The following is a 57,270-nucleotide window of genomic DNA, read 5'->3' as shown; positions in this document are numbered from 1 at the left end:
CGGTCAGGCAGAACGCGGCGTAGGCGTTCTTCTCGGTCCGGCTGACGACATCGGCGACGAAGGCGTCGTCGCCGCGAACGTAGAGCTGGTAGAGCCGCAGCGCATCGGGGGCGGCCTCGGCGGTCTTTTCCAGGCCAGGCTCGGACACCGAGCTCAGCATGTGCGCCGCACCAAAGGTGCCAGCCGCGCGCGCTACGCTGGCAGCGCCATGCGGATCGAAGATCTCGAGCGCGCCGACGGGAGCCAGCACCACCGGCAGGCGCATCTTGCGGCCGAACTGCTCGACGGAGCCGTCGACCTTGCGGACGTCGCGGAGCACCCGCGGGCGAAAGGCGATCTCGTCCAGCGCCATGCGGTTGCGCCGCATCGTGGTTTCGGTCTCGGCGGCGCCGACGATATAGTCCCAGGCATTCTGGTTGAGGTTGGCGCGCGCCTTCCGGATGAATTCGTGCAGATTCTGGAACGGCTCGTTGCTGGCGCCGAGTTCGACGTTCCTTTCCGGCCGGATGCGGGGCGCGTCGTTCATTGTAGTCCTCCCGAGAATTTGAAGTCTTGTTGTCATCGCCTATCGCGTCCGGCCCTCCAAAACCATCCTAAAATCGCATAGCTGCGAGGCGTGGGCCGGTCGACCGATTCCCGCTTCCCGCGCGAACCGGTTTCGGAACGTTGCCAAAAGTTTAGGTCCGGACGAAGGGATTTTTACCGTGGACCCGCCGTCGTGGCGTTCCGGCCTTGAAGAAACCAGAATGGTATTGTGAGAAGCGAGCTGGATCGCCATTTGCATGGCGCCCCAGCCCCAAGCAAAAAAGGCCAGTCCATCCATGCGGAAAACCCTGCTGTTCCCCTTGGGCGCGCTTACCGGAGCGTGCTTGACCCTTCTGGTAGCCAGCCCGCACGGCGGCGTATGGGCGGCACGGGCGGCGGCGAGCGCGGATGATGCCTATTCCCAGCTCAACCTGTTCGGCGAAGTGTTCGAGCGGGTAAAGGCGAGCTATGTCGAAAAGCCCGACAACGCCAAGCTGATCGAAGGCGCGATCACGGGCATGGTGACCTCGCTCGACCCACATTCGCGCTACATGAACGCCAAGGCCTGGACCGAGATGCAGGAGACCACCTCCGGCGAGTTCGGGGGGGCTCGGCATTGAGGTCACGATGGAGGAGGGCCTGGTCAAGGTCGTCTCGCCGATCGACGACACGCCGGCCTCGAAGGCCGGCATCCTGTCCGGCGACCTCATCAGCAAGATCGACGGCGAGGCCGTCCAGGGCATGACGCTCGAGCAGGCCGTCAACAAGATGAAGGGCCCGGTCGACACGAAGACCAGGCTGACCATCGTGCGTAAGGGCGCGGACGCTCCGCTCGACGTTTCGATCACGCGCGAGATCATCCACGTGCGTCCGGTGCGCTTCCATGTCGAGAATGGCGACATCGGCTATATCCGCGTCACCTCGTTCAACGAGCAGACCACCGATGGCCTGAAGAAGGCGATCGCGTCGATCTCCAAGGACGTCCCGCCGGAGAAGCTCGTGGGCTACGTGGTGGACCTGCGCAACAATCCGGGCGGATTGCTGGACCAGGCCGTGTCGGTGTCGAGCGCGTTCCTGCCGCGTGGCGAGGTCGTCTCGACCCGCGGCCGCAATCCGGAAGAGACCCAGCGTTTCACCGCGCATGGCGGCGATCTCACCAAGGGCAAGCCGCTGGTCGTGCTGATCAACGGCGGCTCGGCCTCAGCTTCGGAGATCGTGTCCGGCGCGCTGCATGACCACAAGCGCGCAACGCTGATCGGCACGCGTTCGTTCGGCAAGGGCTCGGTGCAGACCATCATTCCGCTCGGCGCCGGCAATGGCGCGCTGGCGCTGACCACGGCGCGCTACTACACGCCGTCGGGCCGCTCGATCCAGGCCCAGGGCATCGCGCCTGACATCGAGATACTCCAGGATGTGCCGGCGGAGCTGAAGGGCCGGATCGACACCATGGCGGAGTCCCAGATGCGCGGCCATCTCTCGGCCGCGGACGGCACCGAGCAGACCGGATCGCAATCCTACGTTCCGCCGGAAGAGAAGGACGACAAGGCCCTGCACGCGGCCTTCGACTTCCTGCACGGCGTCACCGCGAACGCCGTGGCGGCCAAGCCCGCGCCGAAGGCTGCGGTGCCGAACTAAACGTTTGCGACCGCCAGACATCGCCCGGGAGTGGATGACCGCTCCCGGGCGAATTTGTTTTTGGACGCTGTCCCAGCCGGATTCATCGCCGCAACGGTGGCCTCGTAGCGGCCTCTCTGCCGGAGACCTAGCTTGCCTCGCGGCGGCAGCTTTCGTTGCCACCGCGCTGGGCGAGGCGGCTGCGATGCAGCGCGAATAGCTCCAGCACCTTGTCGGCCGGTTTTGCGGCGCTGAACAGATAGCCCTGCATCTCGGAGCAGCCGAGTGCGCGCAACAGGCGCTGCTGCTCCTCGGTCTCGACGCCTTCGGCCGTGGTGGTCATGCGGCGGGCAGCCGCGAGGTTGACGACGGCCTGAACGATGCTGGCGGAGCCGTCCGGGCCGGCGATGTCGTCGACGAAGCAGCGGTCGATCTTGATCTTGTCGAACGGGAAGCGGTGCAGGTAGCTCAACGAGGAGTAGCCCGTGCCGAAATCGTCGAGCGCGATGCGCACGCCGATGGCGCGCAGCTGATGCAGGATCGCAAGCGCGGTGTCGTCGTCGCGGATCAGCACCGCCTCGGTGATCTCGAGCTCGAGCCGGCTCGCCGGCAGGTTCGACGCAGCGAGCGCTGCCATGATCTTCAGCGCCAGCGTGCTGCTCTTGAACTGCACCGGCGAGACGTTGACAGCGAGACGGATGTCGGCGGGCCAGTTCGCGGCGTCCCGACAGGCGGTGGCCAGCACCCATTCGCCGATCTCGTTGATCAGCCCGGTATCTTCGGCGATCGGAATGAATTCGGCCGGCGAGACCATGCCGCGCTCGGGATGGCGCCAGCGCACCAGCGCCTCGCAGCCGGTGATGCGGTCGTCCTTCAGGCCGAGGCAGGGCTGGTAATAGACCTCGAGGCCGCCATGGGCGATGGCGTGGCGCAGGTCGATCTCGAGCTGCCGCCGCTCGCGGACCTTGGCGTCCATCTCCGGCTTGAAGAAGCGATAGGTGTGACGTCCTGCGGCTTTGGCGGCGTACATCGCCATGTCCGCGTTCTTCAGGATCTGGTCCAGCGCCGTGCCGTGTCCGGGCGCCAGCGCGATGCCGATGCTGGCGTCGGTGGTGAGGTGATGGCCCATGCAGTCGACGGGTGTGCGGATGGCATCGAAAACCCGCGCGACGAGATCGTTGACCCGATCCAGCGACGTCACCGCGCTCTGTACGATGGCAAATTCGTCGCCGCCGAGCCGCGCCACGAAGTCCGCCGGGCCTGCGCAGCGGCTGAGGCTCGTGGCGATCGATTTCAACAGCTCATCGCCGACGAGATGGCCGAGGGCGTCGTTGACGCCCTTGAACTCGTCGATGTCGATGTAGTGCACCGCGATCTCTTCGCCGTCGGCGATCGCAGCCAGCTCCGCGCGCAGGTGCTCGTGGAACATGGCGCGGTTGGGCAGGTCGGTCAACGCATCGTAATGGGCGAGGTGTGTGATGCGCTCCTCGATGCGCCGCCGCTCGGTGATGTCCTCGTGCGTCGCCACCCAGCCGCCGTCTACGAGAGGTTCGTTGAGGATGTGGATCGAGCGTCCGTCGGAGGTGTCGACCACCATGGAGTTGCGCAGGCGGATGTTGCGCAGCACGCGATCGACATAGCTGTCGATATCGCCTGTGAAGGAGCCGGTCGCCTTGCGGTGCGCGATAATGTCGTGGAAGCTGGAGCCGGGCTTCACCACGTCGGCCGACAGGCCGTACATCTCGATGTAGCGCTGGTTGCACACCACGAGCCGCTGCTCGGCATCGAACAGCAACAGGCCCTGGGTCATGTTGTTGACGGCGCGGTCGAGGCGCAGCTTCTCAAGTGTCAGCCGCCCACGGGAAGCGCGGTGCTGCTCCAGCAGCTTGCGCACGATCGCGATCAGCACACCGGCGATGGCGAGAGCGGACGCGCCGGCGACCGAGATCAGGATGCCGATCTGCTCGCGCCAGTCCGTCAGGGCCGCCGCGCGCGTCGTGGTAGCCATCATCAGAATCGGGAAGTGGGGCAGGGCGTGCCCGGAGATCAGCCGGTCCTCGCCGTCGACGGGGCTTATGAATCGGCCGGCGAAGTGATCGAGCCCGAAGATCCGCTGCTGCTCGAACGAGCCGTTCCTGAAACTGCGTCCCATCAACTCGCTGGAATGGGGATAGCGGGCGAGCAGCGTGCCGTCGCGATGCAGCATCGAGATGCTGGAGCCTTCGCCAAGCACGACGGACTCGAAGAATTTCTCGAAATTGGCCGGCTCGATGCCGCGCCCGACGATGCCCATGAACTCGCCGTTCGGCCCCACGATCTTGCGGACGATCAGAATGGTCCAGGCGCCGGAGATGCGGCTGTGCACCGGCTCGATGAGGACGTCCGGCGCGTTGGGGTCGTATCTGAAAGTCCGGAAGTAGGCGCGGTCGGCGACGTTGACCTTCGGAGCCGGCCATGCCGTCGACGAATTAATCACGTTGCCTTCGGCATCGATGACATTGACGCCGCCCATGTAGGGGAGCGCCTCGATCTTCGAGCGCAGCATCCGGTGGATGTCCTGGCCGGAGAGGCGCTCGCGATAGTCCTCCGCGGTGGTGATGCTGGTCGCGCGAACGTGGTCGACGAAGTCTTTCTGGATGACTGCGAAATCGTGCAATTGCTGGTCGAAATGATGCGCAAGCAGCAGCACGGTGTTTTCCAGCTCGCGTGAGCTGTTGCGCAGTGCGCGCTCGCGGAAGTTCTGCGCCATCAGGACCGAGCCGACGGCGATCGCTGCGATCAGGAGCGTGCCACCCACCACCAGCCAACGGATCGGTCCGCTGCGCACGAAGGCCTGGTCAAAAAGGCGGCTGCCGTATTTCGTCGTCATTCGATCGTTGCCGTACACACGTCAGGATCGATTTCAGATCCCCAAAGCATCCGTCGGTTTACTGGAACGGTGTGGAGGCAGCGTTAGGAAGCGCGGTTAATACGACATGAATGGCCGCGCGCAAATGCGATCAATGCGCGGGGCGAGAGATGTGCGGGGCGTGCCGGAAACTCGCGCGATGCCGGTCAATTCCTGCCGGTCGCGCGATGATACTCCAAGTTCGGATCGATCAGCTCTTCGCTGCGCTGATCGTCCGCGTGCCGCTGCGCGCCAGGATCGCCACCACGATCAGCGCCGCGACGATGTTCGCGGAGGCGCTGAGCAGGATCGGCAGCGTGTAGCTGTGATTGACGTCGTAGACGAAGCCGGCGGCGCTCGGGCCGACAAGCGTGCCGAAGGCGACGCTGGTGTAGAGAATGCCGATGATGCCGCTGACGTTGCGGCCGCCAAAATAGTCCATCACAACAGCCGGCAGGACCGCGACCCAGCCGCCATAGAACACGCCGTAGACGAAGGCGAAGGCGGCGAGGGCCCAGACATTTGCCGCAACAGCCCAGATCGCCATCGCGAATGCCATTCCTATCAGCACCATGATCAGCGAGCGGTCGCGGCCCATCCGGTCGGCGAGCGCGCCGAGGAAGAACCGGCCTGCGGTGCTGCCGGCGCCGATCATCCCGAGCAGCAGCACGGCAGGGGACGCCGTAACTCCGTTGTCGCGCGCATAGGGCACGAGGTGGACGAAGGGGACGAAGGCGCCAAAGGAACAGATGAGGCAGGACACATAGAGGCCGACAAACTGGGGTGAGCGGACGGCCTCGCGCACCGAAGCGCCGCCGGCATTGGTGGCACCGGAGGTTTCGCGAGGTGGATCACCATCCGGGCTGAGGCCCCGGTCCTTCGGATCGTTCTCGATCAACAGCGAAAGCCCTCCGCCAATCACCAAGGCGATCGCGCCGAGCACCAGATAGGCGCCGCGCCAACCGACCGAGGCGATCAGAGTTGAGGCGAACGGCGGCATGGCCAGCGTGCCGAGCCCGATGCCGCTGACCGCGAGGCCGGAGGCAAAGCCACGGCGCCTCACGAACCAGCGTTGCACCGCGCCGATGGCGGGAACATAGGCGCAGCCGACCCCGAGGCCGACGCCCAGCCCATAGGCGAGATAAACCTCGACAAGCGAGCGCGCTGTGCTCGCGGCCGAGAGCCCGACAGCGACCAGGATCATGCCGATCACTGCAAGCGGGCGCGAGCCGACCCGGTCGGCGAGGGGGCCACTGACGAGACCGAGCGCGAAGTAGAGAAAGCCAGCGATCGAAAACACCAGCGAGATCGAGCCGCGCGAGGCGCCGAAGTCGCGCTGCAGCGGCTCGAGAAAGGCACTGAATGTGTAGGCCGAGCCGAAACCCACGAACATCACGGCGAATGCCGCCGCAACAACGAACCAGCCGTGGAAAACGCTTCGATGAGGCAGCGTGGATTGAAGGGTCAATGTTGCCTCCGCGAGGTGAGGGAAGGATGGCGGCGATGCCAGGACGTGGTGCGCTGGAACGCCGCCCCGGCACGCACGAGCATGGCCTCGTCGAGATGGGCGGCGACGAGCTGGAACGCGATCGGCAGCCCGTCTGCGGATGCTCCTCCCGGCAGTGTGATCGTGGGATGACCGGTCATGTCGAACGGGCAAGTGTAGCGCTGCAGCTTCGCGATCAGGTCCGGCTGCTCGCCGAGCGTCCGGATCATGGCGAGCGTCACGGGCGGGAACGGGTGCACCGGGATCAGGAGCAGGTCGATGGTCTCGAATAACGCCGCCACCCGGCCGCGCAGCGCCAGCCGGCGCAGCAGGATCTTCTGATAATCGAGGGCGGAGAGCGTACGACCGGCCTCGATCACCGAGGCGAGGATTGGACCATACTCATCCTTGCGGGCAGGATAGGTCGCCTCGTGCGCGACCGCAGCTTCCACCGCACAATTCGGCGTCCAGTCGGCGATCGCCTGCATCACGTCAGGAAATCTGACATTGACGATATCAACGCCAAGCGCTCGGAAAGCATCGATCGCGTCCGCCAGCGCGCGCTGCGTCGCGACGTCCACGTCGTCGTTGTTCCAAGCGGCGTCGACGCCGATCCGCAAGCCCCGCACGTCCTGTGTAGCCGCGGCCAGATAGTCGGGCACAGGATCGAACAGCGACGTCGGATCGTTCGGATCGTGTCCGGCGATGACACCAAGCAGCGCGCCGGCATCGACCGCGCTGCGGCCGATCGGCCCGACATGGTCGAGCGTCGCAGCCAGCTCGAACGTGCCATGGCGGCTGACGCGGCCCCAGCTCGGCTTCAGCCCGGTCAGGCCGTTGGCGGCGGACGGCCAGCGGATCGAGCCCCCGGTGTCGGAGCCGAGCGAGCCGAAGCAAAGTCCGGCAGCGGTCGCGACCGCCGGGCCGCTGGATGAAATGCCCGGCCAGTAAGCCGCATTCCACGGATTCTTCGGCGGCGTCACCAATGGATGGTGATCGGAATAGGCGCCCTCGCTGAGTTGCACCTTGCCGAGCACCACGGCGCCCGCATCCTTGAGCCGACGCACGACCGTTGCGTCTTCACCGGGACGAAAGTCGCGATGAAGAATGGTGCCGGCTGCCGTCGGAATGCCCTTGGTCCAGAAAAGATCCTTCAACGCAATCGGCACGCCATGCAGCGGGCCCCGATACCGGCCATGTGCGATTTCGGCGTCCGCGGCTTTCGCCTCGGCAATGGCTGTGTCCGCCATCACGTGAACGTAGCTACCGAGTTCACGATCCAGGGCGTCGATACGGTCGAGTTGCGCGCGCGTCACGTCCAGCGCGGAGATGTCGCGCGCCTTAAGACGTGCAGCGAGCTCTGTGAGCTCGAGATAGTGCAGGGCGTCGGCCACGGCTCGCGGCTCCCTTCTTGTTGTTGCAATGACGTTCGATCTCGAAGAGATTCGACACCAGTATAGATATGATACAGGTGTCGCTTGCTGTCAACCAGTAAATATGTTTTACTGGTGTTCAAATATCCGGTGTTTCGATGTCGAAAGAGTCGCGCAAATTCAAAGTTCCCGACGCGCTGGCGAACGTCTACGACTTCGCCAATACGCTCGATGTTCGCCATTTCACGCATTTCGGCGTGGAGCACCCGCAGGGCGACGAAATCGCCGGGCCGAGACAACTTGCGGACTGGATGCAGGAACGTGGCCTTGGCACTGAGGGTGGACGCGTTACGCCCGCGATGTTCGAGACCGCGCTGCGGCTGCGCGAGGCGTTACGTGCCTATCTGCAATGTGACCCGGCCGAGCGGCGCCGGAACAAGGATGTCCTGGGCGCGCTCGGCGATGCGCTGGCGCCGTTTCCGTTGCGAGTGGAGGCGCGCGCCGGGCGCGGCGCGATATTGTCGGCAGCGCGCGAGGACGCGCTCGCTGGCCTGTCGACTATTGCGATCGAGCTTCATGACGCAACGCTTGTGGGAACGCTGGACCGGTTGAAGATGTGCGCGTCGGAGGAATGTCGCCGGGTGTTCTTCGACCGGTCGAAACCATCGACGCGGCGATGGTGCATGTCGACGCTGTGCGGCAATCGGATGAAGACGCGCGCCTATCGTGAGCGGCAGCGCGAAGCTAAATAGATGGCGCTCAGACGCGGTAATGGCCGGACTTGCCGCCCAGCTTCTCGACGAGATGGATGCCCTCGATGCGCACGCCGCGCTCCACCGCCTTGATCATGTCGTAGATGGTGAGGCAAGCGACCGACACCGCGGTGAGCGCCTCCATCTCGACACCGGTCGGACCCGTGACCTTCACGCTGGCGCGGACGAGGCAGCCGGGCAGCTTCGCGTCGGGCTCGATGTCGACCGTCACTTTCGAGAGCGCCAGCGGATGACAGAGCGGGATCAGCTCGGAGGTGCGCTTGGCCGCCATGATCCCGGCGATGCGCGCGGTGCCAAGCACGTCGCCCTTCTTGGCGTTGCCGGACACGATGAGATCAAGCGTCGCCCTGGTCATGACGACGCGTCCTTCCGCGACCGCGATCCGTTCGGTCGCGGGCTTGTCCGAGACGTCGACCATCCGCGCCTCGCCGGAGGCGCCGATATGGGTGAGGGCAGGGCCGGCCTTGGTCTTGGCTGGCTTCGTCCTGGCTGGCTTCGTTTTGGACGGCTTGCGCGCCATATCAGCGCGTACCCGTCGCGCGCGCTGCATTCTCGCGCGCAAGCAGCGTGCGCGTGGCGGCAGTCACATCGGCCTGCCGCATCAGGCTCTCGCCGACCAGGAAGGTCGACATGCCGACGCGCTCGAGCCGGGCAAGATCGGTGGGCGTGAAGATGCCGCTCTCGCCGACCATCAGCCGGTCGCCGGGGATCAGCGGCGCCAGTGCTTCGCTGGTCGCGAGCGTGGTCTCGAAAGTGCGTAAGTTGCGGTTGTTGACGCCGATCATCGGCGAGCGGAGCTTCAGCGCGCGGTCGAGCTCGGCGCGGTCGTGAATCTCGATCAGCACGTCCATGCCGTAGGCGAGGGCGGCGTCCTCGAGATCCCTGGCGGTCGCATCGTCGAGGGCCGCCATGATGATCAGGATGCAGTCGGCGCCATGCGCGCGGGCCTCAGTCACCTGATAGGTGTCGAACATGAAATCCTTGCGTAGCACCGGCAGCGAGGTCGCCGCGCGCGCCGCCACCATAAAGTCGAGGTGGCCCTGGAAAGAGGGCGTGTCCGTCAGCACCGAGAGGCAGGCGGCACCGCCGGCCTCATAGGCCTTGGCGAGCTGTGGCGGATCGAAATCGGCGCGGATCAGCCCCTTGGACGGCGAGGCCTTCTTCACTTCGGCGATCAGCGCGTACTCGCCATTGCTGTGCTTGGCCCTGATCGCGCGTACGAAGCCCCGCGGCGCCGGTTGCGCCTTGGCGTTGGCCTCCACCGCCGACAGCGGCTGCGCGCGCTTGGCCGCGGCGATCTCCTCGCGCTTGTACGCTTCGATCTTAGTCAGGATGTCGGACATGACAGGCTCAGCCGTTCGAGACCGCGATCAGATGCTTCAGCCGGGCGTTCGCCGCGCCGCTGTCGAGCGACTTCGCGCCGATCGCGACGCCCTCCTTGAGGTCCCTGGCGCGGCCGGCAACGACCAGCGCGGCAGCGGCGTTCATCAGCGCCACGTCGCGGTAGGGGCTCGGCTTGCCGTCGAGCACGCTTTGCAAAGCGATCGCGTTGGCCTCAGCGTCGCCGCCCCTGAGCGCGCCGGGCTCGCAGCGCGACAGGCCGGCGTCCTCCGGCGTCACCTCGAAATTCCGGATCTCGCCATTGTGGAGCGCGGAGACGAAGGTCGGGCCGGTGAGGGTGATTTCGTCGAGGCCATCGGAGCCGTGCACCACCCAGGCGGATTCGGAGCCGATGTTCTTCAGCACCTGTGCCAGCGGTTGCACCCATTGCCGCGAGAACACGCCGACCATCTGCCGCTTCACGCCGGCCGGGTTGGACAACGGGCCGAGCAGGTTGAAGATCGTGCGCGTCGCGAGCTCGACCCGGGTCGGGCCGACGTTCTTCATGGCGGGATGGTGAGCGGGGGCGAACATGAAGCCGATGCCGCACTCATGCACGCAGCGGCCGACCTGCTCGGGCCTGAGGTCGATCTTCACCCCCAGCGAGGCCAGCACGTCGGCGGCGCCCGAGCGCGACGACAATGCGCGGTTGCCGTGTTTGGCGACGGGCAAGCCGGTGCCCGAGACGATGAAGGAGGCGCAGGTCGAGACGTTGACCGAGCCGGAGCCGTCACCGCCGGTGCCGACGATGTCGACGGCGTCCGCGGGCGCATCGACGGTGAGCATCTTTGAGCGCATGGCCGAGACCGCGCCGGTGATCTCGTCCACGGTCTCACCGCGCACCCGCAGCGCCATCAGGAGGCCGCCCATCTGCGAGGGCGTGGCCTCGCCGGACATCATGGCGTCGAAGGCGGAAGCGGCTTCGTCACGCGACAGGCTGGCGCCGGTCGCGACTTTTCCAATGATCGATTTCAGGTCGTCCATCGCGTGCTTTCAACTCACTGGTTCGCGCCGGTCACCTGCGCGAAGGCGGCCTGATTAATGGTGGTCCCGATGTCGGTTTCAAGCTTGTTGACGTGGGACGCGACCTGCTCCTCGGTCAGCGAGCGGGCGAGGCTGTCCTTCAGCTTCTTGGCCGCGTCGGAGGTCACATCGAGTGCGGGATCGACGATGTCAGTGACGCGGAAGACGATCACTTCGCTGCCGCCTGTCACGGCCGTCTGCCCAACACCATCCTTGGCGGTGCGGAAGGCGGCCGCAACGACGGCTGCGGGCACGCCGGCGGGCGTGTCGTCGCGCTTGAAGCCGGTCGCGGTCTCGATCTTGAGGCCGAGCGCCGCGGCCTCGTCGGCGAGCTTGCCGCCCTGTTCGAGCTTCTGCACCATCTCGGTCGCCTTGGTCTTCAGCCTGGCGGCGATCTGGTCCTGGCGCCAGCGCGCCTCGACCTGGTCGCGGACCTCGTCGAGATTGCGATCGCGCGAGGGCGTGATGGCAAGCACGTCGTACCAGACATAGCCGCCCTTGAACGAGATCGAGTCGTTGTCGACGCCGACGTCGGTGTTGAAAGCCTGCGACACCACGTCGAGGCCCTGCGGGATGTTGGCGACCGGCTGGCCGTTCGGGCCGCGGCCGGAGCGGTCGACGGCGTCGATGGTCACGGCGGTGAGGCCGAGCTTCTGCGCCGCGTCAATCACGCTGGAGCCGCCGCCGCGCTCGTCCTCCATCTTGTCGCGAAGATCGGCGACCTTGACATGCGCCCGCTCGGTCGCGATCTCGCGCTTGATGTCACCGGCGAGGCTTGCGTAGTTCGCCTCGACGCCCGGCTCGATCTTGTCGACCTTGACGATAGACGTGCCGAGACGGCCCTGGATAGGCTGGCTGATCTCACCTGCGGGAAGCGAGAAGGCGACATCGCCGACCGCGGGGTCGAGCGAAGACTTGGTGACGAGGCCAAGATCGACGTCGGACGCGGTCAGTCCGCGCTCTTTGCCGAGATCCTCGAACGACATACCGCCGACGAGTCGCTCGCGGGCGGCCTGCGCGTCTGCGGCGTTGGGGAATACGATCTGATGGATCTGGCGCTTCTCCGGGGTGCCGAGCCGGTCCTTGCGCTGCTCGAACACCTTCTTGGCGTCCTCGTCGGAGACGTCGCTCCACTTGCCGATCTCTTCCGGCGAGATCACGACGAAGGCGATCTTGCGATATTCAGGCGCACGGAACTGGACCTTGTGGTCCTCAAAATAGGCGGCGAGTGCCTCGGGCGAGGGGGCGTCGATAGTGCCAGCCTGGGCTGCGTCGAGCTTGACGAAATCGATGGAGCGCTGCTCGTTTTGGAAGCGCGTCAGTACGTCGATCAAGGTCTTCGACGGCTCGAGGCCGGCGCCGATCGTGCCGGTGAGCTGCCGGCGCAGCGACACCTTGCGCTGCTCGGCGACGTAGCGCTGCTCGGTGTAGCCGAAATTGCGGATCATGGCCTGGAAGCGGTTCGGATCGAAGTTGCCGCCTACGCCCTTGAAGTTGGGGTCATTCATGATGAGTTGGCGGATCTGTTCGTCGGACTGGCCGAGGCCGATCCGGCGCGCCTCTTCGTCGAGCGCGGCTTCCGCGATCGTCTGCTGCAGGACCTGGCGGTCGAGGCCGAAGGCGCGCGCCTGGTCGGGCGTCAGCGGGCGGCCGAACTGGCGGCTGATCTGCTGCAGGCGGTCGGTATAGATCTGGCGGAACTCGTTCAGCGAAATCTCGGTGCTGCCGACCTTGGCGACCGTGGATTGTCCGAAGCCGCGGAAAATGTCGGCGATGCCCCAAATGCCGAAACTGATGATCAATACGCCCATCACCACGGCCATAATGGTTTTGCCGAGCCAGTTTGATGAGGCCTTGCGCATTCCTCGAAGCATTTGGTCCAACTTGTTTGGCAGGAGGGGAACGGGAGCGCGTCTTAATGCAGATTCCGCAAAAGCGCGTCACCGAATTGATAGATCATCATAAAGTGGCGGCTTTCCCCCCGCAACCTCAGGTCACGCGCTCGTTCGCGGCTGCGGTTAAAAGCCCCTGGTCTCTGGAACTGCCGCGGCTCCTCTGCTAGCGCATGCACAAACCTCATTTCGCTGGGAATTGACATGACCGACGCCATCCGCCCCCTGATCGCCGGCAACTGGAAAATGAACGGCCTGAAGGCCGCGACTGCCGAATTCGACGCCATGCTCAAGGGTGCGGCAGATGTGAGCGGCAAGGCCGACCTGCTGGTTTGCCCGCCGGCAACCCTGATCGCGGCCTTCGCCGAGAAAGCGCGGGGTCAGAAGGTCGCGGTGGGAGCACAGGATTGTCATCCCAAGGCTTCCGGAGCCCATACCGGCGATATCGCTGCCGAAATGCTGGCGGATGCGGGCGCGACCGCCATCATCGTCGGCCATTCCGAACGCCGTGCCGACCACGGCGAGGGCGCTGCCCTGATCCGGCAGAAGGCCGAGGCCGCCTGGCGTGCCGGTGTGACAGCGATCGTCTGCATCGGCGAGACGCAAGGTCAGCGCGATGCCGGCCAGACCCTGGACATCCTGCGCGGCCAGCTCAACGGATCGCTGCCGGACGGCTCCAACGCCGCCAATCTGGTCGTGGCCTATGAACCGGTCTGGGCGATCGGCACCGGCCTGACCCCCACAGCCAAGGATGTCGAGCAGATTCATGGGTTTATCCGGGAACTCCTGACCTCCCGGTTCAAGGCCGACGGGGCCAGGATGCGCATCCTCTATGGCGGTTCGGTCAAGCCCTCGAACGCGGCCGAGCTGATGGCGGTGAAGGACGTCAACGGCGCGCTGGTCGGTGGGGCCAGCCTGAAAGCGGCCGATTTCCTTGCGATCGCCAAGGGCTGCCCCTAGCTAAGTGCAAAGCGCAGGTCCCGGCCGATCGGGGGTGGCAATGCACCTCCCGATCGTGTAACACCGCGCAACTTCAGGAAAACCCGCGAAGCGCGATCGGCCGCCGTCTCGGCGCTGTCGGCTTGTGACGGAAGGATACTATGCAGACTGTTGTCATCGTCATCCACCTCATGATCGTCGCTGTCATGATCGGCGCCGTCCTGCTCCAGAAGTCGGAAGGCGGCGGTCTCGGCATGGGGGGGAGGCGCGGGCTTCATGTCGAGCCGCGGCACCGCGAATCTCTTGACGCGGACCACCGCGGTTCTGGCCGCCGGCTTCTTCCTGACCAGCCTGTTCCTGTCCTGGTACGCCGGGTACAACCGTGCGCCTTCGTCGATCATCGGCCAGCCGGCGTCGCAGACCCAGCCCGCCGGCGGAGCGCCGATCGCGCCGCCGACCTCGGGCGGCATCCTGGACACGCTGAAGAAGGCCGACGAGCAGCAGCAGGCCCCGGCACCGAGCGGCCCGCAGGTGCCTCGCTCGCAATAAAGCGGGGGGGGCCATGCAGGGGGGCTTCTACCGTCCTGCAACAGGAATCCCCATCAAGGCTCTGTCACTACTCTTAGTTTTGGCTCACTCACAGGCCCGCAAAATCTTTGGGGCGGAATACGAATCGCTTTGGCGAATCGAATTCGAGGGATTAGAGGTTAAGTCCCATGGCGCGGTACATATTCATCACCGGCGGCGTGGTTTCCTCGCTCGGCAAGGGTCTGGCTTCGGCGGCACTCGGTGCCCTGCTGCAGGCCCGAGGCTACAAGGTCCGCCTCCGCAAGCTCGACCCCTATCTCAACCTCGATCCCGGAACGATGTCGCCGTATCAGCACGGCGAAGTGTTCGTGACCGATGATGGCGCGGAAACCGATCTCGATCTCGGCCACTACGAGCGCTTCACGGGCCGGCCTGCGACCAAGGCCGACAACATCACGACGGGACGCATCTACCAGGACATCATCACCAAGGAACGCCGCGGCGATTATCTCGGCGCGACCATCCAGGTGGTGCCGCATGTCACCAACGCCATCAAGGAATTCGTCCTCTCCGGCAATGACGACTACGACTTCGTGCTGGTCGAGATCGGCGGCACCGTCGGCGACATCGAGGGCCTGCCGTTCTTCGAAGCGATCCGCCAGCTCAAGAACGAGCTGCCGCGCGATCATGCCGTCTATATCCATTTGACGCTGTTGCCGTACATTCCGAGCGCCGGCGAATTGAAGACCAAGCCGACGCAGCACTCGGTGAAGGAGCTGCGCTCGATCGGCATCCAGCCCGACATTCTGCTCTGCCGCACCGACCGCGAGATCCCGAAGGAAGAGCGGCGCAAGCTCGGCCTGTTCTGTAACGTCCGCGAAAGCGCCGTGATCGAGGCGCGTGACGTCGACAACATCTACGCTGTGCCCGAGGCCTATCATGCCGCCGGCCTCGACGATGAAGTGCTGGCCGCCTTCGGCATCGGCTCGCGGGTTCCGCCGGAGCTGCGAAGCTGGCAGGAGATCAACGAGCGCGTTCGCAATCCCGAGGGCAACGTCACCATCGCCATCGTCGGCAAATACACCGGCATGAAGGATGCGTATAAGTCGCTGATCGAGGCGCTCTCGCATGGCGGCATCGCCAACAAGGTGAAGGTCAATCTCGACTGGATCGAGAGCGAGATCTTCGAGAAGGAAGATCCCGCGCCATTCCTCGAGCACGTCAACGGCATCCTCGTGCCTGGCGGCTTCGGCCAGCGCGGTGCGGAGGGCAAGATCAAGGCGGCGCAGTTCGCGCGCGAGCGCGACGTGCCGTATTTCGGCATCTGCTTCGGCATGCAGATGGCTGTGATCGAGGCCGCGCGAAACCTCGTCGGCATCGAGGACGCCAACTCTACCGAATTTGGCCCGACCAAGGAGCCGCTGGTCGGCCTCATGACGGAATGGCTGCGCGGCAACGAACTCGAGAAGCGCTCGCAGGCTGGCGATCTCGGCGGCACGATGCGCTTGGGTGCCTATCCCGCGACGCTCAATCGCGGCAGCCGCGTCTCGCAAGTCTATGGCGGCGCGACCGAGATTTCCGAACGTCACCGTCACCGCTACGAGGTCAACACGGCCTACAAGGACCGCCTCGAGCAGCACGGGCTGAAATTCTCCGGCCTCTCGCCTGACGGCGTTCTGCCGGAGATCGTCGAGTACGAGGACCATCCCTGGTTCATCGGCGTCCAGTTCCACCCCGAGCTGAAGTCGCGCCCCTTCGAGCCGCACCCGCTGTTTGCGTCGTTCATTCAGGCGGCGATGGTGCAGAGCCGGCTGGTTTGATCGTTTAGCTCCAGTCTTCGCTCCTAAGGCGCGGGTTCCAGCTGCAAGCGCCGCGGCGCGACTGCCGTTGGAACGTCGGGCGCAAGCGATCCTGTGACGAGCTTCATCTGCGGCCGTCGCGTCAGCTTGTAGACGGCGGCGGGCGGCACGTTCAGCATCGCGCGATCGACGAGTTTTGCGCGCAGTCCCAGCCGGTCGAGCACAGGCCGTGGAATCGGACAGCTCACACCATAGGTGAACTGGTAGAAGGCGCCGCCCGGTCGGATATGGGTGAACGCGCCGCCGACGATGGAGACGACCTTGCGCGTCGACATGTTGAGCAGCGGCAGGCCACTGATCACCGCGCCGACGGGCGCACCGTCATAGAGACGCTCCGCCGCCAGCCGCGCAGCATCCATCCACAGAACGCGCGCGCCGGGAAAGCGCACTTGCAGGAGCTTCATGAAGTCCGAGCCGTATTCGATGAGCGTGAGGTCTTCCTGGCGCACGCCGCGCTTGAGCAGCTTGTGGGTGAACGCGCCCGTGCCGGGGCCGAGCTCGAGGATTGGACCGGTCGCTGCGGTGATCTCGCGCGTGATGAGATCCGCAAGCGCCGCGCCTGACGGTGCGATTGCGCCGACCCGACGCGGGGCCGACAGCCAGGACAGGAAGAACGAGAGGAAATCGTTGGGCATGCGCACTCCGGCATCAATGTTTGCGCCTCGCAGATGAAAGGTGAGGCGAATCCAGTGTCGCGGGAGTGCATTGCGACAACATTGCGCTAGTGAGTGGCGGATGCGGATTGAATCAACTTTACCGGCTTGGCGGCAGTGTCATCCTGAAGCAGGTGCCGCCGTCCGGTTCGTCGGTGACCGAGACCTGGCCGCCGTGCAGGAGCACGATCTCGCGGACCATGTTGAGACCGAGGCCGGCGCCCCGATCGAGCGGGGTGACCCGGTAGAACGGCTCGAAGATCATCTCGCGCTGATCGGCCGGAATACCGGCGCCCTCGTCGGTGACTTCGATGCACGCGGGTCTGCTCACGCGAATGCTGATCGTGCCGCGGCGCGGGCCATGCTGGATCGCATTCTGCACGAGATTGGTCAGCGCGCGCTCCAGCGCGGCCGCATCGCCGGTCGTCTCGATCGGCGTCTCGGGCGCATCGAGCGCCAATTCGTAACCGGCGGCGATCGCCAGCGGCGCGAGGTCGGCAGCCACGCCTTGCGCGATGGAGACGACATTGACACGCGTGAATGGACGGCCGCAGCGGTCGAGCCGCTGGATGTCCAGCAATTGCTCGGCAAGTGTTGCCAGCCGTGCAGAATCCTCCAGGAGGCGGGTCTTGTCCGGACCTGACGGGAGCGATTCCAGCCGCGTGTTCAGGATCGCGATCGGCGTGCGCAGCTCGTGCGCGGCGTCGGCGACGAAGCGCTTGTGGCGAGCGTAGCCCTGGTCGAGCCGCGCCAGCGCGTCATTGACCGCGGTTACGAGCGGCACGACCTCCAGCGGGATTTTGTCCAGAGACAGCCGCGCGCCGCGCTGATGGATGTCGATGCGGCGGGCCTGGTCCGCCGTCGTGTTGAGGCCCCTGAAGGCACGCCGCACGATCATCGGCGTCGCGATGAAGGTCGCCGTTCCCATCAGAAGCAGGCCGGGCAGGGCGATGCCAAGAAGCGCAATCGATGTCATGAACAGCGCCTTGGCGCCGGTCAGCCGTCCTTGCGTCGCTGTAATGACCTGCACATTGCCGGCGTCGGTGTCGACCCGTTTCAACCGCGCCGCCGGCTTGCGCGGATCATCCTCGAAGAGCTGCCAGCCGAGCCGCGCCTGGCTGATCTGGTCGAGGCCGCTGCCGATCGCGGCGAATTCGGAGGGCACGGCGCCTTCACTCAGCGAATGCCCCCGCTTGTCGCGGACCAAGAACCAGAGATCGGGCGTCTCGTCACGCAACTGTTTCAGCTCGGGGGTCTGGCGCAGGATCAGGCCACCTTGCGCATCACGCGCGACCGCGCGCTGCACGACGTCGATCACGCGATCCTCATCCCGCCCGGCCAGCACGAAGCCTGACGCGGACAGCGCTGCGAGGACGACGGCAACCAGTGCAACCAGAAGCGCGGCCTGGAGCGAGAGTAGGCGCCAGCTCAGGCGCGATCGCAGGCTATAGGGATCATCGTGCTTGCTCATAGCAGCTTCTTCAGGAGATAGCCGACGCCACGTATGCTGTGGATCTCCACGCCGGCCTCGGACTCGGCAAGCTTGCGCCGTAGCCGCGAGACATGCGTATCCAGCGCATTCGACTGGATCTCGTCGTCGAAATTGTAGACGGCCTCTTCCAGCGCCGAGCGCAGCACGGTCCGGCCCATGCGGCGAATCAGGGCTTCGAGCACGAGGAGCTCGCGCCGCGGCAGCTCGAACGGCTGGCCGTCGATGCTGGCCTCGCGATGGCCGACATCGAAGGCGAGGCGGCCGATGCGGATGATGTCCGGTGTGAGGCCGGTGGGCCGCCGCAGCACGGCGCGCAGGCGCGCCAGCAGCTCCTCGACCGCGAACGGCTTTGCCAGATAGTCGTCGGCGCCGCTGTCGAGCCCGGCGATGCGGTCGGCGAGCTCGCCGCGGGCGGTCAGGACGATGATCGGCACGCCGTCGGCGCGGGCGCGAAGCTTTGGGATCAGGGTAAGGCCGTCGCCGTCGGGAAGCTGGCGGTCGAGCAGGACGGCGGTATGGACCTCGGCGGAAATGGCCTCTTCCGCTTCGGCAAGCGTGGGGGCGTGATCCACCACCATGTCGTAGCGCTTCAGCGCCGACGCCAGTGCGCCAGCCATCTCCGCCTCATCCTCGACAAGCAAAATCCGCATGATCCGGCACCTGAACCGCATTGAGCACATCTAGCGGCACGATCATTGCGGCAGCATTGCGGGAACCAACTGTGCGAACTGGCCCCACAGCCCGTCCAGTCATGCGCGAAACGCAACAAGGGCGACCGGGCGGGGCTCAAGACACCGCCATGGCCACCTATTATAACCGCCGGACCTGAAAGGGAGGAAACGAGAATGATCTACGAAATGCGCGTCTATCGCTGCGTGCCCGGCCGCTTGCCGGCGCTGTTGAAGCGGTTCGAGACGGTTACGCTGAAGCTGTTTGAGAAGCACGGCATCCGTCAGGCCGGATTCTTCACCACGCTGATCGGTGAATCCAACCAGGAGTTGACCTATTTCCTGGCCTGGGAGTCGCTCGCCGAGCGCGAGAAGAAGTGGGGCGCATTCGTGATCGATCCGGACTGGATGGAGGCGCGGGCAAAGTCGGAGGCCGACGGCCAAATCGTCGGTAACATTGTCAGCCAGCTCCTGACGCCGACGGCCTTCTCGTCGGTGAAGTAGCGCCTCCCGGCACGGGCCGCTGCGGGGAACCCCGGCGCAACCCTGATATTCGAACGCCCCGGGGCGAATGGGGTTGATCCGCCCCTCGTCGCCGCTATGGTCGCGGCGAAACGAGGGAAATTTGCCTTGAGCTCTTCGACGTCAGCGGCGCCGGTCGTCACCATTGGCACGGTCAAATTCGGCAATGATCTGCCGATCTCGATCATTGCCGGGCCATGCCAACTTGAAAGCCGCCAGCATGCGCTGGAGGTGGCCTCCGCGCTGAAGGAGATCGCCGCGCGGCTGAAGGTCGGCCTCGTCTACAAGACCTCGTTCGACAAAGCCAACCGCACCAGCGCGTCGGCGGCCCGCGGCCTCGGGCTCGCGCGGTCGCTGCCGATCTTCGCCGAGATCCGCTCCTCGCTTGGCCTGCCGGTGCTGACCGACGTGCACGAGGCCACGCAATGCGCCGAGGTGGCGCAAGCGGTGGACATCCTGCAGATTCCCGCCTTCCTCTGCCGTCAGACCGATCTGTTGCTTGCGGCCGCCGCGACGGGGAAGGTCGTCAACGTCAAGAAGGGGCAGTTTCTCGCGCCCTGGGATATGGCGAATGTCGTGACCAAGATCACGAGCGCGAACAATCCCAACGTGCTCGTCACCGAGCGCGGCGCCGCCTTCGGCTACAACACGCTGGTCTCCGACATGCGCGCGCTGCCGATCCTGGCGCGCACCACCGGGGCGCCCGTGATCTTCGACGCTACCCACTCGGTGCAGCAGCCGGGCGGGAAGGGGACCTCCTCGGGCGGCGAGCGCGAGTTCGTGCCGGTGCTGGCGCGCGCGGCCGTGGCGGTCGGCGTGGCGGGCGTCTTCATCGAGACCCATCCCGACCCTGATAGGGCACCATCGGACGGCCCCAACATGGTGCCGCTGCGCGAGTTCGAGGGGCTGATCCGCACGCTGATGGCGTTCGACGCGCTCGCAAAGAACCCGCGTTGATGCAGCAAGGCGAGGCTCGGCCGCACGATCACGGCTTGCCAACAGCGCTCTACGTCATCTCCGGTGCGAGCTTTGCCGCCGCGCTGTCGGCGCGTGCGCTCGATCCGGTGCTGCCGCACGTCGCCGAGGATTTTGGCGTGAGCATCGCGACCGCCGCAGGCTTTGCCGCGGTGTTCGCCTTCACCTTCTCGATCATCCAGCCGATTGTCGGCGCTGCCGCCGATCTCTTCGGCAAGACGCGGCTGATGATCGGCTGCCTCGCGCTGCTCGGCCTTGCTAACATCCTTGGCGCTCTTTCGACCTCGTTCTCAGTCCTGTTCGCCACCCGTATCCTTGCCGGTATCGGCTCCGGCGGCGTGTTTCCAGTGGCGCTCAGCCTGACCAGCGATCTCGTCGGGCCGGAGAAGCGACAGGTTGCGATCAGCCGCACGCTTGCCGGCGCGATGACCGGCAATCTGCTCGGCGCCTCCGCCTCCGGCCTGATCGGCGACTTTCTCGGCTGGCGCGGCGTGCTGGCAGTGCTCGGCGGGCTCGTCATCGCCGCCTCGATCGCAGTGGCGGCCGGTTTTCACGGCGCCAAGGTCAAGCATCAGCCGAGGACGAGCCTGTCCGCGCTGAAGGCCGGCTATCGCACCATCTTCACCAATCCAAACGCCTATGTCTGTTATTCGGCCGTGTTCGTCGAAGGCTGCTGTGTGCTCGGCCTGTTTCCCTATATCGCCTCGTTCCTGTTCGAGCTCGGGCAGACCTCACTCTCGATCGCCGGCATCGTCATCGCAGGATTCGCGGTCGGCGGCCTGTTCTACACGCTGACGGTGTCACGGCTGCTGCCCTGGCTCGGCGTCAAGGGCATGATGATCGCGGGCATGACGCTGGTCGCCTCGCAACTCGTCGCCGTCGCCTTCGGCCCGCGCTGGGAGGTCCAGGCGCTGAACCTCATCGTGATGGGCTGGGGCTTCTACATGGCCCATGGCTGCCTCCAGGTTTTTGCCAGCGAACTCTCGGTTGAGGCGCGTGCCACCGCGCTGTCGCTGCATTCGTTCTTTTTCTTCATGGGGCAGACGGTCGGGCCGCTCGCCTATGGCTTCGGCCTTCAGCACGCCGGCAAGATGCCGACCCTGGTGACCAGCGCCGCGATCATGGTCGCGCTGGGCCTCGTCTGCGCGAGGCTGCTCAAACCGCGTGCACCGTCGGACGCGCGGATCTGACGGAGGCGTGCTTTTCGCTGCGTTGACACAAGTCTCGGCGTGGCGCGCTGATTCAATCGTCTCTGAGAGAAACTACCCCCGCCCGCGATAGGGCGCGACGCCTTGCTCCGGCACCCACAGGCCCTTCGGCACGCGGCCGGTCTGCCAGAACACGTCGATCGGGATGCCGCCGCGCGGATACCAGTAGCCGCCGATGCGCAGCCATTTCGGCTTGATCTCGCTCGCGATGCGCTTGCCGATCATCACCGTGCAGTCCTCGTGAAAGGCGCCGTGATTGCGGAAGCTTGCGATGTAGAGTTTTAGCGACTTCGACTCCAGCAGCCATTGGCCGGGCGCGTAGTCGATCATCAGATGCGCGAAATCGGGCTGACCGGTGACGGGGCAAAGCGATGTGAACTCCGGCACGGTGAAGCGCACCAGATAGTCCGTGCCCGCCTGCGGATTTGGTACGCGGTCGAGCTGGGCCTCTTCCGGTGTGTGCGGCCATTCGACCGCACGGCCGAGCTGAAGGGATTTTTTCGCCATCGTGTTTCGCGTCCTGTTGGGGACGCTTCTTTAGGCGATCGTCTGGATCATGACCACCCGGTCGTTGCCGGATTCGCAGCCCCAGAGCTCGCCCGGCCTCCCGTCGAGCTGGCGAACATTGGCATTGGCCTTGTCGCTCGCGAACACGTTGAACCGCTCGGTGGCGGGATCGAGGCGGACGATCGCGTTGGCGGAGAAGTCGGTGAGCCAGACCTTGTCCTTGTCGTCGACATAGACGGCGTAGGCCCGGGGACGCTCGCCCGGCAGCTTCCAGGTCTTCCAGGAGCCGTCGGCGGGATCGTGCACCGAGACATGGCCGCTGTTCCACTCGCTGACCCAGATCCGGCCCTTCGAGTCCGACCAGACGCGCCGTGATCCCTGGTTCGGCGTCGGCGGCTCGAGCAGGGCAGCGTTGCCGGTGGCCAGATCAATCTTGGCGATGTAGTTGCCGGCGAGCGAGGCGTACCAGACATCGCCCTTGGGCGTCACCGTGATGCCGTAGGGGCCGACGCCCTTGGGCGCCTTGAACACGTCCATCTTGCCCGACTTCGGTGCGAGCCGGCCGTAATAGCCGGACTGGCCGGTGAACCAGTAGGTGCCTTCCTTGTCGAACACGCCGGTGTTGAGATTGGCGTAGGCGAATTTCTCGGGCAGGCGGAACAGCGTGACCTTGAGGTCGGAAGGATCGACCCGCGCGATTGCGTTCTGGCCGCCTTCGGTTATCCAGGGCGCGCCGTCGGGGCCGATTGTCACGCCGTGCGGCGCGGCACCCTGGCCGAGGCTGACCGTCTTGAAAGTGCCATCCCGGGGATCGAGCCTGCCAAGCATGCCCTTGCCCTGGGCCGTGAACCAGACCGTGCCGTCCGGAGCTGGGGCAAGGTCGTGCAGGCCGATGCCGGCGCTGATCGGGTAATATTTTGTCCGGAATGGGCCTTCCTGCGCAAAACTTGGGCGGACGGCGATGAGGGTGGCGCTCGAGGCAAGAAACTGACGGCGATTCATTGCGTTACCCCGACTGTTTCAGATTGAGGTTGGACGCGCAGATCAGATGCCGTCAAGCTTAGTCCCGGGCACTTCATGCGTCAGTCGAAGCAGGCCGTCCAAGCGTTCACATTTGCTTGCGCTCCGTGTAAGACCCGCGGCACCGATCAGCCCTAACGAACGGAAGTGCACATCATGACCGCCATCATCGACATCATCGGCCGCGAAATTCTCGATAGCCGTGGCAATCCCACCGTCGAGGTCGACGTCGTGCTGGAAGATGGCGCGCTGGGCCGCGCCGCTGTGCCGTCCGGCGCCTCCACCGGCGCCCATGAGGCGGTGGAACTGCGTGATGGCGACAAGGCCCGCTACCTCGGCAAGGGCGTCGCCAAGGCGGTTGGCGCCGTCAACGGCGAGATCTTCGAAGCCCTGAGCGGCCTCGATGTCGAACAGCAGGCCCAGATCGACCAGATCATGATCGATCTCGACGGCACGGCGAACAAGAGCCGGCTTGGCGCCAACGCCATCCTCGGCGTGTCGCTCGCCTGCGCCAAGGCGGCTGCGAACTCGCTCGACATGCCGCTCTACCGTTACGTCGGCGGCACCTCGGCGCGGCTGCTGCCGGTGCCGATGATGAACATCATCAACGGCGGCGTGCACGCCGACAATCCGATCGACTTCCAGGAGTTCATGATCCTGCCGGTCGGCGCGTCCTCCTTCGCCGAGGGCCTGCGCTACGGCGCGGAGGTGTTCCACACGTTGAAGTCCGAATTGAAGAAGGCCGGCCACAACACCAATGTCGGCGACGAGGGTGGCTTTGCCCCGAACCTGCCGTCGGCCGATGCCGCGCTCGAGTTCGTCATGAACGCAATCGGCAAGGCCGGCTACAAGGCGGGCAGCGACATCGTGATCGGCCTCGATTGCGCCTCGACCGAGTTCTTCAAGGACGGCAAGTACGTCTATGAAGGCGAGGGCAAGACCCGCTCGATCTCCGAGCAGGCCAAGTATCTTGCCGACCTCGTCTCGCGCTATCCGATCGTGACCATCGAGGACGGCATGTCGGAAGACGACATGGACGGCTGGAAGGAGCTCACCGACCTGATCGGCAAGAAGTGCCAGCTCGTCGGCGACGATCTCTTCGTCACCAACGTCAAGCGCCTCGCCGAAGGCATCAAGGCCGGCCGGGCCAACTCGATCCTGATCAAGGTCAACCAGATCGGAACGTTGACCGAGACGCTCGCCGCCGTCGAGATGGCGCACAAGGCCGGCTACACCTCCGTGATGTCGCACCGCTCCGGCGAGACCGAGGATTCCACCATCGCCGACCTCGCGGTTGCCACCAATTGCGGTCAGATCAAGACTGGCTCCCTTGCGCGTTCCGATCGCACCGCCAAATACAACCAGCTCCTGCGCATCGAGCAGCAGCTCGGCAAGCAGGCGCTCTATGGCGGCAAGGCGGCACTGAAGGCGCTGGCATAAGCCAGCGCTCCGCGCGCAACCGGACAAGGGGAGGATCGACATGAGCGACGGCAAGACCGGCCTGCAACTGCGTTCGCTGATCAAGAAGAGCGGAGAGCTCGAAATCTCGCTTCTCGACGTGCCGACCCCCGAGCCTGCAGCGGACGAGGTGGTCGTCCGCGTCGAGGCGGCACCGATCAACCCGTCCGACCTCGGGCTCCTGATCGGCGCAGCCGATATGAGCACGGCGAAGGCTTCGGGCGGCAAGGATGCCCCGGTCATCACCGCGAAGGTGCCAGAGGGCGCGATGCGGGCGATGGCAGGTCGGCTCGACGAGTCCATGCCGGTGGGCAACGAAGGGGCGGGCGTCGTCATCAAGACCGGCTCGTCGGATGCCGCGAAGGCGCTGATGGGCAAGACCGTCGCCATGATCGGCGGCGCGATGTATGCGCAGTACCGCACTCTGAAAGTGCGCGAGTGCCTGCCGCTGCCATCAGGCACCACGCCCGCGGAAGGCGCATCCTGCTTCGTCAATCCGCTCACCGCGCTCGGCATGACCGAGACCATGCGGCGCGAGGGCCACAAGGCGCTGGTGCACACCGCGGCCGCCTCTAATCTTGGGCAGATGCTGAACAAGATCTGCATCAAGGACGGCATCCCGCTGGTCAACATCGTGCGCAGCAAGGAGCAGGCCGACATCCTGCACAAGATCGGCGCCAAATACGTCGTCGATTCCACGGCGCCGAGCTTCCTCGGCGACCTCACCAATGCGTTGGTCGAAACCGGTGCCACCATCGCCTTCGACGCCATCGGCGGCGGCAAGCTTGCCGGCGACATTCTCAACTGCATGGAAGCCGCGATCAACAAGACCGCCAAGGAATACAGCCGTTACGGCTCCAGCGTGCACAAGCAGGTCTACGTCTACGGCGCACTCGATGTCCGCCCGATCGAACTGCCGCGCGGCTTCGGCATGGCCTGGGGCGTCGGCGGCTGGCTGCTGTTTCCGTTCCTGATGAAGATCGGGCCGGCAGACGGGGCCAAGCTGCGCCAGCGCGTCGTCGACGAATTGAAGACCACCTTTGCCAGCCACTACACCAAGGTGGTGTCGCTCCAGGAGGCGCTCGATCTCGCCAACATAGCGGTGTACGCCAAACGCGCCACCGGCGAAAAATTCCTCATCAACCCAAATAAATTATCGTGATATGCGACGGCACGTCGGCCAAAAGACGTCTTGCCTTCTGAGCTAAGCGGGAGATTATTCCGCCGCCATTGAAAGCGGAAAAACCGCAAGGCGCTCAGAAGGGGACATCTCCATGACTGATCTCAATCGCCGCCATTTGCTCGCAGGCGCCGCTGCTATCGGCGCGGCTGCCGTTACCGGGTTTCGACCGACCGCAGTCAATGCTGCAGTGCCGCAGGCCGGCACACAAGCGCCGGGCTTCTATCGCTACAAGGTCGGCAGCTACGAGTGCACCTCGATCAATGACGGTGCGCGCAGCTTCCCGATGCCCGACAAGTTTGTCGTCAACATCCCGAAGGAGGAGGCGCTCGCCGCTTCCGACGCCGCCTACATGCCGAAGGGCATGGTCACGGTTCCGTTCAATCCGCAGCTCATCAACACCGGCTCCAAGCTGGTGCTGATCGATAGCGGCAACGGCGTTGCGAATTTCGAGGCGAGCAAGGGCGCGGTCGGCCGCACGTTGCAAAACCTCCAGGCCGCCGGCGTCGACCCGAAGAGCATCGACATCGTGTTGCTCTCGCATCTGCACCCCGACCACACCAACGGCATCCGCTTGGCCGACGGCTCGATGGCATTTCCCAACGCCGAGATCATGGTGCCGAGCAATGACTGGGTGTTCTGGACCAGCGACGAGAACGCCGCCAAGGCCGAGTCCAACGCGATGATGAAGAACTACTTCGCCAACGTGAAGAAGACCTTTGCCGGCCTCGAGTCCAAGGTGAACAAATACGATTGGGGCAAGGAGGTCGCGCCAGGCATCACCTCGATCGCGACGCCTGGCCACACACCGGGCCACACGTCGTTCGCCGTCGCGTCGGGCGATGCGAAGATCCTGATCCAGTCGGACGTCACCAACATTCCGGAATTCTTCCTGCGCAATCCGGATTGGCACGTGGCCTTTGATGTCGATGGCGCGATGGCGCAGGAGACGCGCCACAAGTTCTATGACATGGCGGCGGCAGAGAAGGCGACCGTGGTCGGCTTCCACTTCACCTTCCCTTCGATCGGCCATGTCGAGAAGGACGGCGCCAAATATCGCCTGATCCCGTCGGCCTGGAATCCGACGATCTGAGCCGATTTGCAGATTTGCACGAAAGATCGGGCCGCCGCTTGGCGGCCCGATTGTTTTGGAAGACGGACGCGGACCGGATCGTAGCTGCTTTCGCGAAACTCAGCGTTTCCAAATCGGGCCGGTTCATGCACTTGCATCCATCGGCCGGGATGGCTTAAGTGCCGACCGGCACTCCCGCTCCAGCCTTCAAGGACAACCCATGGCCTACAACATCGTCACGATCGCCGGCAGCCTGCGCAAGGACAGCTTCTCGCTGAAGATCGCCAATGCGCTCGCAAAGCTCGCGCCGGCCTCGCTCAAGCTCGAGGTCATCACGCCGGCGGGCATCTCGTTCTTCAACCAGGACCTCGAGGGCGCGCCGCCGGCGGACTGGCTGGCCTTCCGCGAAAAGCTCCAGAAGTCGGACGGCATCATCTTCGTCACCCCCGAGTACAATCGCGGCATCCCGGGCGCGCTGAAGAACGCCATCGACGTTGCCTCGCGGCCTTATGGCAAGAGCTCGTTCAACGGGAAGCCGGTCGGCATCATCTCCAACTCACCGGGTCCGCTCGGCGGCGTCAACGCCGCCAAGAACCTGCAGAACATCCTGCCGGGGATTTCCGGCTCGATCATGCAGCAGCCGGAAACCTACCTGAACGCTGTGGGCGATGCTTTCGATGCAGAGGGTAACCTGGTCAAGGAATCGCTGAAGCCCGTGCTCCAGGCCTATGTCGACGCGTTCGCAGCCCACGTGGCGAAGCATCACGGCTGAGGTCGAATACCCCGCGGCCACACAACCAGTCCTCATCCTGAGGAGACCGCGAAGCGGTCGTCTCGAAGGATGGCCGCGGGGACACTGGGGGCCTTCATGGCCCTCCCAGAGATGCGAAGCATCGTCCGGAGACGGGGCTCGCGCACCTCCTCACCATGAGGGTTGGGCGATGTTCGTCTCGTCGGGCAGGGGGTTTTAGCACTCCCTTAACCAACCTGTCCCATCTTCCCAAAATGGTCTCCCGCGCGCGTCTGAAATCGATCCTGACCGGCCTTGCCCTCTATACGATGGCGGCCGCCATCGTCGGCTATTTCGGCGTCAACGCCTACACCGGCAAATACGGCCTCAACGCCCGCCAGGAACTCGACCAGGAGATCATCGCGCTGACGAGCGAGCTGGCGCAGCTCAAGCGCGAGCGTGCCAGGAGCGAGCAGCGCGTGTCGCTGCTGCGCACCAACAAGATCGATCCCGACATGCTGGACGAGCGGGCGCGCTTCCAGCTCGACTACGTCAATCCGCATGATCTCGTTCGGATGATCCCGGCGAACTAGCGCTTTCCGCAGGTTTCGAAACCGGCTGCGAAAGCTGTTGCCGAAAACCGACAGGCGCATTTCAATTCTACCGAAAGTCGTAGCCCTGGAACCGGACTGCCGCCTTGACCGCGGCGTCGCAACGGGCTCATGGCTTCCGTCGCTGTCGCCCCCCAGGTTGACGCAGATCAACCGGGCCGTGCCGGCACAGCCTAGACTGCTACCGGAGGAAATAGTGATGAATGGGCCAATGTCCCGGCATCACGCGGCCCGTGTCGAGGCCGCCATTGCGTCAGGCCAGGCCGCGCGCTCCGCGCTCGTGGCCTCATGGCGCCGTTCGTCCCGATTGCATCATCTCGATCCCGCCGGCCGCAGCGCGCCGATGCGGCTGACCGAAGCCGAGTTGCACCAGGCGCGCGAGCGCATCGCCCCGCTGCTCGCCGCCGCGCAAGGCGCCATGGACAGGCTCTATCAGGCGGTCGGCGCAAGCGGCTGTTGCGTGCTGCTCGCCGATTGCAAGGGCGTGCCGGTCGACCGGCGCGGCACGCCGGCGGACGACGCCACGTTTCAATCATGGGGCCTGTGGACCGGCGCGCTTTGGAGCGAGGAGCACGAGGGCACCAATGGCATCGGGACCTGCCTCGTCGAGCAGCGGCCGCTGACGATTGATCGCGACCAGCACTTCTTCACCCGCGACACGCTGCTAAGCTGCACTGCTGTTCCGATCTATGACCACGAGGCCGCGCTCGCGGGCGTGCTCGACGTCTCCTCCTGCCGCGCCGACCGCACTGACGCGTTCTCCAGCCTGATCGCGCTTGCGGCAGGCGAGGCGGCCAGGCGCATCGAGGCCGAGCTGTTCCGCCGCGCCTTCGCCCATGCCCGCATCGTGCTGACGCAAGGCGGGGACGGCCAGTCCGGCGGTCTCGTCGCGGTCGATGCGGACGATCTCGTGATCGGCGCGACCCGGTCTGCCCGGGTGGCCCTCGGAATCGCGCCCGGCCGGGCCTTGCAACCGATGCCCGCGGCCGATCTGCTCGGCGGCGATACTGCGCGGGACCATCTGGCCGGCGGTCAGCGCGCCGTGTTGCAGCGGGCGCTGCTCCGCGCAGGCGGCAATGTATCGGCGGCCGCCAAGGCCCTCGGCGTCAGCCGTGCCACGCTGCACAGGAAGCTCAAGCGGTTCGAGCTGAAGCACTGAGTGCCGCCGCTTCCTCAGTCGTCATTGCGAGGAGCGAAGCGACGAAGCAATCCAGATTCCTCCGCAGGGACGGTCTGGATTGCTTCGCGGAGCCTGTCATCGGGCCGCGCTACGCGCGGACCCGGTGGCTCGCAATGACGATGTGGAAGCCGCGAGTGCCCCATCTTGCCTGTGGCTATAGCCCAGGACTGTCGCAGGACTGCGACAGGTCGGCCCGGCCATCGCTCCCGCCCGGGCTGACAGAAAACACTTCCCGCGAGATCGTTAGCGCAGGTCGTGAACACACGATGGATCGCACAACATCAACATCGGGAGTGATCAATGAACAAGGTGGAATTCCTCGGCGTCACCCAGGTTCCCTTCGCCGAACGCTACGACAATTTCATCGGCGGCAAGTTTGTGGCGCCGATCTCCGGCAGGTATTTCGACAACGCCTCGCCGGTGAACGGCCAGATCGTCTGCAAGATCGCACGCTCCGATCATCACGACGTCGAGGCAGCCCTCGACGCAGCGCATGCTGCCAAGGCCGCCTGGGGACGCACCAGCGTCGCCGAGCGCGCCGCGATCCTGAACCGGATCGCCGACCGCATGGAAGAGAATCTCGAGCGCCTTGCGATTGCCGAGACCTGGGACAATGGCAAGCCGATCCGCGAGACCCGCGCCGCCGACTTGCCGCTCGCAATCGATCACTTCCGCTATTTCGCCGGCGTGGTGCGCGCGCAGGAAGGATCGATCGGCGAGATCGACCACGACACCATCGCCTATCATTTCCACGAGCCGCTCGGCGTGGTCGGCCAGATCATCCCCTGGAACTTCCCGCTGCTGATGGCCTGCTGGAAGCTCGCGCCCGCGCTCGCCGCCGGCAATTGCGTGGTGCTCAAGCCGGCCGAGCAGACACCGGCCTCGATCATGGTCTGGGCCGAGATCATCGCCGATCTCTTGCCGCCCGGTGTCCTCAACATCGTCAACGGCTTTGGCCTGGAGGCCGGCAAGCCGCTCGCATCCAGCCCGCGCATTGCCAAGATCGCATTCACCGGCGAGACCACGACGGGCCGGCTGATCATGCAATATGCCAGCCAGAATCTCATTCCCGTCACGCTGGAACTTGGCGGCAAATCGCCGAATATCTTCTTCAACGACGTCACCGCCGAGGACGACGATTTCTTCGACAAGGCGATCGAAGGCTTCGTCAGGTTCGCGCTCAACCAGGGCGAGGTCTGCACCTGCCCGAGCCGGGCGCTGGTCCACGCCGATATCTATGACCGCTTCATGGAGCGAGCGCTGAAGCGCGTCGCCGCGATCAAGCAGGGTGATCCGCGTGCAGCCGACACCATGATCGGCGCGCAGGCCTCAGCTGCAGAAAATCCTCTCCTACATCGACATCGGCAAGCAGGAAGGCGCCAAAGTGCTCGCGGGCGGCGGACGCGCCGAACTCGCAGGCGATCTCGCCGGCGGCTTCTACGTGCAGCCGACGGTGTTCGAGGGCCACAACAAGATGCGAATCTTCCAGGAGGAGATCTTTGGTCCCGTCGTCTCGGTCACGACCTTCAAGACCGATGATGAGGCGCTCGCGATCGCCAACGATACGCTCTACGGCTTAGGGGCCGGTGTATGGAGCCGCGACGCCAACCGTTGCTACCGCTTCGGCCGGGCCATCCAGGCCGGTCGGGTCTGGACCAACTGCTACCATGCCTATCCCGCGCATGCCGCGTTCGGCGGCTACAAGCAGTCGGGCGTTGGACGCGAGACCCACAAGATGATGCTCGATCACTACCAGCAGACCAAGAATCTCCTGGTCAGCTACAGCCCGAAGAAACTCGGCTTCTTCTGATCGAGCAAGCGGAGAGGGTGGGCCGTTTCGGTGCCTCCCTCTCTGAATGTCGGGACATGGTTGTCGCAACGCTTCTTGACGTCTTCACGAATCTGCGCGTGCGCCGGTCACGATCGATTTGTTACCTGATTAGCGCGAAAGATTTTGCAAAATTTCGGCCACGTTGCAGTGCGGCATAATGAAAGTCGAGCCATGCCGCTGCGGTGCTTTCCAAGGGCGTTTGAGTTGGGTTAGAGAGGACAGAAGTTTTCTCTGACCCGGAATTCCCATGGCCGCACCCAAGAAAGCCGCCGCAGGCGCTGCACAGGACAAGACCGACGGCGGTTCGCCCCCGGAATTCACCAGGGAGCAGGAACTCAAGGCCCTTCGCGACATGCTTCTGATCCGGCGGTTCGAGGAAAAGGCCGGCCAGCTCTACGGCATGGGCGCGATCGGCGGCTTCTGCCATCTCTATATCGGCCAGGAGGCCGTGGTGGTCGGCATGCAGATGGCCCTGAAAGAGGGCGATCAGGTCATCACCGGCTATCGCGATCACGGCCATATGCTTGCCACCGGCATGGACGCCAACGGCGTCATGGCCGAGCTCACGGGCCGCCGCGGCGGTTATTCCAAGGGCAAGGGCGGCTCCATGCACATGTTCAGCAAGGAGAAGCAGTTTTACGGTGGGCACGGCATCGTCGGCGCCCAGGTCTCGCTCGGCACCGGTCTCGCCTTCGCCAACCACTATCGTGGTAACGACAATGTCAGCGTCACCTATTTCGGCGACGGCGCGGCCAACCAGGGCCAGGTCTATGAGAGCTTCAACATGGCGGAGCTCTGGAAGCTGCCGGTGATCTACGTCATCGAGAATAACCGCTACGCCATGGGCACCGCAGTCTCGCGCGCCTCCGCCCAGCAGGACTTCTCCAAGCGCGGCGCATCCTTCAACATCCCCGGCAAGCAGGTCGACGGCATGGACGTCCGCGCAGTGAAAGCCGCGGGCGAGGAGGCCGCGGCCTGGTGCCGCGCCGGCAAGGGCCCCTTCATCCTGGAGATGCAGACCTACCGCTATCGCGGCCACTCGATGTCCGACCCTGCAAAATATCGCACGCGTGAGGAGGTCGAGAAGGTTCGTCACGACCAGGATCCGATCGAGCAGGTGCGCAACCGCCTGCTGGCGACCAAGGTCAGCGAGCAGGATTTGAAAGCGATCGACGCCGAGGTGCGCGACATCGTCAACGCGTCTGCCGACTTTGCCCAGCATGATCCCGAGCCGGATGCCGCCGAGCTCTGGACCGACGTTTACCGCTGAACGCGCGCAAGCTTTCTTTTGGAGTCGATATGCCAATTCAAGTGCTGATGCCCGCGCTGTCGCCCACGATGGAAAAGGGCAACCTCGCCAAGTGGCTTAAGAAAGAGGGCGAGCAGATCAAGTCGGGCGACGTGATCGCCGAGATCGAGACCGACAAGGCGACGATGGAGGTCGAGGCGACCGACGAGGGTACGCTCGGCCAGATCCTGATCCCGGAGGGCACCGCTGATGTCGCGGTGAACACGCCGATCGCGACGATCCTTGCCGACGGCGAAAGCGCCGCGGATCTCGCCAAGGCGCCGGCGCCTGCCAAGCAGGAGAAGGCTGCGGAATCCACACCGCCTGCCGCTGCAAAGGCCGAGGCGCCCGCGCCCAAGGCTGCGCCCGCGCCGCAGGTCGTCGCTGAACCCGATCCTGAGGTGCCCGCGGGCACCGAGATGGTGACGCAGACGATCCGCGAAGCGCTGCGCGACGCCATGGCCGAAGAGATGCGCCGCGACGCGGACGTCTTCGTGATGGGCGAAGAGGTTGCCGAATATCAGGGCGCCTACAAGGTCACCCAGGGCCTGCTCCAGGAATTCGGCGCCAAGCGCGTGATCGATACCCCGATCACCGAGCACGGCTTTGCCGGCGTCGGCGTCGGCGCCGCGATGACCGGGCTGAAGCCGATCGTCGAGTTCATGACCTTCAACTTCGCCATGCAGGCGATCGACCAGATCATCAACTCCGCGGCCAAGACGCTCTACATGTCTGGCGGCCAGATGGGGTGCTCGATCGTGTTCCGCGGGCCGAACGGTGCGGCTGCGCGCGTCGCCGCGCAGCACAGCCAGGATTACTCGTCCTGGTACTCACACATCCCGGGCCTCAAGGTCGTCGCGCCGTATTCGGCCGCCGACGCCAAGGGCCTGCTCAAGGCCGCGATCCGCGATCCCAATCCGGTGATCTTCCTCGAAAACGAGGTGCTCTACGGCCACACCGGCGAAGTGCCGAAGCTCGACGACTACGTGATTCCGATCGGCAAGGCCCGCATCGTGCGCTCCGGCAGCCATGTCACCATCATCTCGTGGTCGAACGGCATGACCTATGCGCTGAAGGCCGCCGACGAGCTGGCCAAGGACGGCATCGAGGCCGAGGTGATCGACCTGCGCACGCTGCGTCCGATGGACACCGAGACGATCGTCAACTCGGTCAAGAAGACCGGCCGGGCCGTGACGGTGGAAGAGGGCTGGGCGCAGAGCGGCGTCGGCGCCGAAATCGCCGCGCGCATCATGGAAAACGCTTTCGACTATCTCGATGCACCGGTCGCACGCGTCTCCGGCAAGGACGTGCCGATGCCGTATGCCGCGAACCTGGAGAAGCTCGCGCTGCCCTCGGCAGCTGAAGTGGTCGAGGCCGCCAAAGCCGTCTGCTACAGGTAGACCATGGCGGGCCCGAAGGAGCAGCCACTGCCGCCCGATGTCATCGCCCGCGACGATGCGGTCGAGATCCTGCGCGTGTTCGTGCTGGACGGCGGGCTGTCGATGGCGTTCCAGCGCGCCTTCGAGGAGCCTGACATGTGGGGCTTGCTGCTCGTCGATCTCGCCCGCCACGCCGCGCGCGCCTATGCGCGCGAGAGCGAATATACCGAGGAGGATGCGCTGAGCCGGATCCTCGAGATGTTCCAGGCGGAAATCGAGCGTCCCACCGACACCGGCACCACGACGCCACGCGGGAAGGGGCACTGATCGTGGCGATCGAATCCCACCATTTCGACTTCATGCTGGAGGCGATCCGCGAGGCGGAGGCTTCGATTGCGCAGGGCGGCCTGCCGATCGGCGCCGTGCTGACGCGCGACAACAAGATCATCGCCCGCGGCCACAACAACCGCGTGCAGGAAAAGAACGTCATCCTGCACGGCGAGATGAGCTGCCTGCGCGAAGCCGGCGTGATCTCCTTCCACGACACCGTCATGTACACCACGCTGTCGCCATGCTCGATGTGCGCCGGCGCGCTCGCTTTGTTCAAGGTCCAGCTGGTGGTGATCGGGGAGTCCGTCACTTTCCCGGGCTCCAAGGACATCCTCGACAAGTTCGGTATCCCCTGGATCGATCTTGCCGACGATCGCTCCATCACCATGATGAAGACGTGGCGTTCCAATCCCGCCAATGAGCGCCTGTGGCAGGGCGACATCGGCAACTAAACCTGGTCTGTCGTCTTCGCTTTCGGGGACGACCTTTTGAGAAGTTCTTCGTGAGGTCAGCATGCCCATCAACATCCTGATGCCAGCTCTCTCGCCGACGATGGAGAAGGGCAACCTCGCCAAGTGGCTGAAGAAGGAAGGCGACAAGGTCAAATCCGGCGATGTCATCGCCGAGATCGAGACCGACAAAGCGACGATGGAGGTCGAGGCCATCGACGAAGGCACGATTGCCAAGATCCTCGTGCCCGAGGGCACGCAGGACGTCCCGGTCAACGACGTGATCGCAGTGCTCGCCGGCGAGGGCGAGGACGTTAAGGCCGCTGGTGCCGCGAAGCCCAGCGCTTCGGCCGCGCCGCCCAAGTCCGCCGAGAAGGCTGCTGAAGCTCCCGCTGCTGCACCGGCTCCTTCGCCTGCCGCGCCCAAGGCTGCACCGTCGCCCGCACCTGCGCAGCAGGCTGCCGCTCCCGCCGCGCAGGGCAATGGCCAGGGCGGCCGCGTGTTCTCCTCGCCGCTGGCGCGGCGTCTCGCCAAGGAAGCCGGCATCGATGTCGGGATGGTCGCCGGCACCGGCCCGCACGGCCGTGTGGTCGCGCGCGACGTCGAGCAGGCCAAGTCCGGCAAGGGCCTGAAGGCACCCGCCGCGGCGCCGTCTGGTGCGCCCTCGATCGCGCCGACCATGTCGGACAAGCAGATTCTTTCGCTGTTTGAGCCCGGCTCCTACGAAATCGTCCCGCATGACGGCATGCGCCGCACGATCGCACAGCGGCTGACTGCGTCGATCCAGAACGTTCCGCACTTCTACCTCACCATCGACTGCGACATCGGCAAGCTGCTCGCCGCGCGCGAGGAGATCAACGCCGCCGCTCCGAAGGACAAGGAGAAGAAGCCGCTCTACAAGATCTCGGTCAACGACTTCGTCATCAAGGCGATGGCGGTCGCGCTGCAGAAGATCCCGAACTGCAATGTGAGCTGGACCGAGTCCGGCATGGTCAAGCATCACCATTCCGACGTCGGCGTTGCGGTGGCGATGCCCGGCGGCCTGATCACGCCGATCATCCGCAAGGCCGAGACCAAGACGCTCTCCACCATCTCCAACGAGATGAAGGATTTTGCCGCGCGCGCCCGCTCGCGCAAGCTGAAGCCCGAGGAATATCAGGGCGGCACCACGGCCGTATCCAACCTCGGCATGTACGGCATCAGCCACTTCACCGCCGTGATCAACCCGCCGCACGCCACGATCCTGGCGGTCGGCACCAGCGAGGAACGCCCCGTCGTGCGCGATGGCAAGATCGAGATCGCGCACATGATGAGCGTGACCTTGTCCTGCGATCACCGCGCCATCGACGGCGCGCTCGGCGCCGAGCTGATCGGCGCGTTCAAACAGCTGATCGAAAACCCTGTCATGATGATGGTCTGACGTCGCGCGAAGGGACCAGGTTGAATGCGAACACGCTGGCCCTGGATCGCGATGCTGCTGTCGATCATCATCCTCGTCAGCCCGATCGGCACCGAAGTGCTGCACGACGCGTTCTTCTGCGGGGAACAGCTCTCGCGCAGTATTGCCCAGCCAGTCGCCTTCATCGGCTTTGCGATTCTGACCTCGATCTGCGTCATCGAATGGCTGGTCAGGTCGATCATTTCAAAACGCCGCGCTCGCGGCGCAACGGTTTGAGTTGAATGGGAGCCGCCATGGCCGACACGTCTTTCGACATCATCATCATCGGCTCCGGTCCCGGCGGCTATGTCACCGCGATCCGCGCCGCCCAGCTCGGCTTCAAGACCGCGATCGTCGAGAAGTCGTATCTCGGCGGCATCTGCCTGAACTGGGGCTGCATCCCGACCAAGGCGCTGCTGCGCTCGGCCGAGATCTATCACTATATGCAGCACGCCAAGGATTACGGCCTCTCGGCCGAGAAGGTCTCCTTCGATCCGAAGGCTGTGGTGCAGCGCTCGCGCGGCGTCTCGAAACGGCTCAACGACGGCGTCGGCTTCCTGATGAAGAAGAACAAGGTGAGCGTGATCTGGGGCGCCGCCTCGATCGACGCCCCCGGCAAGGTCACCGTGAAGAAGTCCGACGTCGAGGCGCCGAAGGGCACGCTCGGCGAGGGGACTTACCAGGCCAAGCACATCATCGTCGCGACCGGTGCGCGGCCGCGCGTGCTACCCGGGCTCGAGCCCGACCAGAAGCTGGTCTGGACCTATTTTGAGGCCATGATCCCGGAGCGGATTCCGAAATCGCTGCTGGTGGTCGGCTCAGGCGCCATCGGCATCGAGTTCGCGTCCTTCTTCCACACCATGGGATCCGACGTCACTGTGGTCGAGGTGCTGCCGCAAATTCTCCCCGTCGAGGACGCGGAGATCGCTGGCCTTGCGCGAAAACGCTTCGAGAAGATGGGCCTCAAGATCATGTCCTCGACCAAGGTGACCAAGCTCGACAAGAAGGCCGACAGCGTCGTCGCAACCATCGATGACGGCAAGGGCAAGCCCGTCACGACCGAGTTCGAACGCGTGATCTCGGCCGTCGGCGTGGTCGGCAACATCGAGAATCTCGGCCTCGAGAAGCTCGGCGTGAAGACCGACCGCGGCTGCATCGTGATCGACGGCTACGGCAAGACCAACGTTCCCGGCATCTACGCGATCGGTGACGTCGCGGGTCCCCCGATGCTGGCTCACAAGGCCGAGCACGAGGGTGTGATCTGCGTCGAGGCGATCAAGGGCCTGCATCCGCATCCGATGGACAAGCTGATGATCCCCGGCTGCACCTATTGCAATCCGCAGGTCGCCTCGGTCGGTTTGACGGAAGCCATGGCCAAGGAGAACGGCCGCGAGATCCGCGTCGGTCGCTTCCCCTTCGTCGGCAACGGCAAGGCAATCGCGCTCGGCGAGGACCAGGGCCTGGTCAAGGTCATCTTCGACAAGAAGACCGGCCAGCTCCTCGGCGCCCACATGGTCGGCGCGGAGGTCACCGAGTTGATCCAGGGCTATGTCGTCGCCATGAACCTGGAGACAACGGAGGAAGAGCTGATGCACACGGTGTTCCCGCATCCGACGCTGTCGGAGATGATGAAGGAAGCCGTGCTGGATGCGTATGGAAGGGTGCTGAATATTTGACGGACGACGGCCGCGTCGGCCGATCCGTCATCCTGAGGTGCGAGCAAAGCGAGCCTCGAAGGATGTACGGCCGTGGCGCAGCCGGGCCGTCGCCCTTCGAGGCCTCCGCTTCGCTTCGGCACCTCAGGGTGACGGTCAGACACTGAAACATCAGAACAACAAGAGGGATGAACCCATGCAGGACAACGACAATCTTACCATCGAACGCCCGACCTTCGTCACCCATCTCGAATGCGCGATGGAAGGCGATCACTACGCGGCGGACCAGGTCCACAACCTCTCCAAGGCCGGCAAGCCGCTCCTGGTGCGCTACGACCTCGCGGGCGTGAAGAAAGCGCTGACCAAGGACGCGCTCGCCCAACGCCCCGGCGATATGTGGCGCTACCGCGAGCTGCTGCCGGTGCGCAAATGCAAGGACATCGTCTCGCTCGGCGAAGTGACCACGCCGCTGATCCGGCTGCCGAAGCTCGGCGCCAAGCTTGGTGGCGGCGAGATCATCGTGAAGGATGAGGGACGCCTGCCGACCGGCTCGTTCAAGGCGCGCGGCCTCGTGATGGCGGTGTCGATGGGCAAGGCGCTCGGCATCAAGCACATGGCGATGCCGACCAACGGTAACGCTGGCGCGGCGCTGGCGGCCTACGCCACGTCCTGCGGCATCAAGACCACGATCTTCTGCCCGGCCGATACGCCCGAGGTGAATGTCAGCGAGATCGAGCTCCAGGGCGCGACCGTCTACCGCGTCAACGGCTATATCGACGATTGCGGCAAGATCGTCGGCGAGGGCAAGGCCAAGGTCGGCTGGTTCGACACCTCGACGCTGAAGGAGCCGTACCGCATCGAAGGCAAGAAGACGATGGGTCTCGAACTCGCCGAGCAGCTCGGCTGGGACGTGCCCGACGTGATCTTCTATCCGACCGGCGGCGGCACCGGCCTGATCGGCATGTGGAAGGCCTTCGATGAGCTGGAGAAGATCGGCTTCATCGGCTCGAAGCGCCCGCGCATGGTCGCTGTGCAGGCTTCGGGCTGCGCGCCGATGGTGCGCGCCTATGACGCCGGCACGGAGCACGCGACACGCTGGGAGGACGCCCACACCATCGCCTCCGGCATCCGCGTGCCGCAGGCAATCGGCGACTTCCTGATCCTGCGCGCTGTGCGCGAGAGCAAGGGTTTTGCGATTGCGGTCGACGACGACAAAATTTCGTCGGCGCTGAACGAGGTCGCGCGCGAGGAGGGGCTGTTGTTGTGCCCCGAAGGCGCCGCCACCTACGCCGCCTACAAGGAAAGCCTTGCCGACGGCCGGGTCAGCAAGACCGACCGCGTCATGCTGTTCAACTGCGCGACCGGCCTGAAGTACCCGCTGCCGCCGGTCACCCGCACGCTCGATCGCCACAAGCCGATCGATTACACGCAGTTCTAGGCAAAGCCGATGGGCCGGAGCGCGATAATCGCGCTTCGGCGCGTCATTTCGCCTCTTCACGAACGACCCCTCTTCCCGTACGCGGGAAGAGACAAAAAAGAACAATGATATCGCTGGGGAGAAGACAATGAAGAAGGCCATCTGGGCCGGGCTGATCGGTATTCTCGCTGTTGCTGGCGCCGCGCGCGCCGACGACTATCCCTCACATCCCATCACCATCATCGTGCCGTTCGCGGCCGGCGGTCCGTCCGATGCAATGGCGCGCGTGCTCGCCGAGCGGATGCGGGTGTCGCTCGGGCAGCCCCTTGTGATCGAGAACGTCACCGGCGCAGGCGGCTCGATCGGCGTCGGGCGCGCCGTGCAATCGCCGCCGGACGGCTACACCATCTCCTTCGGCCATCTCGGCACCCACGTCGCCAATGGCGCCGTCTACAAGCTCAAATACGACCTCGTCGCCGATCTCGAGCCCGTGGTGCTGCTGCCGAGCAACCCGATGATCGTCGTCAGCAAGAATGCTGTCCCCGCGACGTCGCTGAAAGAGCTCGTTGAATGGCTGAAGTCGCGGCCATCGCCGCCGACCGCCGGTACTGCTGGCGCGGGGTCCGGCAGCCATATCGCGGGCGTTTATTTCGAGAGCGTCAGCGGCGTCAAGCTGCAATACGTGCCGTATCGCGGCACAGCCCCGGCGCTCAACGATCTCATCGCCGGCCAGATCGACGTCATCATCGACCAGACCTCCAACTCCATCAACCAGGTTCGCGCCGGCACCATCCGCGCCTATGCCATTACCGACGGCAAGCGCCTGTCATCGGCGCCGGACATTCCGCCCGCGGAGGAGGCGGGGCTGAAAGGCTTCAACATGACGCTGTGGTCGGGCCTGTGGGTGCCGAAGGGCACCCCGAAGGAGATCGTCACCAAGCTCAATGCAGCGGTGGTGGAAGCGCTGAACGATCCCGCGGTGAAGAAGCAGCTCGAAGGCCAGGGCCTGGAGATGACGCCGAAGGACCAGCTCACCCCCGAGGCCCTCGGCGCCCGCCAGAAGGCCGAGATCGCAAAGTGGTGGCCGATCATCAAGGCCGCGAACATCAAGGTGGATTAAAGCACGTTGCCGCAGCCGCAACGCGGGGCGTCCTGATCGTGAGAAGCCGCAGGGCTCGGCGCGACCGCATCACACCGTGGCGTCACCTGGCCCCGACAGCGCCGTCTCCAGGCATTGAATCAGAACCCGCGTGGAGAACGGCTTCGCGAGAAAGCAGATGGCACCAGCCTTCAGCGCGCGGTCGCGCACGGCGTCGTCGGGAAAAGCCGTCATGAAGATGAAGGGCGTGAGGTGCCCGAGGTCGCGCATATGCATCAACAGATCAATGCCGCTCATGACCGCCATCTGCACGTCCGTGATCACACAGGAGGTGGCGCTCAATTCGGCCGATTGGAGAAATTCGTGAGCGGAGCCAAAGGTGTAGACTGTGTATCCCCGCGACGTCAGGAGGTTGTTCGTCGCAAGGCGAACGGACGGATCGTCATCAATGACTGAAACAGTCGAAGACACTGACAATATGATCGCTCCTGGTCGGGGAGCCGCTGGCCGCGACGCAGCCCACCGGAAAGTGGGCCTCCGGAGCGAGATTGGAAAGCATACTTAGGTTTGCAGGTGTCCCTTTGTGCGTGGGATTCCGAGCGCCTCGGTCATTCTGACGAGATCGGCCAGTGACTTTGCACCCATTTTCCGCATGATCTGCCCGCGATAGATCTTGACGGTGATCTCGGCCAATCCAAGCTCGGCCGCGACCTGCTTGTTCATCAGGCCGGACGCGACCAAGCTGAGGATGTCACGCTGGCGCGCACTCAGGCTCTCGAAGCGGGACCGCACACTCGAGATCGACTTCTCCTCATCGCGCCGCTTGCGATCCCGTTCGATCGCCGCCCGCACCGCATCCAGCATGTCCTGGTCGCGCACCGGCTTGGTCAGAAAATCGACGGCGCCGCTCTTCATGGCCCTGACGGTCATGGGAATGTCGCCATGACCGGTGATGAAGATGATGGGCGTGTGAATGTTGGCCTTGGCGAGGTCCGCCTGGAGGTCGAGGCCGCTCGAGCCCGGCAGGCGAATGTCGAGCACGAGGCAGCTGGGGACCGCCGGCGGTTTGGCGTCCATGACCTCTGCCGCCGAGCCGAAGGCCTCAACCCCGAGGCCGACCGATTGGAAGAGATTGGTCAGCGCGCGCCGCATCGACGGATCGTCATCGACGATCCGGACGATCGGATCATCGGCGCTCGCCCGCGTCGGCTTGGCGTGGTCGGTCACGGCGTGTCCTTGTCCGGCAAGGGCAGGGCGATCTGGAATGTTGCACCGCCTCCGTGATTGGGAAAGGCCGAAAGCCGGCCCGCGTGTGCCTCGATGATCGATCGGCAGATCGAGAGTCCCATCCCCAGGCCGCCCGATTTCGTGGTGAAGAAGGGTGTGAAGATGTGGTCCGCCACGTCCTTGCCAAGGCCGACACCGCGATCCGTCACGGTGAGGAGCAGGCGGGCGTCGCCGTCCTCGTCCGCCCGGCTGGAGCGGATCGCCAGCTCGCGCGGCCGGTCGACATTGGCCTGCATGGCTTCGATCCCGTTCATGACCAGGTTGATCAGCACCTGCTGGAGCTGGATCCGGTCGCCGCAAATTCTTGGCAGGTCGGGCGCCAACTCCATTCTGGCCGACACGGCATGGGTGGCGAGTTCGCGCCGAACGAGGGCCATTGCCTCCCTGACGACCTGATTGATGTCGAGTGGACCCACCTCGATCTCGGTCTTCTTCGCAAGCGCCCTGATACGGCGGATCACCTCGGTGGCCCGATTGGCGTCCTCGATAATCCATTCCGCGGAACGCCGCGCGGCCTTCAGATCGGCAGGTTCGCGGTCGAGCCAGCCAATGCAGGCGTCCGCATTGGAGATCACGGCGGCGAGCGGTTGGGTGATTTCATGGGCAATCGAGGCGGTGAGTTCGCCGAGCGTCGTGACGCGCGTGACATGGGTGAGCTCGGCCTGCGCCTTGCGCAGCGCCTCTTCGGCCTGTTCGGCGCGGATCGCCGCAGTCACGTCGCTGCAGACGCCGCGATAACCGAGGAAATCGCCGGTGGCGTCGAAGAACGGCTTGCCGCTGGTGCGGACGTAGATCGGACACCCGTTGTTGTCTTTGGTGCGGTAGACCAGGTCGCGAAAGGAGAGGTGAGCGTCGAGTGTGGCCCGATGCTGTTGCCATTTTTTCGGTTCGAGCTCGACCTCAGGCGCGATATCCCATCGAGTCATGCCGATCACGCCGGATGGAATTGTTCCAGCAGTGTCGGGATGTTCTGCGATGAGGGTGATCCGGTGGTCCGGTCCGGTCTCCCAGAACCAATCAGATGCGGTTTCGGCATAATCACGGAAGCGCTGCTCGCTCTCACGCAGCTTTCGTTCAGCCTCCTTGGCCGCCGTGATATCCGCCGTCGACCCTACATACTCGATGGATCCGTTCGCGTCCCTCGTCGCCCGAGCCACCCAATGGAGGTGTTTCGTCGAGCCGTCAGGCAGCAGCAGCCGGTACTCATTTTCGAAATCCTTGCCATCGTGGGCTGCCCGAAAGACCTTTTGTTGGGCGGCTGCGCGATCCCCTGGGTGAATGCGCTCGAGCAAGAGCTGGATCGAGGGCTTCGTCAACTCGTCGAATTGGAAGATGCGAAAACTCTCCTTCGACCAGATGATCTCGCCGGTGGCTACTCTCCAGACGAAGCTGCCGGTGTGGCTCAACTCCTGCGCCTCGGCCAGGTTCGCCTCGCTCTGCCGCAGCGCATTCTCCGCCTCCTTGCGCTCGGTGATGTTTTCGCAAGCGACCAGCAGGATCGGCGTGCCGTCGCCGCGCAGCATGGCCTTGGCGTTTTCGCGGACCCAGAGGACCGAGCCGTCCTTCCGGATCTTGCGAATCTCCCAGGTGTGCGACTGGTCCAGGGTATCCAGGCACAACGCGACGCAGCGCCGGACCGTGTCGTGGTCCTCTTCGAAGAAAACGTTCAGCACGGATTGGCCGGTCAGCTCCGCCGCTGTGTAGCCCAGTTGTGCGGCGCCAAACGTATTCACATTGAGCACGGTTCCAGCCGGATCGACCATGAAGTACATGACCGGATTGTGCTCGAACACTTCGCGCCATTGCTTCACGGCGTCGCGCAACTCGATGTTCTGCCGCGAGTCGCCTCCGACCGCGGGCTTATCCTTCTCTCCGTTGCCGGATGACCGAAGCGCCGCAAGGCCGCCGAGGAGGAATTGTGCGGCCGAATTCCCGAACTTTGCGATCTGGCCAAGCATCATCGCAGGCGTCCCGGCGCGCTGGAGTCGTAGCAAGTAGAGCACTTTGCAACAACAGGGGCAATTGCTTGCGACCAAAGTCGGACGCTCGAAACTCGCGGTTGCCGTGCAGCTTGTTAGCCTTACGCCATCTCGTTGCGCAGGTTCGGCGACGACAGCAACACTACGGCACAAACCAACGTATAGCTCGCGCAACCCTAGTTCTAGCGGGAATTTACCTCCGTACAGTTGAGCGATCCGTTGCGGGCGGCCTAGTCTTGCGGCCAATCGAGAGGAGGCGATTGCGGAGCATAAATTGCCGAGAAGCTCGGCGTGTTGCACCCAAAGTCAAGCTCTGTGTCCGCCGCCCTGACTTGCCGGATGACTTGGCAGGGAACGATTGGGAAGCCGCATTTTCCGTGACGAACGTGGTGACCGTGCATTAGCGCACGAGGGAAGCCGGGACCCATAAGAGGCCAAGTGGAGAGGATGATGTGCGATAGCCCTGAACACTCCGAGCGCCGTTCTGCCGCAAAAGGCTGCGCCGTCTGTAGCAGGAAGTTTGGCCTGATCCGATACTATTCCTGGCGAACTCCGCTCTGCTCGAGGAAATGCCTCGATCGCTTTAGGACGCGCCGCGAACGCGACCGTCGGTGGCTGTTCCGATTCCAGGCGGCGTGAGGACCAGCCGCGGGGTCCGCTTCGTTCGATAATTCGGAATCAGGAGGTTGCGTTGTGAACCGTGCTTGCAAGCTCCTCTTGGCGATGACGCTGCCGCTTCCCCTGATGACAGGGGTGGAGGCCGAGGAGGTTGGGCAGGATGGCGCACATCGTCACCATCCGCCGCAGGATCAGCTCCTGCACGAGAAGTTCTATTCGACCTGGCACATGCCCGACAACCCGGTGCTGAGCTGCTGCAACAACGCGGATTGCTACCCGACCGAGATACGCTACGTCGACGGCAAGATCTACGCACGGCGCCGGGAGGACGGGAAGTACATCCTGATCCCGTCCCAGAAGGTAGAGCGAAACAGAGACAATCCTGACGGCCGCAACCATCTTTGCGCGCCGCCGCCGTCCGTCTCTCCGGTCGACACGGTCTACTGCTTCGCGCTGGGAGGTGCGACATGAGGTTCATACTGGTGAACGGCAGAACCCCTTTCCGCAAGACGTTCTGTCTATGGTGCTGCGAGGAGATCAGCGGAAGCTATCTGCGCGACGTGAGCACGCTGCTGCCCTACTGCGACCACGAATGCTACGCGCTCCATCACGAAGCAGTGTCGTTGATCGGGGGGCGCGCGCGAGCAGCGTCTTGAACAGACAGGCGGTCGAGATGATCGACGGATGCGACTTTCGGCAGGGAAGGACACTACGTTGAGATTCATGCTCGTCAATTAGGAGCGACCTCGCCACGGCGTCACCTGTAGCGCCTGCGCCCGGCCGCTGGGCGCGAGTTACCTCCGGCGTGTGTCCACGCAACAGCGATACTGCGACTATGACTGCTACCGTCGATATCAGGAGACGGCCATGGAAATGCTCCGGCCCCACCATAGCTCGCTCGAGGCGATCACGGTGCTCGCGGCTATTTCGAGCTGGAGCTGGATGATGCAGATGGGCGTGCTCTCGCGCTCACTGACCGAGGCGTATCTGCGCGCGCACAACCTTCTGACCACGGAAGGAGGTGACGGCTAGCTGAACGATGCAGGCCGCGCAGAGCCGTCGGCCGCAGTCACCGCGTCCAGCCTCGCGCCGCGTCCAGCCCCGGCGGTCGCGCGACTAGGGCGAGGGGGCTGCGGCTGATACCGTTGGTGCCGTACTCACTTCCTGCGTCGTAACGCGCTGCTCCGATTTCGCGGTGACCACGCTGCTGCTCTCGAACCGTGCGCGGTAGACCAGCACGTTCTCCATCACGCGCTGGACGTAGTTGCGCGTCTCCGACAGCGGGATGCGCTCGACCCAGTCGACCGGATCGACATTGGGATCCCTGGGGTCGCCACGCGCTTGCACCCATTCGCGCACCCGGCCACGGCCGGCATTGTAGCCGGCGAAGGTCATGATCTGGTTGCCGCGATATTCCGACAGCAGCGCGCTGAGTTCGGCGGCGCCCATCTGCGTGTTGTAGACGGGGTCGGAGACCATCCTGTCCCAGTCGTAGGTCAGGCCGAAGCGCTTTGCGGTGTCGCGGCCGGCTTCCGGCGTCACCTGCATCAGCCCGACTGCATTGGCAGACGACTTGTCGCGCTGGTCGAACGAGCTCTCGGTGCGCGCCACCGAGTAGATCACACTGGTCTCGATCGGGGGGGGCGACCTGCTTGTGCTCGGGGATGCCGATGGTCGGGAAGGCGTACTGGTCGAGCGCTAGCCCGCGCGCCAGAGCCGACTTGCCGACCTCCAGCATCACGCGCGCATCGTTGCGCCGGCCGGCGAGCTCGGCGAGCGCTTCGAGCGCTGAGACGTCGGTGCTCTCCTTGGCGAAATCCTCGGCGTAGTAGAACACCACGTCGCGCTCGCCGATACCGTAGAGCATGTCGGCGGCACGCACACGATCGTCCGGGGTATCGGCCGCGGCCAGAACAGGCGAGGGCGGGTGCAGCTCGATCCGGTCGAGCCCGAGTTTGGCGCGGCCCAACTGGCCGTAATAGGCGGTCGGATAGCGCGATGCGGCCTGGTAGCTCATGCGTGCGTCGGCGGTTGCTCCCATGGCCTCGGCGGCGCGGCCGCGCCAGTAATGCGCCCGCGACAGCGCGATCGGATTGACCGAACCCTCGTCGATTGCGGCGAAGTGGACCATCGCCGTCCTGGGATCGTCGAGATAGCGCAGCGCGATCCAGCCGCACATGAAGTGATAGTCGATGCGATAGACCTCCATTGCTGGCACGGCTGCGCTCCGCACCACGTCATAAGCGATCTTGAACTTGCCCTGGTCGAGCAGTTTTCGCGCGAGCAGGCGCCGCTCGCGCCACCAGGCGTCGGTGTCCTGGACCGCCATGGTGTCGGGCGCGGCGGCCAAAATAAGCTCGGCCGCATCGTCGATGCGGTCCTTCTGGAGGTGCCACTGTGCACGGCACAGGACATAGCCGAGGTCGCGGCGTGCTTCGGCCGGCACGTCTTCGAGATAGTCCTTGGCCTTGTCGGCCTTGCCGGTGACCGCGGAGCAGGCCTTGATGATCGCGAGCGCGTCCTCGCCGAGATGCTTGGCTGCGCGCCTCGCAGCGGCGTAGTCCTTGGCGCCGAGGCGCTTGTCCATACGGGCGCGATGGTCGTCGGCGGTCAGGAGATCGCGGAACGCCTCGTAGGACTCCTCCTCGCTGCGCTCAGACAGTTCGTCGGTGCGCCAGGCCTCACGTACGAGCCGCGCGGCCCTGTCGGCCTCTCCCTCAGTGAGCAGGACGCGCGCGAGCGCGAACTTTCCCTTGGCGCTGGTCGGCCGGTCCATCGTGAACTTGTGCACGGTGGCCGCGTCGCTCTTTTCCTGCCACAGCCGTGCCTCGGCGCGCCGGCGCAGCAGCGCGCTGCTCGGCCAGTCCGGATTGGTCGCGAGGAAGGCGGCATAGCGCTTGAAGTTCGCAGTGCTCTCCGAGTGACGCAGCATGAACCAGTCGGCGAGTTTCTGCCCGGCTGGATCGGCGATGCGGTCGCGCGCTGCGCTCGCGTCGTCGGTCTTGCCCTTGCGCGCGAGATCGATGGCGTCCTTCAGCGCGGCGAGGTCACCGGTGAGCGGCGGCGGCGCCGGCTTGTCCGAGGACTCGTCGTCCGGCTTCTTCGACTTGCGCCTGGCCTCGGCGTGCTTGCTATGCTTGCCGGCGGCGGCATGGCGCTGCTTGCCGGACTTGCCGCTGGCCTTTGCTTCATGCGTCTTCTTCGACGCGGACGATTTGTGATTGCTCTTCGCTGCCAACTCGGTGGGAAGGAAGGCCATTGCGGCCACGGCAACGACACACGCGAGCGAGCGTAGGCACTGGTTCATTCCATGGTCCCCCTGCGAAACCACTACAAACCAAAGTCCGCAACGACATGCGGCTTGAGAATCAAAAACGACGCCGAGGATGATGACACGGCATCGCTTCGGATTGGCTACGCTCCCGCAACAATGCGGCAAAATACGGATGAGAACTCGGGAACTTCCGAAAGGGCCGAAAAGGCAGCGTCCTTAATCCGTGTTAACGAATGCGGCTCGCGCGACGGTTGTGCGATCCGGGCCGCCGCAAACGGCCAGATTGCGCGTGTTCCCGCGGCCAAATCCGGTGTATTGAGTTCCCTCGAGCCATCCCTTGAGCCCCTTGCCCGTACCTATGCCGCTTTTCAACCAGTCGATCAGGCGCAAGATCGTCGGCATCGCCCTCGGATTGATCGTCCTGATGCTGGTCACCTCGATCCTGTCGATGGTGATGTCGAGCAAGGTCGGCATCCTCCTTGATGAGCTGACCAACCGTTACATTCCGGCCTACGGGCATCTGGCACGCGCCAATATCCGCTCGCTGGAGCGATCGGTGGCGCTTCGGCGGATGGTCATGATGAAGATGCAGGAGTCCTCGGACGAGGAGGCCTATGCGGCGCGCCTGCGCGAGTTCCAGGAAGCTGACCGCAAGATCGAAGAGGAGGCCGAGGGCGCGCGCACGCTCATCAATGCCATCATCGACGATCCCAGGACGCCGTCCGACAATGCGGCCCTGGCGCGGATCGAGACCCGCCTAGAGACCGCCGTCACCGAGATACGCCGCGACATGAATGAGGACCACGCCAGGCTTCTCAAGCAAGTCGAGGCCAAGCAGATGCCGGAAGCTCGCGGCACGCTGGAACACCTCGACGCGCTGCGCGACGCGTTCAACCAGAAGATCGACATGATCCGCGCCGACATGCTGAAGCAAGTCTTCGTCAGTACCTCGCAGGTCGTCAGCCATCAGAGTCAGGCGATCATCATTTCAGGCGTCGTCACTCTCCTCGCAGCGGTCGTCGGATTCGCCTTCGCGCTCCTGGTCTCCAGCGGCATCACGCGCCCGGTGCGCCTCTTGCTGGCCGGCACCCGCGAGGTCGAGGCGGGCCGCTTCGACAAGACCATTACCGTCTCGACGAAGGACGAGATCGGCGAGCTCGCCGCCGCCTTCAATCGCATGATCGAGCAGCTCCGGCAGAACGAGCGCGTCCGCGAGACCTTTGGCCGCTACATCGATCCGAAGGTGGTGCAGGGCCTGATCGACCGGCCGGAGGTCGCCATCGATGGCCAGCGTCGGGTGATGACCATCATGTTCTGCGACATGAGCGGCTTCACCTCGATGAGCGAGGGCATGACCCCGCGCGGCCTCGTCAAGGTGATGAACCACTATTTCACGGTGATGTCCGGCCCGATCCGGAACAATCGCGGCATCATCGACAAATATATCGGCGACGCCATCATGGCCTATTGGGGCCCGCCCTTCATCGAGGAGGACGAGCCGGCGCTGCTCGCCTGCTTCGCCGCCATCGACATGGCCGACCAGGTGCCCGCGCTACAGAAGCAGTTGCCGGACCTGTTGGGCATCCGCGCGATGCCGGCGCCGTGCGACTTGCGGATCGGCGTCGCCACCGGCGAGGTCCTGACCGGCAGCATTGGCTCCGAGCTGATGATGAGCTTTACGGTAATGGGCGATGCCGTGAACCTTGCCTCGCGCTTGGAGACCGTCAACAAGGTCTACGGCACGCGCATCCTGATCTCACAGGCAACTGCCGACGCGATCGGCTCGGCTTGCGAGCTGCGCGAGATCGATCGCCTGACGGTCGTTGGCCAGAGCGTGCCGCAAGCCATTTTCGAGGTGATGAGCAAGGCGCACGGGCTTAGCGTCCCGCAGGAGAGCCTGCGCGCGCACTATGCCGAAGGCCTCGCCGCTTATCGCGCACAGCGTTTCGACGAGGCGCGCACGGCATTCAACGCCGCGCTCGAAGCTGTCCCTGGTGACGGTCCCTCGCGCACGCTGCTCGACCGCATCGCGCAGTTCGAGGCCCATCCGCCGGCGGCCGATTGGGACGGCGCCTGGCGGCTGGAGCAGAAATAGCCGTCCTTGCCGTCCCAGGCGCAGCGCCACAGAGGTCGGACGTAAGCCGCGACTCCGCCGTGTGTCGTCGAGGTGGAGATCGACTGCGTCGGCCTCCTGCACAGCAGGATAGCCGACGAGCTCCGAATGCTCTGCGGCGACGCAAACAAACCGCCACCGCGGTTGCCTTAGTTATCTACCTTCGCCCCAGGCGGCAGATGCTCCGGCTACTCCTCCGACATCGGGGCACCCCGCTCAAGCCGAACAAAAACGCTTCTACTTGATAACGATGTTGGTAGTGACCTATTTCCCGGGCTTAGGTTAAGTGTCCTTGAGGCGTTTGATGGGGACACGCCAATGACAGAACTTGAGGACAGGCTGGAGCGGTTCGAGACACTCACCGCCGAATGCGAGCTGATCGCCAAGCTCGCCACCGACAGCAAGAAGCGCGAATTTTACCTGAGGCTTGGGGAGCAATACCGCCAGCTGGCTGCGGATATGCGGCAGGTGATCGCGTCCAGGGCCGCTGCCTGACACCGGCGAGAAACGCGGTTGCGATCGAGGCACGACGCGGAGCATCCGTGTCTTTGCGGGGCATCGTGCGGCTGCAATCCGTTCCTAACATTTGACCGCATCCTCGTTGCGAAGCGGGGAATATCGTGCTGCGATCTTTCGCAGTGGGAATGCGCTCGCCTGGCTCCTATGCCGCCGTGGCACTGCACTTCGCAGCCACGGTCTGGCACGCTGCCGTGATGCGCGATGGAACGATGACGCGGGCGGCAGGCCCTCGAGGTCGCGTGCGATGCGGAACATAGGCGCGGACTGTCGGGCGCTAGGTACGGTCATGACGACGGCCGCATCCTGCTGGCCCAACGCTTCAAGGCGACCACCGTCCAGACCGTCTCGACGAGCCCGAACGGCCATGCGCCCTGGAGGAAGCCGTAAGTCCCGCTGAGCGCGCACGCCGCCGCAAAGGCCAGCACATAATGCGGGCCGCGCAGCTCGAGCGCGTAGAACAGCAGCATCGCGCTGACCGACAGAAATCCGAAGATCGTCAGGGTGTCCATCAGCTCGACGGCGGCTTTGGCTTGGCGGTCCCGAGCGCGTGGAAGACGGCTGGCCCCATGATCGGCCACAGCGCCGCTGTTGCGGTCAGGACCGTCGCGACACACATCGCGGCCAGCACCGACGATCGGATTTTCAAACCGGTCGTCAGCGATCGCCAGACGATCCAGCCCCAGGCACAGGCCACCACAGCGATCGACAGTATCGTCATCAGGCCGTGCGCACGGTCCAGCACTGCGATCAGGCTGCCTGCGCTGGCGAGCACGACAGCGGGCAGCGTAAAGGGCAGCACACAGCACGCCGTGCAGGCCGCAGCAACAACTGCAGTCGCGACTGCGGTCCCCGCGGCCTTGCCTCCGCCTTGCTCGGTCTTGGCCGCGCAGCCGCATCCTGGCGACGTCTCAGACGGGAGGTTGCAGGACGGTCCAATAACGCTCATGTGATTCTCCTCATGCTTGTGCGTCAGGGACCTGATCGCTACGCCCTCAAGCCACTTGAGGTTCAAGCGAAAAGTGAGAGCTTCCATGAGAATTGGCGTGCTTGCCAGGGCGGCCGGCGTTTCGGTCCCGACCATTCGTTATTACGAGAGCGCCGGACTTCTGACGCCACCGGGGCGGCAAGGCGGCCAGCGCATCTATGGCGGCGAGGACCTCAAGGCGCTCCGGCTCATCAGGCACTGCCGCGAGCTCGACTTCTCGATCGACGAGACACGCGAGATCCTCGCATCGGTTCAGCGGCGACTGCCGTGCAGCGAGACGAAGACGTATGCGGAGAAGCATCTCGGATCAATCAGGAAGAAGATCGCGGAGCTGCGTGCGCTGGAGGCGACGGTGGCTGCGCTGGTCAGTGGATGTGAGGCGACATGCAGCGGCAGTGCCGCGCCGGATTGCGTGATCCTGCAGGCGGGCGTAGCGAACTGCGGTTGACAGAAGCGCGCCGTCTGAGGGCTGGCACGGCCGATTTTGAGTTGTGGGCTGGCTCGCGCCTCTCCTCAGAACATTGACGGGCGGGCACCCACAAGCCGGGCACTGAGCGTCCGTGGCGCGACTTCGTTCCATTCGATTGGTGAAATCTTTGTGACGAGCCTTCGAGGGTTTCGACGGCGTCTTGGGTGCGCGCGGGTTGACAGCTCAGTCCGCCGGGGCTTCTATTTAAGGCATCGGGGATCTGCGATCTCCCCGTGAGGCGACATGCCCAAGAATCGCGTCCTGATCACCAAGGACGCAGCATGTCCAACTCATACATTCCGTTTCATTCGACAGATTGTCTCGGCCGGCGAATGCGCCGGCGCTCGCTCGGGTGGTTCTCGCCTGAGCGGGCGAAACAACTTCACCTGGGGCGGGAACACGACCAGGAGAATGAGGATGCGAATACAAACGATCTATCGAGCCGCGGTCTTGTTGGCGGCAACTGCAGCACTGTCACCGGTCCATGCCCTGACCCAGCAAGAACTCGTCGCCAAGCTCCAGGCAGCTGGCTACTCAGAGGTCACCGACATCAAGTCGACCGCCGAAGGCACGACCGTCAGGGCAGTAAAAGACGGCAAGGAAGTGCGGCTTGTCGTCGACAGCGGCGGCCAGATCAAGGAGCGAAACTGAGGTTTAGGAGCGTGCGATGAGAAGAACAATCTGGACCTGGATCGGAATCGCCGTTTGCCTCCTCGGATTACCGTCTGAGGCGTTCGTCTCGACAGCCCGTGCGCAGGATGTCGATTGGCAGAAGGTCGACGAGACGTTAGGCCGGAAGCCGGCCGTCTCCGGTGACGTGCATCGTTACGGCTTCCCGCGGACTGATCTCTCGGTGACGTTGGACGGGGTGACGATCAAGCCGGCCTTGGCGCTCGGCGGTTGGGTCGCGTTCAAGCCCGCGCATGGCGGCGCCATGATCATGGGCGACCTCGTCCTGCTGGAAACCGAGATCAATCCAGTGATGGCGAAAATGATCGCGAGCGGGCTCCAGATTACGGCCGTCCACAATCATCTGCTGCGCGCCACGCCGGCGACGTTCTACATGCATGTTGCCGGTCGCGGCGATCCCGCCAAATTGGCCTCGGCCATCCACAGTTCACTCGCCGAGAGCAAGACGCCGCTGACTGTTGCGGCGCCGTCCAGCCCGCCGCCTGCGGTCGATCTCGACACAGCGCAGCTCGATCAGATCATGGGCGTCAAGGGACAGGCCAACAGCGGTGTCTACGCGTTCACCGTGCCGCGCCGCGATCCCATCAGCGAAGGCGGCATGCCGTTGAGTCCGGCCGGGCCGATGGGGGTTGCGACCGGCATCAACTTCCAGCCGACCGGCGGCGGCAAGGCCGCCATCACCGGCGATTTCGTTCTGTCGGGCGAAGAGGTGAACCCGGTGATTGCGGCGCTGCGCGCGAACGGCATCGAAGTGACCGCACTGCACAGCCACATGCTGGACGAGCAGCCGCGGCTCTTCTTCATGCATTTCTGGGCCGATGACGACGCGATCAAGCTCGCCAAGGGCCTGCGGGCCGCGCTCGACAAGACCGCGAGCACGAAGGGTTGACCGCAGAAGCAGCGGACGCAGGTCCGCTGCTCGTCACGAAATGATTTCGTGCAGGCCCGTCCACCCGGTGTAGAGACCGACGAAGACGATCAAGGCTGCCGATACGTAGGGCGCACGGTGGGCGAAGCGGCTGAATCCGCCCCAGTGTCGTTCGACGTGCCGCAAACTGAGCGCTGCCACAACGCCTGCCGACACCATCGTGATCGCTAACCCGATTCCAAAGGACAGCACCAGGACGAAGCCAAGGCTGAACTGCTTCAATTGAATGCACAGCAGCAACACGGTGATCGCGGCGGGACAGGGGATCAGTCCACCGGTGAGACCGAAGAGGACAATCTGCGCGGTCGTGGCCGTGCGTCTGGCGAAGCGCTTGCGGATGTCGGCCGCATGGGCGCGCGCGTGAGCGTCGTCCGCTTCGCCGAGATCCATGTGGTCGTGATCGTGCTCCTCGAACAGGAGCTCGGTGGAGTCGCCGGCGAGCGCGACGCGCGCCTTGAACGCGTGCGGCTCCGGAATCTCTTCGGCACTCTCTAGGTATCCATTCCGGGCGACGAATGCGAATGTCTGCTCCGTGCCGTCCTCGCGAATGGTCGTCACCTGGATGTCGCCGGCGGGCGGGAGCGCGCCGTTCTCGCTCCGGATCCGCCAGTGAGGGGGAACGCCGTCTTCGAAGACCTCCAGCGAGAGCGACGACCCGCCGAGTGAAATTGATTGTGGCTCGTCGTGGTGGTGACGATCGTGCTCGTCGTTCTGCTCCCGCCATGTGCGCCAGACCATCCAGCCGGCGATGCCGATGATGATGGCGGCGGACGCCAGCTGCAGATATGCTTCGCTGCGTTCGCCGGACAGTTCCTGGCCGAAATAGAGCCCTGCGAGCGCGATCGCCCAGACGATAGCAGTATGGGAGATGGTCGCCGACAGACCGAGGAGCACGGCCTGAAGCACGGTCCCCCCTCACGGCGATGATGAACGCGGCCATCATGGTCTTGGAATGACCGGGCTCGAGGCCGTGCAGCGCGCCGAGCAGGATGGCGCTGGGAACGAACAGCCATGCGTGGGCGCTGCTCTGTTGGAGCAGTTGCGGCAGATCGGTCATCTAACTCACTTCAAATAGGTTCGGACGACGTCGATGAGGTCGGCGGCGCCCTTGGCCTTCTCCGGATCCCTTTCGTGTGCGGGATCCACGACGTGATGGCGGATGTGATCTTCCAGCAGCTCGGTTGTGAGACCGCTGATCGCGCCCTTTACCGAAGCCACCAACATCAGGACATCGGCGCAGCCGATCTCCGACTCGAGCGCGCGCTCGACGGCCTCAAGCTGTCCCTTGATGCGCCGGACGCGGCCGATGAGCTTCGACTTCTGCTTGATAGTGTGTGACATGCAAATAAGATAGGGGGGTACCCTATATTAGTCAACGCTCCGTAATTATCGAACCGCAACCGGCGCGCGGACGATGGATGCCGGGACATGACCGTAGGGAAAACGGCCCGGAGGGACCGGGGGGCTCCGGGCCGAGTGTTTCCTCCACTAGAGACCCCTCGTGCGGCGAGGAGGCCACGCCTCGAAGGAAACACCACGGTCAACCGCAGAACACGCGGCGCGGCAAATATCTTTCTGGTAAGGCAGATTAATTCGACGCAAGGTAGATGATTGGGATGCGCGCCTTGGTGGTCGGTGCGCCTTTAGCCGGGCGCGCCAGCGGGCGATTAGCTCCGCTGTCCGGACTGAGGCGAATATCCTCAGTCCTGATTTGGTCGAACGTCAGCGATGACGCTCCATCCGCAGCTTTGCTGCTTCTCATGCGTCCATCGAATGCGTCAATTTTCTAGTCGCAGGAAGCCCGGGACGAGCCTCAATAGCAGGGCGGATAGGGATAGTAACCACAAGCCCTGCGGTAGCCATACGCTCCGTAAGCCGCAGCTCCCGCCGCTGCCGCACCATAGTAAGCTCGCCGATGCACCCTGCGATTAACGCCACCTACGCTCATCGGTGTGAGTGGTCGGCCAACTCTCGCCTCAGCATTGTCAAGGGATACGGATAGCACTTTCGCCGGCGAGTAATGGAGCGACAACGGAGCTGCCGTAAAGAGCGCAGCAGACACGATCAATCCAAGAAGCTTGAGATTTCTTGTCATGTCGTTCTCTCCCTGTAGAGCGGTCATCAAACAGAACGTGACATGGCGCCTGACGTCCCGCTGTTGATCTGAATCAACAGGAACCTGCTTCGAATGCGCCGCCAGAATGGAGCCGAGCTTTACCGTCGTAGGACCGCATTGGTGTTGTGCGTCGCTGCAGCATCCGACACGGCGATGACCTCTGGGCCTAGAAACAGAAGTGCATGCGAGCATGGATCGGCGTCCGCTCTGCCACCCACAGCGAACACGACGGCGACTTCGGCGCGTTTCAGCTCAGGGCGAGGAGGAGAAGCGGTGAGGGCAATTGATCTAAATCAACGTCAGAGTGCTGCTCGCCACCAATCTCTCGTTGCGGGCAGGAAAGGGAGAGGTCCAATGATCAGATTGATTGCGGGTACTGCCTTTGCCTTGTCGGTCGCAACATCGGTGCAGGCTATGACCCCTGCGCCAATTCCCCGGCCGGACGACGTGGTCACGCGCGTCGCTTTTGGCTGCGGCGTAGGCCAGACGCTGGTCAACGGTGAGTGCGTGGCAAGAACCGTTATCCTCCAAGCCCGCCGCCAGGCGCGGCGCCAAGCATATGTAGGTGCTCCCAGTGCAGTAGGTGCTCCCTATGCTGACGGCGGACGCCTCTACGTAACGCCCTTTGTAGGCGTAGGACAGGGCTATTATACCGAACCTCACTACTCCATCTATAATCGGTACGTCTCCGTTACTGGTGACCCCTGGTACGCTGTGCGGGCCTTTTACGCGGGTGGCCCTTGGTACATTGGCAGCAACGGTTGGGATGACTACGCGTCGCGCAACGGCATTGGCTGTACTCCGGGCACTGTAGCCAAAGGCGGCGACAACATAATGTACGTTTGCCAGTAGGCACAGAGACACGAAGGGCGCCCCAAAAGGACCGCCTCTTTGTGTCGGGTAATCGCCAACGACAGATGAAGGTGAACTACGTTTTTCAGAACGCCCGCAGCCATCAGCGTGGCGGTACTGGCGGTGCACCAACAGCCATGAGCGCGCCCCACAAACGACCAAGCTAAAATGCGAACCAGGCTTTAGCGACGACCGTTGCACTGCACCAGTTTGAGACCAGGCCGGCCGGGTTGGTATTGGGATTAACGCTGCCACCCGGCCGCGCGTTTGGATCTCCGGTCAAGACAAAGCAGTTTTCCTTCGACAGATTGGTGTCGTAGTAGCGCAGGTCGAGGTTGAAGGCCTTGTAGGTGAAGGTCACGCCCGCATGCCAATTGAGGTAGGCGGGTAACGGGAAGCCGCCGAGCTGCGGAGCCTGATTACCAAACCAGAAATAGCCTGTAGCAGTCGTGAACGACACGCTCAGGTTCTTCGGGAGCAGACGATTTGGCACGTCGTAGCCCAACCCGGCGGCCACATATTGACTCCAGGCGCCAGTGTTCGAGACATTCGGTGAATAGGCGTAACCGGCGGCGACGCGGAACGACTCGCCGATGTTTTTATCGCCGCGGATAGCCGCCTCCCAATAGTTGATGCCATTCGTCAAGCCGGGAAGCTTTTCTCCGGGATAGGCGAAATAGGTCACGCCGAGATCGAAGTCGATATTTGCGATCTTCGGGCGAATACCGCTTGCCACGGTGAACTCACCGACTGGTTGGGTCGGCAGCGTCACGGTGGCAACTGTAGCGCCGGCATAGACAGAGCCAAACCTTGCTTCAAAGGCGGCCCCGGCCGCGGGCTTGCGATCGTTCAGCGTCGTCCCGCGATAAATGTAGTCAGATGCAACCCCCGCACGGGCGCTAACTTCGTAAGCATCCGGCGTGGGCCACAGGCGGGTTAGTCATCACGCAGCGTCATCAGTTCGTAGATTACGCCGCTTGCGCAGCTATCGCTGATCCC

49 protein-coding genes and 5 pseudogenes (1 of these 54 only partly in view) are annotated in these 57,270 nt (G+C 64.3%); 32 read left to right on the top strand and 22 right to left on the bottom strand.

The features are described 5' to 3' along the window. A protein-coding gene (locus AC629_RS10380; RefSeq protein ID WP_084804692.1) for an alpha-hydroxy acid oxidase crosses the window boundary here: on the bottom strand, window positions 1-526 show its beginning. It extends 608 nt beyond the left edge of the window; only the first 526 of its 1,134 coding nucleotides appear in the window; its start codon is at window positions 524-526; the stop codon falls past the left edge of the window. A 295-nt stretch (window positions 527-821) separates the two neighbouring features. Here AC629_RS10380 and AC629_RS10375 point away from each other — a divergent pair. After that, window positions 822-2,160, top strand: a pseudogene (locus AC629_RS10375) (S41 family peptidase). Between the two features lie 127 nt (window positions 2,161-2,287). Here AC629_RS10375 and AC629_RS10370 read toward each other — a convergent pair. From AC629_RS10370 to AC629_RS10360, 3 genes are all read right to left on the bottom strand, one after another. Then, a complete protein-coding gene (locus AC629_RS10370) occupies window positions 2,288-5,008 on the bottom strand; it encodes a bifunctional diguanylate cyclase/phosphodiesterase (protein ID WP_084804691.1) in 2,721 nt (906 codons plus the stop codon). A 229-nt stretch (window positions 5,009-5,237) separates the two neighbouring features. Further along, a complete protein-coding gene (locus AC629_RS10365; protein WP_084804690.1) occupies window positions 5,238-6,494 on the bottom strand; it encodes an MFS transporter in 1,257 nt (418 codons plus the stop codon). Further along, window positions 6,491-7,906 carry an amidase gene (locus AC629_RS10360; RefSeq protein ID WP_084804689.1) on the bottom strand — a complete coding sequence of 472 codons (1,416 nt, stop codon included), beginning with the start codon at window positions 7,904-7,906 and terminating at the stop codon, window positions 6,491-6,493. Before AC629_RS10360 ends, AC629_RS10365 begins: the two co-directional genes overlap by 4 nt. 137 nt (window positions 7,907-8,043) lie before the next feature. Between AC629_RS10360 and AC629_RS10355 the strand changes: the two genes are divergently transcribed. Next, window positions 8,044-8,637, top strand: a complete 594-nt coding sequence (locus AC629_RS10355; protein ID WP_084804688.1) for a CGNR zinc finger domain-containing protein — start codon at window positions 8,044-8,046, stop codon at window positions 8,635-8,637. Between the two features lie 7 nt (window positions 8,638-8,644). Here the strand turns inward: AC629_RS10355 and moaC are convergent, their stop codons facing one another. From moaC to AC629_RS10335, 4 genes are read right to left on the bottom strand one after another with little or no spacing between them, the layout of a single operon-like run. Further along, window positions 8,645-9,178: a cyclic pyranopterin monophosphate synthase MoaC gene (gene moaC, locus AC629_RS10350; protein ID WP_084804687.1), complete on the bottom strand. Its 534-nt coding sequence runs from the start codon at window positions 9,176-9,178 to the stop codon at window positions 8,645-8,647. A 1-nt stretch (window position 9,179) separates the two neighbouring features. After that, window positions 9,180-10,001 carry an indole-3-glycerol phosphate synthase TrpC gene (gene trpC, locus AC629_RS10345; protein WP_084804686.1) on the bottom strand — a complete coding sequence of 274 codons (822 nt, stop codon included), beginning with the start codon at window positions 9,999-10,001 and terminating at the stop codon, window positions 9,180-9,182. Window positions 10,002-10,008: 7 nt separating this feature from the next. Beyond that, the gene (trpD, locus tag AC629_RS10340; RefSeq protein WP_084804685.1) at window positions 10,009-11,022 is read right to left on the bottom strand and encodes an anthranilate phosphoribosyltransferase; all 1,014 of its coding nucleotides are present in this window, start codon (window positions 11,020-11,022) and stop codon (window positions 10,009-10,011) included. Between the two features lie 14 nt (window positions 11,023-11,036). Beyond that, window positions 11,037-12,935: a SurA N-terminal domain-containing protein gene (locus AC629_RS10335; RefSeq protein WP_084804684.1), complete on the bottom strand. Its 1,899-nt coding sequence runs from the start codon at window positions 12,933-12,935 to the stop codon at window positions 11,037-11,039. A 222-nt stretch (window positions 12,936-13,157) separates the two neighbouring features. Between AC629_RS10335 and tpiA the strand changes: the two genes are divergently transcribed. The 3 genes and pseudogenes from tpiA (at window position 13,158) to pyrG (ending at window position 16,240) form a co-directional block, all read left to right on the top strand. Then, complete coding sequence (gene tpiA, locus AC629_RS10325; RefSeq protein WP_084804682.1) at window positions 13,158-13,913, top strand: triose-phosphate isomerase; 756 nt, start codon at window positions 13,158-13,160, stop codon at window positions 13,911-13,913. 140 nt (window positions 13,914-14,053) lie between these two features. Beyond that, a pseudogene (gene secG, locus AC629_RS10320) lies at window positions 14,054-14,441 on the top strand (preprotein translocase subunit SecG). 167 nt (window positions 14,442-14,608) lie between these two features. Further along, complete coding sequence (gene pyrG, locus AC629_RS10315; protein WP_084804681.1) at window positions 14,609-16,240, top strand: CTP synthase; 1,632 nt, start codon at window positions 14,609-14,611, stop codon at window positions 16,238-16,240. 23 nt (window positions 16,241-16,263) lie between these two features. Here pyrG and AC629_RS10310 read toward each other — a convergent pair whose 3' ends face one another. From AC629_RS10310 to AC629_RS10300, 3 genes are all read right to left on the bottom strand, one after another. Next, window positions 16,264-16,914 (bottom strand): class I SAM-dependent methyltransferase, encoded by a 651-nt coding sequence (locus AC629_RS10310; protein ID WP_084804680.1) that lies wholly within the window; start codon window positions 16,912-16,914, stop codon window positions 16,264-16,266. 118 nt (window positions 16,915-17,032) lie between these two features. Then, the gene (locus AC629_RS10305) at window positions 17,033-18,403 is read right to left on the bottom strand and encodes a sensor histidine kinase (protein WP_084804679.1); all 1,371 of its coding nucleotides are present in this window, start codon (window positions 18,401-18,403) and stop codon (window positions 17,033-17,035) included. Continuing rightward, window positions 18,400-19,074 (bottom strand): response regulator, encoded by a 675-nt coding sequence (locus AC629_RS10300; RefSeq protein ID WP_084804712.1) that lies wholly within the window; start codon window positions 19,072-19,074, stop codon window positions 18,400-18,402. The genes AC629_RS10305 and AC629_RS10300 overlap by 4 nt, the downstream gene beginning before the upstream one ends. Before the next feature lie 195 nt (window positions 19,075-19,269). Here AC629_RS10300 and AC629_RS10295 point away from each other — a divergent pair, with 195 nt between their 5' ends. From AC629_RS10295 to AC629_RS10285, 3 genes are all read left to right on the top strand, one after another. Further along, window positions 19,270-19,596 carry an NIPSNAP family protein gene (locus AC629_RS10295; protein ID WP_074120058.1) on the top strand — a complete coding sequence of 109 codons (327 nt, stop codon included), beginning with the start codon at window positions 19,270-19,272 and terminating at the stop codon, window positions 19,594-19,596. Window positions 19,597-19,722: 126 nt separating this feature from the next. After that, window positions 19,723-20,571 carry a 3-deoxy-8-phosphooctulonate synthase gene (kdsA, locus tag AC629_RS10290; RefSeq protein WP_084804678.1) on the top strand — a complete coding sequence of 283 codons (849 nt, stop codon included), beginning with the start codon at window positions 19,723-19,725 and terminating at the stop codon, window positions 20,569-20,571. Further along, entirely contained in the window at window positions 20,571-21,779 is a 1,209-nt protein-coding gene (locus AC629_RS10285; protein ID WP_084804677.1) for an MFS transporter, read from the top strand. The genes kdsA and AC629_RS10285 overlap by 1 nt, the downstream gene beginning before the upstream one ends. Before the next feature lie 72 nt (window positions 21,780-21,851). Here the strand turns inward: AC629_RS10285 and queF are convergent, their stop codons facing one another. Then, on the bottom strand, window positions 21,852-22,304 hold the full coding sequence (queF, locus tag AC629_RS10280) for a preQ(1) synthase (RefSeq protein ID WP_074120056.1): 453 nt from the start codon (window positions 22,302-22,304) through the stop codon (window positions 21,852-21,854). A gap of 30 nt (window positions 22,305-22,334) precedes the next feature. Further along, window positions 22,335-23,306, bottom strand: coding sequence for a Vgb family protein (locus tag AC629_RS10275; RefSeq protein WP_084804676.1), 972 nt, complete (start codon window positions 23,304-23,306; stop codon window positions 22,335-22,337). 174 nt (window positions 23,307-23,480) lie between these two features. Between AC629_RS10275 and eno the strand changes: the two genes are divergently transcribed. From eno to AC629_RS10195, 16 genes and pseudogenes are all read left to right on the top strand, one after another. Then, the gene (gene eno, locus AC629_RS10270; protein ID WP_084804675.1) at window positions 23,481-24,764 is read left to right on the top strand and encodes a phosphopyruvate hydratase; all 1,284 of its coding nucleotides are present in this window, start codon (window positions 23,481-23,483) and stop codon (window positions 24,762-24,764) included. Between the two features lie 40 nt (window positions 24,765-24,804). Further along, window positions 24,805-25,944: a zinc-binding dehydrogenase gene (locus AC629_RS10265; protein WP_084804674.1), complete on the top strand. Its 1,140-nt coding sequence runs from the start codon at window positions 24,805-24,807 to the stop codon at window positions 25,942-25,944. Between the two features lie 112 nt (window positions 25,945-26,056). Next, a complete protein-coding gene (locus AC629_RS10260) occupies window positions 26,057-27,055 on the top strand; it encodes an MBL fold metallo-hydrolase (RefSeq protein WP_084804673.1) in 999 nt (332 codons plus the stop codon). A gap of 199 nt (window positions 27,056-27,254) precedes the next feature. After that, window positions 27,255-27,806 (top strand): NADPH-dependent FMN reductase, encoded by a 552-nt coding sequence (locus AC629_RS10255; RefSeq protein ID WP_084804672.1) that lies wholly within the window; start codon window positions 27,255-27,257, stop codon window positions 27,804-27,806. A 233-nt stretch (window positions 27,807-28,039) separates the two neighbouring features. Beyond that, the gene (locus tag AC629_RS10250) at window positions 28,040-28,357 is read left to right on the top strand and encodes an FtsB family cell division protein (RefSeq protein WP_084804671.1); all 318 of its coding nucleotides are present in this window, start codon (window positions 28,040-28,042) and stop codon (window positions 28,355-28,357) included. Between the two features lie 217 nt (window positions 28,358-28,574). Continuing rightward, window positions 28,575-29,534, top strand: coding sequence for a helix-turn-helix domain-containing protein (locus AC629_RS10245; RefSeq protein WP_084804670.1), 960 nt, complete (start codon window positions 28,575-28,577; stop codon window positions 29,532-29,534). Window positions 29,535-29,855: 321 nt separating this feature from the next. Next, window positions 29,856-31,365: pseudogene (adh, locus tag AC629_RS10240) on the top strand (aldehyde dehydrogenase). Window positions 31,366-31,633: 268 nt separating this feature from the next. Beyond that, the gene (pdhA, locus tag AC629_RS10235; RefSeq protein ID WP_084804669.1) at window positions 31,634-32,656 is read left to right on the top strand and encodes a pyruvate dehydrogenase (acetyl-transferring) E1 component subunit alpha; all 1,023 of its coding nucleotides are present in this window, start codon (window positions 31,634-31,636) and stop codon (window positions 32,654-32,656) included. Window positions 32,657-32,685: 29 nt separating this feature from the next. Continuing rightward, on the top strand, window positions 32,686-34,074 hold the full coding sequence (locus tag AC629_RS10230; RefSeq protein WP_084804668.1) for a pyruvate dehydrogenase complex E1 component subunit beta: 1,389 nt from the start codon (window positions 32,686-32,688) through the stop codon (window positions 34,072-34,074). A gap of 3 nt (window positions 34,075-34,077) precedes the next feature. Continuing rightward, window positions 34,078-34,380, top strand: coding sequence for a DUF5076 domain-containing protein (locus AC629_RS10225; RefSeq protein ID WP_084804667.1), 303 nt, complete (start codon window positions 34,078-34,080; stop codon window positions 34,378-34,380). 2 nt (window positions 34,381-34,382) lie between these two features. After that, window positions 34,383-34,835: a nucleoside deaminase gene (locus AC629_RS10220; RefSeq protein ID WP_084804666.1), complete on the top strand. Its 453-nt coding sequence runs from the start codon at window positions 34,383-34,385 to the stop codon at window positions 34,833-34,835. A 61-nt stretch (window positions 34,836-34,896) separates the two neighbouring features. Continuing rightward, window positions 34,897-36,252: a pyruvate dehydrogenase complex dihydrolipoamide acetyltransferase gene (locus AC629_RS10215; RefSeq protein WP_084804665.1), complete on the top strand. Its 1,356-nt coding sequence runs from the start codon at window positions 34,897-34,899 to the stop codon at window positions 36,250-36,252. Window positions 36,253-36,303: 51 nt separating this feature from the next. Further along, a complete protein-coding gene (locus AC629_RS10210; protein ID WP_245331786.1) occupies window positions 36,304-36,507 on the top strand; it encodes a hypothetical protein in 204 nt (67 codons plus the stop codon). Window positions 36,508-36,524: 17 nt separating this feature from the next. Beyond that, window positions 36,525-37,946 (top strand): dihydrolipoyl dehydrogenase, encoded by a 1,422-nt coding sequence (gene lpdA / locus AC629_RS10205; protein ID WP_084804663.1) that lies wholly within the window; start codon window positions 36,525-36,527, stop codon window positions 37,944-37,946. Between the two features lie 175 nt (window positions 37,947-38,121). Beyond that, the gene (locus AC629_RS10200; RefSeq protein WP_084804662.1) at window positions 38,122-39,363 is read left to right on the top strand and encodes a threonine synthase; all 1,242 of its coding nucleotides are present in this window, start codon (window positions 38,122-38,124) and stop codon (window positions 39,361-39,363) included. A 127-nt stretch (window positions 39,364-39,490) separates the two neighbouring features. Further along, window positions 39,491-40,462 carry a tripartite tricarboxylate transporter substrate binding protein BugD gene (locus AC629_RS10195; protein ID WP_084804661.1) on the top strand — a complete coding sequence of 324 codons (972 nt, stop codon included), beginning with the start codon at window positions 39,491-39,493 and terminating at the stop codon, window positions 40,460-40,462. 69 nt (window positions 40,463-40,531) lie between these two features. On the opposite strand, the gene AC629_RS10190 is transcribed toward AC629_RS10195, so the two are convergent. The 3 genes from AC629_RS10190 to AC629_RS10180 form a co-directional block, all read right to left on the bottom strand. After that, window positions 40,532-40,912, bottom strand: coding sequence for a response regulator (locus AC629_RS10190; RefSeq protein ID WP_143199038.1), 381 nt, complete (start codon window positions 40,910-40,912; stop codon window positions 40,532-40,534). Window positions 40,913-41,002: 90 nt separating this feature from the next. Continuing rightward, window positions 41,003-41,668 (bottom strand): response regulator transcription factor, encoded by a 666-nt coding sequence (locus AC629_RS10185; protein WP_084804659.1) that lies wholly within the window; start codon window positions 41,666-41,668, stop codon window positions 41,003-41,005. Beyond that, window positions 41,665-43,689 (bottom strand): PAS domain-containing sensor histidine kinase, encoded by a 2,025-nt coding sequence (locus tag AC629_RS10180; RefSeq protein WP_084804711.1) that lies wholly within the window; start codon window positions 43,687-43,689, stop codon window positions 41,665-41,667. The genes AC629_RS10185 and AC629_RS10180 overlap by 4 nt, the downstream gene beginning before the upstream one ends. Before the next feature lie 711 nt (window positions 43,690-44,400). On the opposite strand from AC629_RS10180, the gene AC629_RS10170 reads away from it, so the two are divergent. The 3 genes from AC629_RS10170 (at window position 44,401) to AC629_RS48505 (ending at window position 45,357) form a co-directional block, all read left to right on the top strand. After that, entirely contained in the window at window positions 44,401-44,796 is a 396-nt protein-coding gene (locus tag AC629_RS10170; protein ID WP_084804657.1) for a hypothetical protein, read from the top strand. Further along, a complete protein-coding gene (locus AC629_RS10165; RefSeq protein WP_084804656.1) occupies window positions 44,793-44,981 on the top strand; it encodes a hypothetical protein in 189 nt (62 codons plus the stop codon). Before AC629_RS10170 ends, AC629_RS10165 begins: the two co-directional genes overlap by 4 nt. Before the next feature lie 211 nt (window positions 44,982-45,192). Next, window positions 45,193-45,357 (top strand): hypothetical protein, encoded by a 165-nt coding sequence (locus tag AC629_RS48505; RefSeq protein ID WP_245331785.1) that lies wholly within the window; start codon window positions 45,193-45,195, stop codon window positions 45,355-45,357. Between the two features lie 84 nt (window positions 45,358-45,441). Here the strand turns inward: AC629_RS48505 and AC629_RS10155 are convergent. After that, window positions 45,442-47,632: pseudogene (locus AC629_RS10155) on the bottom strand (lytic transglycosylase domain-containing protein). Between the two features lie 325 nt (window positions 47,633-47,957). Between AC629_RS10155 and AC629_RS10150 the strand changes: the two are divergent. After that, entirely contained in the window at window positions 47,958-49,694 is a 1,737-nt protein-coding gene (locus AC629_RS10150; RefSeq protein WP_084804655.1) for an adenylate/guanylate cyclase domain-containing protein, read from the top strand. Between the two features lie 336 nt (window positions 49,695-50,030). After that, window positions 50,031-50,207, top strand: a complete 177-nt coding sequence (locus tag AC629_RS46650; protein ID WP_167561324.1) for a hypothetical protein — start codon at window positions 50,031-50,033, stop codon at window positions 50,205-50,207. Between the two features lie 308 nt (window positions 50,208-50,515). On the opposite strand, the gene AC629_RS10145 is transcribed toward AC629_RS46650, so the two are convergent. Continuing rightward, complete coding sequence (locus AC629_RS10145) at window positions 50,516-50,740, bottom strand: hypothetical protein (RefSeq protein WP_084804654.1); 225 nt, start codon at window positions 50,738-50,740, stop codon at window positions 50,516-50,518. Beyond that, window positions 50,740-51,177, bottom strand: coding sequence for a hypothetical protein (locus AC629_RS10140; protein ID WP_143199036.1), 438 nt, complete (start codon window positions 51,175-51,177; stop codon window positions 50,740-50,742). The genes AC629_RS10145 and AC629_RS10140 overlap by 1 nt, the downstream gene beginning before the upstream one ends. Window positions 51,178-51,262: 85 nt before the next feature. On the opposite strand from AC629_RS10140, the gene AC629_RS10135 reads away from it, so the two are divergent. From AC629_RS10135 to AC629_RS10125, 3 genes are all read left to right on the top strand, one after another. Then, a complete protein-coding gene (locus AC629_RS10135; RefSeq protein WP_084804652.1) occupies window positions 51,263-51,664 on the top strand; it encodes a MerR family transcriptional regulator in 402 nt (133 codons plus the stop codon). Between the two features lie 438 nt (window positions 51,665-52,102). Continuing rightward, complete coding sequence (locus tag AC629_RS10130) at window positions 52,103-52,336, top strand: PepSY domain-containing protein (RefSeq protein WP_084804651.1); 234 nt, start codon at window positions 52,103-52,105, stop codon at window positions 52,334-52,336. A 16-nt stretch (window positions 52,337-52,352) separates the two neighbouring features. Next, window positions 52,353-53,264 (top strand): DUF1259 domain-containing protein, encoded by a 912-nt coding sequence (locus AC629_RS10125; RefSeq protein WP_084804650.1) that lies wholly within the window; start codon window positions 52,353-52,355, stop codon window positions 53,262-53,264. Between the two features lie 33 nt (window positions 53,265-53,297). Here the strand turns inward: AC629_RS10125 and AC629_RS10120 are convergent. From AC629_RS10120 to AC629_RS10100, 3 genes and pseudogenes are all read right to left on the bottom strand, one after another. Continuing rightward, window positions 53,298-54,360, bottom strand: a pseudogene (locus tag AC629_RS10120) (HoxN/HupN/NixA family nickel/cobalt transporter). A 5-nt stretch (window positions 54,361-54,365) separates the two neighbouring features. Beyond that, window positions 54,366-54,644 (bottom strand): metal/formaldehyde-sensitive transcriptional repressor, encoded by a 279-nt coding sequence (locus AC629_RS10115; protein ID WP_084804649.1) that lies wholly within the window; start codon window positions 54,642-54,644, stop codon window positions 54,366-54,368. Between the two features lie 1,790 nt (window positions 54,645-56,434). After that, window positions 56,435-57,202: a TorF family putative porin gene (locus tag AC629_RS10100; protein ID WP_084804648.1), complete on the bottom strand. Its 768-nt coding sequence runs from the start codon at window positions 57,200-57,202 to the stop codon at window positions 56,435-56,437. Window positions 57,203-57,270 lie beyond the last annotated feature (68 nt).

Origin of the sequence: Bradyrhizobium sp. NAS80.1, assembly GCF_001908205.1 — a bacterium.
GTDB lineage: Bacteria > Pseudomonadota > Alphaproteobacteria > Rhizobiales > Xanthobacteraceae > Bradyrhizobium.
The sequence above is the reverse complement of the archived record's forward strand: the minus strand, read 5'-3'. Positions and strand labels throughout refer to the sequence as shown.

Excerpts from the sequence above, each read along its gene's own strand:
- tpiA (WP_084804682.1), top strand. The coding sequence starts at position 13,158 with ATGACCGACGCCATCCGCCCCCTGATCGCCGGCAACTGGAAAATGAAC.
- AC629_RS10145 (WP_084804654.1), bottom strand. The coding sequence starts at position 50,740 with ATGGACACCCTGACGATCTTCGGATTTCTGTCGGTCAGCGCGATGCTG.
- AC629_RS10355 (WP_084804688.1), top strand. The coding sequence starts at position 8,044 with ATGTCGAAAGAGTCGCGCAAATTCAAAGTTCCCGACGCGCTGGCGAAC.
- AC629_RS10150 (WP_084804655.1), top strand. The coding sequence starts at position 47,958 with ATGCCGCTTTTCAACCAGTCGATCAGGCGCAAGATCGTCGGCATCGCC.
- AC629_RS10255 (WP_084804672.1), top strand. The coding sequence starts at position 27,255 with ATGGCCTACAACATCGTCACGATCGCCGGCAGCCTGCGCAAGGACAGC.
- AC629_RS48505 (WP_245331785.1), top strand. The coding sequence starts at position 45,193 with ATGGAAATGCTCCGGCCCCACCATAGCTCGCTCGAGGCGATCACGGTG.
- AC629_RS10180 (WP_084804711.1), bottom strand. The coding sequence starts at position 43,689 with ATGATGCTTGGCCAGATCGCAAAGTTCGGGAATTCGGCCGCACAATTC.
- AC629_RS10310 (WP_084804680.1), bottom strand. The coding sequence starts at position 16,914 with ATGCCCAACGATTTCCTCTCGTTCTTCCTGTCCTGGCTGTCGGCCCCG.
- AC629_RS10370 (WP_084804691.1), bottom strand. The coding sequence starts at position 5,008 with ATGACGACGAAATACGGCAGCCGCCTTTTTGACCAGGCCTTCGTGCGC.
- AC629_RS10260 (WP_084804673.1), top strand. The coding sequence starts at position 26,057 with ATGACTGATCTCAATCGCCGCCATTTGCTCGCAGGCGCCGCTGCTATC.
- AC629_RS10210 (WP_245331786.1), top strand. The coding sequence starts at position 36,304 with ATGCTGCTGTCGATCATCATCCTCGTCAGCCCGATCGGCACCGAAGTG.
- pyrG (WP_084804681.1), top strand. The coding sequence starts at position 14,609 with ATGGCGCGGTACATATTCATCACCGGCGGCGTGGTTTCCTCGCTCGGC.
- AC629_RS10275 (WP_084804676.1), bottom strand. The coding sequence starts at position 23,306 with ATGAATCGCCGTCAGTTTCTTGCCTCGAGCGCCACCCTCATCGCCGTC.
- AC629_RS10195 (WP_084804661.1), top strand. The coding sequence starts at position 39,491 with ATGAAGAAGGCCATCTGGGCCGGGCTGATCGGTATTCTCGCTGTTGCT.
- AC629_RS10135 (WP_084804652.1), top strand. The coding sequence starts at position 51,263 with ATGAGAATTGGCGTGCTTGCCAGGGCGGCCGGCGTTTCGGTCCCGACC.
- AC629_RS10230 (WP_084804668.1), top strand. The coding sequence starts at position 32,686 with ATGCCAATTCAAGTGCTGATGCCCGCGCTGTCGCCCACGATGGAAAAG.
- AC629_RS10125 (WP_084804650.1), top strand. The coding sequence starts at position 52,353 with ATGAGAAGAACAATCTGGACCTGGATCGGAATCGCCGTTTGCCTCCTC.
- AC629_RS10295 (WP_074120058.1), top strand. The coding sequence starts at position 19,270 with ATGATCTACGAAATGCGCGTCTATCGCTGCGTGCCCGGCCGCTTGCCG.
- AC629_RS10265 (WP_084804674.1), top strand. The coding sequence starts at position 24,805 with ATGAGCGACGGCAAGACCGGCCTGCAACTGCGTTCGCTGATCAAGAAG.
- AC629_RS10285 (WP_084804677.1), top strand. The coding sequence starts at position 20,571 with ATGCAGCAAGGCGAGGCTCGGCCGCACGATCACGGCTTGCCAACAGCG.
- AC629_RS10225 (WP_084804667.1), top strand. The coding sequence starts at position 34,078 with ATGGCGGGCCCGAAGGAGCAGCCACTGCCGCCCGATGTCATCGCCCGC.
- AC629_RS10335 (WP_084804684.1), bottom strand. The coding sequence starts at position 12,935 with ATGCTTCGAGGAATGCGCAAGGCCTCATCAAACTGGCTCGGCAAAACC.
- queF (WP_074120056.1), bottom strand. The coding sequence starts at position 22,304 with ATGGCGAAAAAATCCCTTCAGCTCGGCCGTGCGGTCGAATGGCCGCAC.
- eno (WP_084804675.1), top strand. The coding sequence starts at position 23,481 with ATGACCGCCATCATCGACATCATCGGCCGCGAAATTCTCGATAGCCGT.
- AC629_RS10300 (WP_084804712.1), bottom strand. The coding sequence starts at position 19,074 with ATGCGGATTTTGCTTGTCGAGGATGAGGCGGAGATGGCTGGCGCACTG.
- trpD (WP_084804685.1), bottom strand. The coding sequence starts at position 11,022 with ATGGACGACCTGAAATCGATCATTGGAAAAGTCGCGACCGGCGCCAGC.
- AC629_RS10245 (WP_084804670.1), top strand. The coding sequence starts at position 28,575 with ATGAATGGGCCAATGTCCCGGCATCACGCGGCCCGTGTCGAGGCCGCC.
- AC629_RS10115 (WP_084804649.1), bottom strand. The coding sequence starts at position 54,644 with ATGTCACACACTATCAAGCAGAAGTCGAAGCTCATCGGCCGCGTCCGG.
- AC629_RS10140 (WP_143199036.1), bottom strand. The coding sequence starts at position 51,177 with ATGAGCGTTATTGGACCGTCCTGCAACCTCCCGTCTGAGACGTCGCCA.
- trpC (WP_084804686.1), bottom strand. The coding sequence starts at position 10,001 with ATGTCCGACATCCTGACTAAGATCGAAGCGTACAAGCGCGAGGAGATC.
- AC629_RS10305 (WP_084804679.1), bottom strand. The coding sequence starts at position 18,403 with ATGAGCAAGCACGATGATCCCTATAGCCTGCGATCGCGCCTGAGCTGG.
- AC629_RS10165 (WP_084804656.1), top strand. The coding sequence starts at position 44,793 with ATGAGGTTCATACTGGTGAACGGCAGAACCCCTTTCCGCAAGACGTTC.
- lpdA (WP_084804663.1), top strand. The coding sequence starts at position 36,525 with ATGGCCGACACGTCTTTCGACATCATCATCATCGGCTCCGGTCCCGGC.
- AC629_RS10130 (WP_084804651.1), top strand. The coding sequence starts at position 52,103 with ATGCGAATACAAACGATCTATCGAGCCGCGGTCTTGTTGGCGGCAACT.
- AC629_RS10215 (WP_084804665.1), top strand. The coding sequence starts at position 34,897 with ATGCCCATCAACATCCTGATGCCAGCTCTCTCGCCGACGATGGAGAAG.
- AC629_RS10250 (WP_084804671.1), top strand. The coding sequence starts at position 28,040 with ATGGTCTCCCGCGCGCGTCTGAAATCGATCCTGACCGGCCTTGCCCTC.
- moaC (WP_084804687.1), bottom strand. The coding sequence starts at position 9,178 with ATGGCGCGCAAGCCGTCCAAAACGAAGCCAGCCAGGACGAAGCCAGCC.
- AC629_RS10200 (WP_084804662.1), top strand. The coding sequence starts at position 38,122 with ATGCAGGACAACGACAATCTTACCATCGAACGCCCGACCTTCGTCACC.
- AC629_RS46650 (WP_167561324.1), top strand. The coding sequence starts at position 50,031 with ATGACAGAACTTGAGGACAGGCTGGAGCGGTTCGAGACACTCACCGCC.
- pdhA (WP_084804669.1), top strand. The coding sequence starts at position 31,634 with ATGGCCGCACCCAAGAAAGCCGCCGCAGGCGCTGCACAGGACAAGACC.